This window comes from Roseomonas indoligenes (assembly GCF_017813365.1).
In the GTDB taxonomy this organism is placed as follows: Bacteria; Pseudomonadota; Alphaproteobacteria; order Acetobacterales; family Acetobacteraceae; genus Roseomonas; species Roseomonas indoligenes.
Genome location: NZ_JAGIZA010000002.1, coordinates 339919 through 394462, shown reverse-complemented (window position 1 = coordinate 394462; position 54544 = coordinate 339919). Strand labels below are relative to the sequence as shown.

The following is a 54544-nucleotide window of genomic DNA, read 5'->3' as shown; positions in this document are numbered from 1 at the left end:
GCACACCGAGCATCACCTCCGTCGCGACCACGGTCGGGCGGATATAGAGGGAGGTGCCGGGCGCGTGCGGCACCCACTCGTGATCGGCCGCCACGATCGCCTCGAAGGACCGGCGGATCAGATCCTCGTCCATCTCGGGGATGCAGAGGGCGCGGCAGGACTTGTTCAGCCGCGCCGCGTGGCGCCCAGCCCGGAAGATTTTGATGCTGCCATCGGCCTGGCGGAACGCCTTCAGCCCATCGAACACCGCCTGCCCGTAGTGCAGCACGGAGGTGGCGGGATCCATCTGCATCGGGGCGTAGGGCACCACGCGCGGGTCGTGCCAGCCCTGACCCTCGTCATACTCCATGACGAACATGTGGTCCGTCAGGACCTTCCCGAAGGAAAGGGAGGTGTCATCGGGGCGCGGGAGCGGCGCCCGAGTGCGGGTGAAGAGGATGTCCATGCTGCTCATGCGCCGATGCCCGCAATATTGTTGCTTGTGAAGGCACTCTAGCGCAACGCGAAGCGGGTCGGATACCTGATCGAAGCATTCCACCCATGCGTCAGCGTCAGTGACCTATGTCGTCGGGACAGCCTCGTTCCGCGGGTTCAGCAGGGCGGGCGGAAGGTCCCGCAGCACCTCCGCCAGCTCCTGCAGCAATGGCCCGAGGGCGGAGGTCTTGCGCCAGAACAGGCCGATACGGCGGCTGGGGTGCCCATTCTCGAAGCGGAGCAGGTGCAGGCGGTCGGAGTAGGTTGCCATGCCCTTCACGGCCAGGGCGGGCATCAGCGTCACGCCAAGCCCGGCCAGCACCATCTGGCGCAGAGTCTCCAGACTGGTGGCGCGGAACTCGGACCCCTCCTCGGCACCGGCAAGGTGGCAGACCTCCAGCGCCTGATCGCGCAGGCAGTGGCCATCCTCCAGCAGCATGAGGGTCTGCCGCGTCAGTTCCTCCACCCGCAGGCTCTCCCGCGCGGCAAGGGGATGGCTGGACGGCACCGCGAGAAGGAAGGGCTCCTCGAACAGCTCCTCGCAGTGCAGTCCGTTCTCGTGGACCGGGAGGGCGAGGATGGCGACGTCCAGCTTGCCCTCCCGCAGCCGGGCGATGAGCCCGTCGCTCTTCTCCTCGGTCAGCAGGAGCTGGAGGTGCGGGAAGCGGGCGCGGACCTTCGGCATCACCTCCGGCAGCAGATAGGGACCGAGGGTGGGGAAGACGCCGAGGCGGGCCAAGCCCTCCTCCGGCCGACTAAGGCGCCTCGCGGCCTCCTTCATCCCCTCCATCTCCGCGAGGATGCGGCGCGCGCGCGCCACCGCGTCCCCGCCGGCGGGGGTCAGCATCACCTTGCGCCGCGTGCGCTCGAACAGCGCCACGCCCAGCTCGTCCTCGAGCTTGCGGATCTGGGTCGAAAGGGTGGGCTGGGCAACGGAACAGGCCTCGGCGGCGCGCCGGAAGTTCCGGTGGTCCGCCAGGGCAACGAGGTACTGGAGTTCACGCAGATTCACGCACGCCTCCCCCCGCCTGCCCTCCCCGGTTGCTCCGGGGAGGGGGCCGAACCCGCCCTGATCAGGCGGCCTTGGCCTGCAGGAGCTGGGCGCCCTCCGCGGGGGCGGAGGTGCGGATGAGGTGATCGAAGGCGGAGAGGGCGGCCTTCGCACCCTCGCCGGCGGCGATGATAATCTGCTTGAACGGCGTGGTCGTGCAGTCACCCGCCGCGAAGACACCGGGCAGCGAGGTCTGGCCGTGCGCGTCCACGATGATCTCGCCGCGCGGGGAGAGGTCCAGCGTGCCGCGCAGCCACTCCGTGTTCGGGAGCAGGCCGATCTGCACGAAGATGCCCTCCAGCGGGATCTCGTGGAACTCGCCGGTCACACGGTTCTCGTAGGCGAGCCCCGTCACCTTCTGCCCGTCGCCCTTCACCTCGGTGGTGCGGGCGGAGACGAGCACCTCCACGTTCGGCAGGCTGCGCAGCTTGCGCTGCAGCACCTCATCCGCGCGCAGCTTCGTGTCGAACTCCAGCAGGGTCACGTGCTTCACGATGCCGGCGAGGTCGATCGCCGCCTCCACGCCGGAATTGCCGCCGCCGATCACCGCCACGCGCTTGCCCTTGAACAGCGGCCCGTCGCAGTGCGGGCAATAAGCCACGCCCTTGTTCTTGTACTGCTCCTCGCCCGGCACGCCCATCTGGCGCCAGCGCGCGCCGGTGGTGAGGATGACGGTCTTGGCGTGCAGCGTGGCGCCGTTGACGAGGCGGACGGAGGCCATCCCGTTCTCGACGTTCAGCTCCTCCGCGCGCTGCAGGTTCATGATGCGGACCTCGTTCTCGCGAACATGGGTCTCGAGCGCGAGGGCAAGCTTCGGGCCCTCCGTGTGCGGGACGGAGATGAAGTTCTCGATCCCCATGGTGTCCAGCACCTGGCCGCCGAAGCGCTCGGCCGCCACGCCCGTGCGGATGCCCTTGCGCGCGGCATAGACGGCCGCGGCCGCGCCGGCGGGGCCGCCGCCGACGATCAGCACCTCGAAGGGCTCCTCGGCGTTCAGCTTCTTCGCCTCGCGCGCGGCGGCGCCGGTGTCTAGCTTGGCGACGATCTCCTCGACGCCCATGCGGCCCTGCCCGAAGACCTGGCCGTTCAGGTAGACGGTCGGCACGGACATCACCTGCCGCTGCTCGACCTCGGCCTGGAACAGCGCGCCATCCACGGCGACGTGCTTGATGCCGGGATTCAGCACGGCCATCAGGTTCAGCGCCTGCACCACGTCCGGGCAGTTCTGGCAGGACTGGGAGAAGTAGGTCTCAAAGACGAACTCGCCGTCGAGATCCTTGATCTGGTCGATGATCGCCTGCTCCACCTTCGGCGGGTAGCCTCCCACCTGAAGCAGCGCCAGCACCAGCGAGGTGAATTCGTGGCCCATGGGAAGTCCGGCGAAGCGCAGGGAGATGTCCTGGCCCGGGGAGGTCAGCGAGAAGGAGGGCGCGCGATCGCCCTCGCGGGTCTCAGTGACGGTGATCTTGTCCGACGCCGCCTGGATGTCGGCGAGAAGCTCCATCATCTCGCGCGACTTGGGGCTGTCGTTAACGGAGGCCGTGATCTGGATCGGCCGGACAGCCCGCTCCAGATAGGCCTTGAGCTGCGTCTTGAGGTTGGCATCCAGCACGGTGCGGGGCTCCGGTCGATAGAGGGGGCGAGGGGCTGGTCGGGGGGGGTGCCGCCCGCCCCGGTCAGGGGCAGGCGGCGGTTGGCGGATCAGATCTTGCCGACGAGGTCGAGCGACGGGGCGAGAGTGGCCTCACCCTCCTGCCACTTGGCCGGGCAGACCTCGCCCGGGTGGGCGGCGACGTACTGGGCGGCCTTGATCTTGCGGACCAGGTCCTCGGCGTTGCGGCCGATGCCCTCGGCGGTGATCTCGACGGCCTGGATCAGGCCCTCCGGGTCCACGATGAAGGTGGCGCGGTCCGCCACGCCCTGGCCTTCGCGCAGGACGTCGAAGTTGTTGCTGATCGTGTGGTTGGCGTCGCCGAGCATCGTGTACTGGATCTTGGCGATCGTCTCGGAGGCGTCGTGCCACGCCTTGTGGACGAAGTGCGTGTCGGTGGAGACGGAGTAGACCTCCACGTCCATCTTGCGCAGCGCCTCGTAATGGTCGGCCACGTCGCCCAGCTCGGTCGGGCAGACGAAGGTGAAGTCGGCCGGGTAGAAGAAGAACACGGCCCAGCTGCCGAGCACGTCGTTCTCGCTCACCTCGATGAACTTGCCCTGCTTGTAAGCGGTCGTCTTGAAGGGCTTGATCTTGGTGTTGATGTTGGCAGCCATGCGCGATCTCCTATGCCTGTACGGCCCGGGCGAGCCGGTTCGCAGCGGGAAAATAGGGATGCGGGCGGGATATGCCAAATAGATAAGTTTACCGCTTTTGATAGTCGCCAGCTATCAACAGGCACGAAATGAAAGCGCCGCCGGGGTCCCCCCCCGGCGGCGCTTCCGTTCAGCACCAAAAGCCGTGGATCAGGCCGCGATGGCCTTCACCATGGTGGAGCCCAGCGAGGCCGGGCTGTCGGCCACATGGATACCGGCGCTCCGCATGGCGTCCATCTTCGCCTCGGCGGTGTCCTTGCCGCCGGAGATCACGGCGCCCGCATGGCCCATGCGGCGGCCCGGGGGGGCCGTGGCGCCGGCGATGAAGCCGACCACGGGCTTGTAGTTGGCGGAGCCGGGCTTGTTCTCGCGGCCCAGGAACTCGGCCGCGATGATCTCGGACTGGCCGCCGATCTCGCCGATCATGACGATCTGCTTCGTCTCAGGGTCGGCCAGGAACAGCTCCAGCACCTCCTGGAAGTCCGTGCCCTTCACTGGGTCGCCGCCGATGCCGACGCAGGTGGACTGGCCGAGGCCGGCCGCCGTGGTCTGCGCCACCGCCTCATAGGTCAGCGTGCCCGAGCGGGACACGATTCCGACCGAGCCGCGCTTGTGGATATGGCCGGGCATGATCCCGATCTTGCAGGCTTCCGGCGTGATCACGCCCGGGCAGTTCGGCCCGATCAGGCGGGACTTGCTGCCGGAGAGGGCGCGCTTGACCTTCACCATGTCCGCCACCGGGATACCCTCGGTGATGCAGATCACCAGCGGGATCTCGGCCGCGATCGCCTCCAGGATGGAGTCGGCCGCGAAGGGCGGCGGCACGTAGATGACGGAGGCGTCGGCCCCGGTCCGCTCCACGCACTCGGCGACCGTGTCGAAGACGGGCAGGCCGATATGGGTCTGGCCGCCCTTGCCCGGCGTCACGCCGCCCACGTAGTTCGTGCCGTAGGCGATGCCCTGCTCGGCATGGAAGGTGCCCTGGGACCCGGTGAAGCCCTGGGTCATGACCTTCGTGTGCTTGTCGACGAGAATGGCCATGTCAGGCAGCCTTCTTCACGGCGGCGACGACCTTCTGCGCGGCGTCGGCCAGGTTGTCGGCGGGGATGATCGCCAGCCCGCTCTCGGCCAGGATCTTCTTGCCCAGCTCGACGTTCGTGCCCTCGAGGCGCACCACCAGCGGCACGGAGAGCGAGAGGTTCTTGCTCGCCGCGACGATGCCCTCGGCGATCATGTCGCACTTGGCGATGCCGCCGAAGATGTTGACGAGGATCGCCTTGACGTTGCTGTCGGAAGTGATGATCCGGAACGCCTCCGTCACGCGGGCAGCCGTCGCGGTGCCGCCGACATCGAGGAAGTTCGCGGGGGAGGAGCCGTAGAGCTTGATGATGTCCATGGTGGCCATCGCCAGCCCGGCGCCGTTCACCATGCACCCGATCTCGCCGTCCAGCGCGACGTAGTTCAGGTCGTTCTTGACCGCGTCCAGCTCCTTCGGGTCCATCTCCGTGTCGTCACGGAGCGCCTCGAGGTCCTTGTGGCGGAACAGCGCGTTGTCGTCGAAGGACACCTTGGCGTCGAGCGCCACGATCTCGCCCGCGCCGGTCACGACCAGCGGGTTGATCTCGATCGCCTCCATATCGAGCGCCGTATAGGCCTCGTACATGGCGGTGACGAACTTCACGAAGGTGCCGACCTGCTTGCCCTCGAGGCCCAGGCCGAAGCCGAGCTTGCGGGCGGCCCAGGGGAAAAGGCCGGAGGCCGGGTCGATCGCGACCTTCAGGATCTTCTCGGGGTGGTTCTCGGCCACCTCCTCGATCTCCATCCCGCCCTCGACGGAGGCCATGATGGTGACGCGGCTCGTCTCGCGGTCCAGCAGGATGGAGAGGTACAGCTCGCGCTTGATGTCGCAGCCGGCCTCAACATAGACCTGATTGACGACCTTGCCCTCGGGGCCGGTCTGCTTCGTGACGAGCGTGTGGCCGATCATCGCGGCGGCGGCTTCCTTGGCCGCCTCGGGCTTGACGACGCGCACGCCGCCCTTGCCGTTCGGGTCGTCCTTGAAGCGCCCGGCGCCGCGGCCGCCAGCATGGATCTGCGACTTCACGACGACGACGGGGCCAGGCAGCTTCTTCGCCGCGGCCTCTGCCTCTTCAGGGGTCTTGGCGAGGTAGCCGTCGAGAACCGCCACGCCGTAGCGCTTCAGCAGTTCCTTGCCCTGATACTCATGGATGTTCATGCGGTCACCATTTCCTAAATAGGAAAAGGGCCGGGGAAGACCCCGGCCCGCTTGCCTCAGACGCCGAGGGCCTTGAAGTCCTCGACGAGCTTCTTCACCGCGTCGCAGGACTTGTCGAAGGCCGCCTTCTCCTCCGGCAGGAACTCGACCTCGACGATCTTCTCCACGCCGCCGGCACCGATCACCACGGGCACGCCGACGTAGAAGTCGTGCATCCCGTACTCGCCGTTCAGCATCACGGCGCAGGGCAGGACGCGCTTCTTGTCCTTCAGGTAGGCCTCGGCCATCGCCACCGCGGAAGCAGCCGGCGCGTAGAAGGCCGAGCCCTTCTCCAGCAGCTTCACGATCTCGCCGCCGCCATTGGCGGTGCGGTTGACGATCGCGTCGATCTTCTCCTGCGTCGTCCAGCCCATCTTGATCAGGTCGGGGATGGGGATGCCGGCGACGGTGGAGTAGCGGGTCAGCGGCACCATCGTGTCGCCGTGGCCGCCGAGCACGAAGGCCGTCACGTCCTCGACGGAGACGTTGAACTCCTGCGCCAGGAACAGGCGGAAGCGCGCGCTGTCCAGCACGCCGGCCATGCCGACGACCTTGTTCGCGGGCAGGCCGGACTTCTGCTGCAGCGCCCAGACCATCACGTCCAGCGGGTTGGTGATGCAGATGACGAAGGCGTTCGGGGCGTAGCGCTTGATGCCCTCGGCCACCTGGCCCATCACGCCGGCGTTCTTCGTCAGCAGGTCGTCGCGGCTCATGCCGGGCATGCGCGGGAAGCCCGCGGTGACGATGATGACGTCCGCGCCCTCGATCGCCGCGTAGTCGGAGCCGCCGGACATAGCGCTGTCGAAGGAATCGACGGGGCTGGACTGCATGATGTCCAGCGCCTTGCCGGCCGCGACGCCGCCGAAGACGTCAAAGAGCACGACATCGCCGAGCTCCTTCAGCCCGATCAGGTGGGCGAGCGTGCCGCCGATGTTGCCGGCGCCGATGAGCGCGATCTTGTTGCGGGCCATGGGGGGTCCTTGCGTGGGGGCCAGGGGGACCTGGGGACGTTCCGGCGATGCCGTTTGCGGCACCTGCGAACGGGACGCGGGGTGGATAGACCCGGATTGGCGGCCCGGCAAGGCGGAAGCCCGAAGGTGAGGCGGGCGGGGCCCGGCCGTCGCCCCGGCCCTCGCGCTTGCCCCTACTTCGCCATGCGGCCGATCAGGTCCCTGAGCAGCCGGTTTGTCTCGGCCTGGGCCTTCACCATCTCGGCCATGTGGTGGACCAGCTCGGCCATCATGGATTCGGCGGAGCGGGTGGGGCCCTCGGCCATGAACAATCCTCCTGAAGGGAGGAGGCAACATCCTAACTCGGCCGCGAACCCGCAATCATCGGATCGCGGGATCGGCGCGGGCCGCAACGGGCGGCCCGCGCCGGCGGGATCACATGGGCATGCAGCGGAAAGTGTCGGCGTGGCCGCGGGCCAGGACGGCCATGGTGCCGGCCGGGCAGTCCATCTGCTCGCCGTCGGCGGCGGGCAGGCCGGTGAACCACACGCCGGAGCGGCGCGGGGCCTCCTCGGCGCGGGCGCGGGAGGGCTTGCCGGACTTCCAGCCGTTGGACGGCAGGGTGGAGGCGGCAGCCGGGGCGGAGAAGAGGCTCACCATCCGCAGGCCCGAGCGGCCGTTCATCACCATCTGGCGGCGGCCGGCCAAGTTGAAGGCCTGGCGACGGTCGGAGGCGCGGAAAGCCTCGCGCCGGCCAGCGGCGCGGGCCTGGATGCGGCCGCCACGGCTGGCGGTCACCACCCGGGCGGAGCCGCGGGTCGCCGTGCGGATCACGGCCCGGCCCGAGGAGCGGGCCGGGGCGGCGGAAGCCGTGCGGGTCCGCGGCGCCACGACGACGGGGCGGCGGGAGGCCGTCACGGCCGGCCGCAGCGTGGCGCGGGAGGCGACCGGGCGGGACGGGGCGGCGGCACGGGCCGCCTTGCCGTGGGCACGGACCTCGGCGCGGCCGCCGGCGGCCTCGGCCGGCTGAGCGGCGGCGAGCGCCAGGATGGCGGCGGCCGCAAGGGCCCCGGGAACACGGAACATACGCAGCATGAAATCTCTCCCCCAAAGCCGGAACCGGATCCCCGCCCGGCGCCCTGCCCCCTCAGGCCAGCGCCGTGCAAATCCGGTGCCGGGCTACGTCACGTCAGATGCGGCAGGGCCAGGTATTCCTGGCTCTGCATTTCCATGAGGCGGGAGGCGGTGCGCTGGAAGATCGCCGCCCCCTCACCCCTTTCGTAGAGCTGGTCCGGCTCGGCCTCGGCCGAGGCGACCAGCTTGCACCGATGCTCGTAGAGCGTGTCGATGAGCGTCACAAAGCGGCGGGCCCGGTCGAAATTCTCCGGCCCCAGCCTTGGCACGCCGTCCAGCACCAGCGTGTGGAAATGGGTGGCGATGGCGAGGTAGTCCGCCGCGCCGAGGAACACGCCGCACAACGCCTCGAAATCGGCGCGTGCCACGCCCCGGTGGGCCTGCGGCACCTGCACCTGGCGCCCGAGCACCGCGATGGAGCAGGGCTCGCCATGGGCCACGCCGGACAGCTCGAGGAAGGCCGCGTCCAGCGCGCGGTTGGCGCGGCCATCCACCGGGGAATGCCAGGTGGGCAGGCCCCGGATGCGGTCCCGCCGGTAATCCTGGAGCGAGGCGAGGTGAAGCACCTCCAGCCGCTTCTGGATCATGGCGATGAAGGGCAGGAAGGCGTCGCGCCCCGGCTTGCCCTTGAACAGGTCGGCCGGCGCCGTGTTGGAGGTGGCGACCACCACCACGCCGCGGGCGAACAGCGCCTCGAACAGCCGGCCGAGGATCATGGCATCCGTGATGTCATGGACCTGGAACTCGTCGAAGCAGAGCAGCGCGGCATCGGCCACGATCGCGTCCGCCAGCGGCGGGATGGGATCGTCATGGGTGCCGTTCGCCTGCCGCCAGGCGTGGATGCGCCGGTGCGCGGACTGCATAAAGGCGTGAAAGTGCTCGCGGCGCTTGCGCCGAACATCCGCCGTCTCGAAGAACAGGTCCATCAGCATGGACTTGCCCCGCCCGACCTCGCCGACGAGGTAGAGGCCGAGAGGCGGGCCGTCCGGCTGCTCGTCCACGGGCTTGCGGCGGAAGAAGCGGGAGAGGAGGCCGCCCGGCTCCTCCTTCGGGGCCTCGGGCTTCGGGTCGTAGCCACGCAGGCGGCGCCACAGGTCCTGCAGCACCTCCGCCGCGCGCTCCTGGGCGGGGTCGGCGCGCAGCGCTCCCGCGGCCACGCGGGCGCGGTAGAGGGGGAGCGGGCCTTGCGAGACATCCGCCCTCACGGTCTGCACCGTGGCGGAGGCAAGGGCCGGCGTGGGCGTGGTGCCGTCCATCGGGGGCCGGTCTAGCCCGGTTGACCGGCCGCTCGCAACGCCGCGAGCCGTGTTGATTGGGTTTCAGTGTGGCAGGAAAGCCGTGAGGAAGGCGTGGCAGGAACGGCAGCTAAGCCCCTGCGCGCGTTCCACAATTCCAGGCCCTACAACCGCAAGGTCCCGCCGGGCGAACCCGGCGGGACCTTGTAACGCCACCGAACGAAGGACGCGTCAGGCGTCCTGGAACTGCTTCATCGCCTCCATGTGGTTCATCGAGGTCTTGGCCTTGTTGCCCTCGACGGAAGCAATGGCGGAGATCGGCAGATAGTGATGCTTGCCGTCCGAACTGTCGTTCTTCGTCAGCTTGATACGGTTGCCTTCCACGTGGTCCACCGTGCCGACATGGTTCCCGCAGGAACCGACGACTTCCATGTGCTCCTTGATCTGCATCGCATCGACCATGGTGCTGTCCTTTTCTTGCCGTGTCGGCGAGAAGAACGCGGCACGGCCGAAAGGGATGCGGGGCGCTTTTCAGTCCGCCGTGATGCCGGCCTTCTGCACCACCGGGGCCCAGCGGGCGCGCTCGGCGGCGATGAAGCGGCCAAATTCCTCTCCCTTCATGGGGTAGGGCACCGCCCCCTCCCGCGCGAGGCTGGAGACGAGGTCCGGTGTGCCGAGACTTGCCAGGATGGCCTCCTCCAGCCGGGCCCGGATGGCCTCCGGCGTGCCGTGGGGCACGAGGATCCCGTACCAGGCCGTGGCGCGATAGCCGGGCAGGGTCTCCGCCACGGCCGGCACCTCCGGCAGGGAGGGGACGCGGCGGTCCCCTGTCACCGCCAGCGCCCGCAGGTTGCCGCCCGCCACCAGCCCGGCAACGGAGGGCAGGGTGGAAATCATGGCGGGGATATGCCCGGCGGCCACGTCGGTCAGGCCGGGGGCAGCGCCGCGGAAGGGCACATGCGTCCCCTCCACCCCCGCTTCCTGCAGCAGCAGCGCCATGGCCAGGTGTCCCGCCGCGCCATTGCCGGGGGAGGCGTAGGTCATCGCCCCCTTCGCCGCCCGGTACTCTTCCACCAGCGCGGCGAGGGCCGGCGCCTTCGTGCCGGGCCCGACGACGAGAACCAACGGCGTCTCCGCCACCATCGCCACAGGGTCGAGCGCCGTGCCGGGATCGATCTTCAGGTTCCGCCCGAACAGGGTGGGGTTCACGGAGATGGGGCCCTGGTTGCCCATCAGCAGGGTGGTGCCATCCGGGCGGGCCCCGGCCACCAGCTCCGTCGCCAGGTTGCCGCCGGCGCCCGGGCGGTTCTCCACCACCACGGGCTGGCCCAGCGCCGCGTTCAGCCGGGCACCGAGGGCACGGGCCACCGCGTCCGTCCCGCCGCCGGGGGTATAGGGCAACACCAGCCGGAACGGACGGTCCGGCCAGCCTGCCGGAATCTGGGCGAGGGCCGGGTCCGCGATAGCCGTCGCCAGCAGGCTCAGCAGGAAGGCGCGGCGGGACGGGTGCATGGGCGTGATCACCAAGGTTCCTCTGCCGCCAGCATGAGGGCAGAGGAGGCAGGGATGGCAAGTGGCACCCCTGCCCTGCCCCACGGCGCTAGTCGCCCAGGGGCATGTAGAGCTTGCCCCCGTCGCGGTACTTCCGCGCCATGGCCTCCATCCCCTCCTTCTGCGCCTCCGCCCGCAGGTCGTGGGAGATCCGCATGGAGCAGAACTTCGGGCCGCACATGGAGCAGAAATGGGCGGTCTTGTGCGCCTCCTTCGGCAGGGTCTCGTCGTGGAAGGATCGTGCCGTGTCGGGATCCAGGGAAAGGTTGAACTGGTCCTCCCAACGGAACTCAAAGCGGGCGCGGGAGAGGGCGTCGTCGCGCAACTGCGCGCCGGGATGGCCCTTCGCTAGGTCCGCGGCATGGGCGGCGATCTTGTAGGTGATCACCCCCGTCTTCACGTCATCCCGGTCCGGCAGGCCCAGATGCTCCTTCGGCGTGACGTAGCAGAGCATCGCCGTGCCGAACCACCCGATCATGGCCGCGCCGATGCCTGACGTGATGTGGTCGTAGCCCGGCGCGATATCCGTCGTCAGCGGCCCGAGGGTGTAGAAGGGCGCCTCCCCGCAGACCTTCAGCTGCTTGTCCATGTTGGCCTTGATCTTGTGCATGGGCACGTGGCCCGGCCCCTCGATCATCACCTGGCAGTCCTTCGCCCAGGCGATCTTCGTCAGCTCGCCCAGCGTCTCCAGCTCCGCGAACTGCGCGGCGTCGTTGGCATCCGCGATGGAGCCGGGGCGCAGCCCGTCGCCGAGCGAGAAGGAGACGTCATAGGCGCGGCAGATGTCGCAGATCTCCTCGAAATGCTCATAGAGGAAGCTCTCGCGGTGATGGTGCAGGCACCAGCTCGCCATGATGGAGCCGCCGCGGGAGACGATGCCGGTGGTGCGCCCCACCGTCAGCGGCACATGCGCCAGCCGCACGCCGGCATGGATGGTGAAGTAGTCCACGCCCTGCTCGGCCTGCTCGATCAGCGTGTCCCGGAAGATCTCCCAGGTCAGGTCGGGCGCCACGCCGCCCACCTTCTCCAGCGCCTGGTACAGCGGCACGGTGCCGATGGGGATAGGCGCGTTGCGGATGATCCAGTCCCGGATGTTGTGGATGTTGCGGCCGGTGGAGAGGTCCATCACCGTGTCCGCGCCCCAGCGGATCGACCAGACCATCTTCTCCACCTCCTCCGCCATGGAGGAGGTGACGGCGGAATTGCCGATATTGGCGTTGATCTTCACCAGGAAGTTGCGGCCGATCACCATCGGCTCCAGCTCCGCGTGGTTGATGTTCGCGGGGATGATCGCGCGGCCGCGCGCGATCTCGTCCCGCACGAATTCCGGGGTGACGTGGTCGGGGATGGAGGCGCCGAAGTCCTCGCCGTCCCGCGCCTCCGCCGCCGCGCGCTCGCGGCCCATGTTCTCGCGGATGGCGGCATATTCCATCTCCGGCGTGATGATGCCGGCGCGGGCATAGGCGAGCTGGGTCACCGCCGCCCCGCCCTTCGCCCGGCGCGGCGCGTGGCGGACGGGGAAGGCGGGGGTCAGGCGCTCGCCGGTGGCGAAGCCATTGTCCTCAGGCCGCACGTCGCGGCCCGCCACCGCCTCCGTGTCGCCGCGCGCCTCCACCCAGGCGGCGCGGGCGCGGGGCAGGCCGCGCGCGATGTCGATCACCGCCGCCGTGTCGGTATAGGGGCCGGAGGAATCGTAGACGGCCACGGCCGGCTCGCCCGCGCTGGGGTGCACCGCGATCTCGCGCAGCGGCACGCGGATCTCCGGGTGGATGCGGCCGGGGATATGGACCTTGCGCGAGGCCGGCAAAGGGCCGGTGGTGACGCTCGGGGTGGGGGTGAGACTATCGGGCATGGCGTCCTCCGAAGGACCCAGCGCCGGATTCGGAAGAGGGTGGCATACCGGCCACGAGGGCCCGCAGACCGCACCGTCCCTACGCCAGCATGAACTGGATCAGGTTCATCGGGTCACGGCGCTGCTCTCGCTAGCCGTATCTCAGCCCCTTGTCGGGACACCCCTGGTGAGGCGCCGACACTCCGCCCGCCAAGTGGCGGCTGTCAACTCAACGACTGGCAATCTGCGGGATAGCCGCCTCAGAGGCTGGCCCCGCCATCGATTCCGATGGCCTGCCCCGTCACGTTGCGCGCGGCCGGGGAAAGCAGATAGGCCGCCATCGCCGCCACCTCCTCCGCCTCCGTGATCCGACGGGTGGGCGTGCCGGCAGCGGCGGCTTCGGCATCCATCCCCAGTTCCCGCCAGCGGGCGCGGGCCATGTCCGTCTCCACCCAGCCCGGGCAGAGGGCGTTCACCGTGATCCCGCGCGGGGCGAGGCGCAGGGCCAGCCCCTTCATCAGCCCGATCACCCCGTGCTTGGCGGCGGAATAGGCCACCTGGTCCGGCACCGCGCGCAGCCCGAGCACGGAGGCGAGGAGCACGATCCGCCCCTGCCCGTCCGGCAGCACGGCCGCAGCCGCCTCCGCACAGCGCCAGGCGCCGTCGAGGTTGGAGGCCATGATGCGGCGCCAGTGCTCCTCGTCCGGCTGCGGTGGATCGCCCCCGGCGACGCCGGCGGCCAGGACCGCGGCGCCGATCGGCCCGGCGGCACCGAACAGGGCGCGGACGGAGGCGGGATCGGCCACGTCGCAGGGGATGAACCGCACGCCATCCGGCAGCCTCTCCTCCGGCGCACGCCGGGCGGCAGCGATCACCGCCCTGCCCTGCCCCGCCAGCAGCCTCGCGCAGGCCAGCCCGATGCCGCGCGTGCCGCCGGTGACCAGCACCGCGCTCATGCGGCGGTGGTCCCGCCATCCACGGGCATAACGATGCCCGTGACGAAGCTGGCATGATCCGAGAGAAGGAAGGCTACCACCGCCGCGATCTCCCGCGGATGGGCGAAGCGGCGCTGCGGCACCGCCTCAGTATAGACGTCGTCGCTGGCAGCCCCGCCGCCTCCGCGCGCGGCCAGGTCGGCCAGCACGGCGCGCAGCATGGCCGTATCCGTGCTGCCCGGCGCTATGGCGTTGAAGCGCACGCCCCTGGCCGCGAAGTCCAGCGCCGCCGATCGCGTCATCTGCGCCAGCGCGGCCTTGGAGGCGCCGTAGGCGGCGCTGGCGGGCTTGCCGATCAGCGCCTGGTCGGAGGCGATGTTCACGACCGCCCCTCCGCATTTCAGCAGGTGTGGCAGCGCGGCCTGCATCACGGCGAAAGGCGCCAGCCAGTTGATCCGCATGATCCGCTCGGCCTCGGCCAGCGGCGTGTCCAGCAGCGTGCCGATGATCGTGTCCCCGGCATTGTTCACCAGCAGGTCCAGCCCGCCCATCCGGGCCGCGGCGGCCTCCACGGCGGCGGCGATCGAGGGGATGTCCAGCAAATCGTGCTCCGGCCGGTCCAGCCCTTCCACGATCGCCCCGCTGGTCTCCAGCACGGCCACCACGGCCGCGCCGATGCCGCCGCGATGGCCGGTGACGAGGGCGCGCTTGCCCTCCAGCCCCGTCTGCCGGATCCCCGTCATGCCGCCTCCCCCATTCCTGCCGCGATGGAGCGGTGCGGGCGGGGGAGGCGTCAAGGCCGGGTCAGTCGCCGCTCACCGCGATGGCGGGCTGCCGTTCCCGCAGCAGTGCGGGCGCGGCGACGAGGATGGCGGCGATCGGGAAGGCCAGCGCCACCAAGGGCAGCGCGCCGAGGCCGAGCCCATGGTCGATCGCCAGCCCCCCGGCATAGGCGCCGAGAGCGTTGCCGAGGTTGAAGGCCGCGATGTTGAGGCTGGAGGCCAGGCTCTGCCCCGCCCCGTCCGCCTTCCGCAGCACCCAGATCTGCAGCGGTGCTACGGTGGCGAAGCCCGCCGCACCGAGCAGGGCGGCAACCACGATCGTCGCGGCCTGGCTGTGCATGGCCGGCGCCATCGCCGCCAGCACCACGGCCAGCGCCGTGAGCGACCCGAGCAGGGCCAGCGGCAGGTTTCGGTCCGCCACCCGCCCGCCCACGATATTCCCCACCACCAGCCCGGCCCCGAGGACGAGGAGGATGGGCGAGACCGCCGCGTCGCTGAACCCCGCCAGCTGCGTCAGCATCGGCGCGATATAGGTGAAGACCGCGAAGACCCCGCCGAAGCCGAGCACGGTGGTCAGCAGCGCCAGCAGCACCGGCCCGCGCGCCATGGCCCGCATGTCCGCCCGCCAGTCGGAGGGCTCCGGTGCCCCGTCCTCCTTCGGGATGAAGCGGGCGATGACCGCGATGGCGGCGAGGCCGACGACCGTCACGGCCCAGAAGGTGGCACGCCAGCCCAGCTGCTGCCCCAGCCAGGTGCCGGCGGGCACGCCGAGAATATTGGCCACCGTCAGCCCCGTGAACATGGTGGCGATGGCCGATGCGCGCCGGTCCGGCGCCACCAGCCCGGTGGCGACCACCGATCCCACGCCGAAAAAGGTGCCGTGGGCGAAGGCCGTCAGGATCCGGGCGGCCATCAGCGTGGCGTAGTCCGGCGCCAGGGCGCAGGCGAGGTTGCCGACCGTGAAGATCACCATCAGCCCCAGCAGCGTGGCCTTCCTCGGCAGGCGTGCCGTGAGGGTGGTCAGGATCGGCGCCCCGACCACGACGCCGAGCGCGTAGCCGGAGATGAGGAGGCCTGCGGAGGCGAGGGAGACGTCGAGATCGGCCCCCACCTCCACCAACAGTCCCATGATGACGAATTCGGTGACACCGATGCCGAAGGCACCGACCGTCAGCGCGTAGAGGGCGAGAGGCATTGCAAGGATCCCTGCGTGGCCGGCACCGGGCCGGCCGTTCGCCGGGCCAGATGGACGCCCCCGCCCCCGTGCCATAGACTACCGACAGGCAAATCACCTGTGACGCGAATTCACATGCCCCGAGCAGAGGTGAACCGTGCCGCGGAGATGGAGGTCTTCGCGCGCGTGGTGGAGGAAAGCGGCTTCTCGGCCGCGGCGCGCGCGCTGGGGCTGACGCCTTCGGCCGTGAGCAAACTCGTGGCTCGGCTGGAGGGACGGCTGGGCGCCCGCCTCGTGCAGCGCTCCACCCGGCAATTCGCCCTGACGCCGGAAGGCCAGGCCTTCCACGAGCGCACGGTGCGGATCCTCGCGGAGATGGAGGAGGCGGAGCGCGCGGCAGCCGCGGGGGAGGTCCCGGCGGGGCTGATCCGGGTGAACACCAGCGCCACGGTCAACAACCACCTCCTGGCGCCGGTGCTACCGGAATTCCTGGCCACCCACCCCGCCATCCGCCTGGACCTCGTGCTGACGGACCGGGTGATCGATCTGGTGGAGGCGCGGGTGGACGTGGCCATCCGCGCCGGGCCCATGCCCGAATCCCGCCTGCGCGCCCGAAAGCTGGGCGAGACCCGGCTGGTGATCGTCGGCGCTCCCGCCTACCTCGCCGCCCGCGGGTTGCCCCGCCGCCCGGCGGATCTGGCCGGGCATGAGCTGTTGGGCTTCGGCTACGCCCGCGTCATCCAGGACTGGCCGCTGATGGAGGATGGCCGCCGGATCGCGGTGAAGGTGGCCGGGCGGCTGCGCGCCAGCGATGGCGAGGGCCTGCGCCGGCTCGCCCTGGCCGGGGCAGGACTGGTGCGGCTGGCTGCTTTCTGCGTCCGGGAGGACATCGCCGCCGGCCGCCTGCTGCCGGTGCTGGAGGAGGCGAATACCGGCGACCTGGAGGCCTTCCACGCCGTGCATGCCGGGGGTGCCGGGCCGATGCCGGCGCGGGTGCGGGCCCTGCTCGACTTCCTAGCGGCGCGCGTCCGCATCCGCGGCGATATCGGGGGCGGGGCGCCGGTCTGACCTCGCCGAGCGGCGCTGCGCACCTTATCTGCGGTGGCGCATGAGTATCCCCGACGCCATTCCCAGAACGGCCCTCGTCACGGGCGGCGCCAGGCGCATCGGCCGCGCCATCTCCCTCGCCCTGGCCGGGGCGGGCTTCGATATCGCGCTGCACTACCACGGGAGCGCGGAGGAGGCCGAAGCCACGGCTGGGGAGATCCGCGCCCTCGGTCGCCGCGCCGCGACGCTGCGCGCCGATCTGGGGCGGGAGGAGGAGGTGGAGAGCCTCATCCCCGACGCCACCGCGAAGCTCGGCCCGGTCGGCGTGCTGGTGAACAACGCCTCCCTCTTCGAGCGGGACGAGTGGGACACGGCCACGCGGGAGAGTTGGGACGCCCATATGGGCCCGAACCTCCGCGCCCCCTTCGTGCTGACCCAGGCCATGGCGCTGGCCCTGCCGGACGGGGCGGAAGGCGCGGTGGTGAACATGCTGGACCAGCGCGTGCTGTCCCTCACTCCGCATTTCGTCTCCTATACCGTCACCAAGGCCGGGCTCTGGGCGCTGACCCGGACTATGGCGCTGGCGCTGGCGCCCCGCATCCGGGTGAACGGCATCGGCCCCGGCCCTACCATCGCCAGCACCCGCCAGACTGAGGCCCAGTTCCGCGCCCAGTGCGAGAGCACGCCCCTGCGCCACGGGTCCAGCCCGGAGGAAGTGGCCCAGGCGGTGCTGGCCATCCTTTCCCTGCCGGCCATGACGGGGCAGATGGTCGCCCTCGACGGCGGCCAGCACCTCCAGTGGTCGCCCGGCCGTGCCCAGGGGGGGCCAGAAGAGTAGATGCCAGGAATGACGGCCTATGTTCCGGACGCCGAGCGCGGCCTGCGCCGCGTCTTCGTGCGCGACCTGACGGTGGAGGCGCGGCTAGGGGTGCTGCCGAAGGAGGTGGTGCCCCAGCGCGTGGTGATCGGGATTGAACTGCTGGTGCGGGACGAGTCCGCCCCCGCCGGGGTGGGCCCGGACCGGCTGGAGCGGGTGGTGGACTACGGGGCCGCGGCGGAGAAGGCGCGGCTGGTGGCGACCACAGGCCATACCCGCCTGGCGGAGACCCTGGCGGAGCGGATCGCCGTGGCCTGCCTGGAGGATTCCAGGGTGGTGTCCGCCCGGGTGACGGTGGAGAAGCCGGACATCCTGCCCCATGTGGGCGCGGTGGGGGTCAGCGTCGAAAGGCGCCGGAACTGACTCGGAACCGTCACAACTCCGACTTTGTCAATGGTATCGCGCCGAAGTGAGGGCAGACCATCCCCCGGCCGAAAAGATCGGTCAAAGGGGCTGGCGAAACGTCTCCGCGAGGTCAATGTGAACGAAGCATGAAACCCGGAAACTATCCTAGCTCTATAAGAATCAATGGTTTACATCACTGCTTCAAAATTGGGCAGGCGCGTGGGGAGCCCTTATCCGCCTTGGCCTTTGCAACCCCCACGCCCTCTCCTCCACAGGGTTATCCACAGGAGTCGGGGACAACCTCGAGCGCGGCCCGAGAAACCCAACGGAAACAAGCCTGATGGCCTTCTCCAACGAGCAGACCACCCCCCTGGCCCCCATGGAGGGGCGTGAGGTGATCGAGCGGGCGCTCCTCACCCTGCCCTTCTCCCCCGGCGTCTACCGCATGCTCGATGCCAAGGGGGACGCGCTCTATGTCGGCAAGGCGCGCAGCCTGAAGAAGCGCGTCTATGCCTATACCCAGGTCCACAAGCTGCCGGACCGGCTGAAGCGCATGGTCTTCGAGACACGGCACCTGGAGGTGATCACCACCGCCTCCGAGGCCGAGGCGCTGCTGCTGGAGGCCAACCTCATCAAGCGGCTGCGGCCGCGCTACAACATCGTGCTGCGGGATGATAAGTCCTACCCGTGGCTGGTGATCACGGAAGATCATCCTTACCCCCAGATTTCCAAGCACCGGGGGGAACGGCGCAAGGGCGCGTCCTACTGGGGCCCCTTCGCCTCGGCCTGGGCGGTCAACCAGACCCTCACCGCCCTGCAGCGCGTCTTCCTCCTGCGCTCCTGCCGGGACACGGTCTTCGACAACCGCTCCCGCCCCTGCCTGCTCCACCAGATCCGCCGCTGCTCCGCCCCCTGCGTCGAGCGCGTCTCGAAGGAGGAGTACGGGGAGCTTGTGAAGGAGGCCACGCAGTTCCTCTCCGGCGAGACCCCCTCCATTCAGAAGCGGCTGGCGAAGGAGATGGAGGAGGCGGCGGAACGGCTGGAGTTCGAGCGCGCGGCGGCCATCCGGGACCGCATCCGCGGCCTGACCCATGTGCAGGGCCGCGACCGCATCAACATGGAGAATGTGGGCGACGCCGACGTGGTGGCGCTGCACATGGCCGCCGGCCAGGCCTGCGTGCAGGTCTTCTTCTTCCGCGGCGGCCGCAACAACGGCAACCGGCCCTTCTTCCTGAGCGGGATGCGGGCGGATGCCGAGCCAGCGGAGGTGGTCACCGCATTCCTCGGCCAGCTCTACGACGACCTGCCGCCACCGCCCCTGGTCCTCGTCTCCCATGAATTGCCCGAAGCGGCGCTGGTGGCCGAGGCGCTCTCCCTCCGCGGTGACCGCAGGGTGGAGGTCCACCACCCCAAGCGCGGCGACAAGCGATCCGCCGTGGAGCACGCCCAGACCAATGCGCGGGAGGCGCTGGAGCGCAAGCTGGCGGAGGGCGCGGCCCAGGGCGAGCTGCTGGAAGGCGTGGCGAAGATCTTCGACCTGTCCTCCACGCCGGAGCGGATCGAGATCTACGACAACTCCCATATCCAGGGCACCAACGCCTATGGGGTGATGGTGGTGGCCGGGCCCTCGGGCTTCCTGAAGAACGCCTACCGCAAGTTCTCCATCCGGGGCGAAGGGGTGGTACCCGCGAAGGGCCGCGAGCCCGCCGACGCGACGGGAACCGAGCCCCTGGCGGGCGAGGACGTGGCCGCCCTGGCCCACGACGCCGCCGGCCGCACCGCTCTGAAGTCCACGGGCGGCCCAAGGGGCGGCGACGACTTCGCGATGATGCGCGAGGTCTTCGAGCGCCGCTTCGGCCGCGCCCTGAAGGAGGACCCGGAGCGGGAGAGCGACACCTGGCCCGACCTGGTGCTGATCGACGGCGGCCTGGGCCAGCTGAACGCGGCGCGGGAGATCCTGACGGAGATGGGGATTCACGACATCCCCCTAGTAGCCGTGGCCAAGGGCCCGGACCGCGATGCCGGGCGCGAGTGGTTCCACCGCACGGGGCATGACCCCATCCAGCTGCCGCCGCGCGACCCCGTCCTCTACTACCTGCAGCGCCTGCGGGACGAGGCGCACCGATTCGCCATCACCACCCACCGCGCCGGGCGCTCCAAATCCCTGGTGAAGAGCGAGCTGGACGACATCCCCGGCGTCGGCACCGCCATCAAGCGGGCGCTGCTGAACCACTTCGGCTCGGCCCGCGGCGTGCGGAACGCGGCGCTGGAGGACCTGCAGAACACCCCGGGGATCGGCCCCTCCGTCGCGAAGCGCATCTACGAGCACTTCCACCCCGGCACCACCGGCCCACTTGAGCCCTTGCGGCCGCGCGGCGGCAGGCGGAAGGCGGCCGCCTTGGACGCGATCGCGGAGGCGCCCGATGCGGTACCGGGTGCGGTGCCGGATGCGGTGGCGGAGGAGCCCCCTTCCCCGCCTCTCGCCGCCGACGCGGCGGGGCACGAGGTGGAGGGATGATCCCGCCCCGCGTTTCCCCCGGCGTTAATTTGGGGTAGGGCTTCGGCCAAGGAGACGCGGATGCCCACCGACCTGCCGAACCTGCTGACGCTCTCCCGCATCGCGGCGATTCCGCTGCTGGTGGTGCTGATGTTCCTCCGCACGCCGGTGGGCGACATCCTGGCCTGCGCGGTCTTCTCCGCCGCCGCCATCACCGATTATTTCGACGGCAAGATCGCGCGGGAGCGGGGCGCGCACACCGCCTTCGGGCGAATGCTGGACCCGATCGCGGACAAGCTGCTGGTCGGCGCCGCCCTGATGCTGCTGGCGGGGATGGACCGGCTCTCCCCCCTCGGCCTATTGCCGGCGATCGTCGTGCTGCTGCGTGAAATCCTCGTCTCCGGCCTGCGGGAATACCTGGCGGGGCTGCGGATCGGCCTGCCCGTGACGAAGCTGGCCAAGTGGAAGACCGGCTTCCAGATGGGCGCCATCGGCACCATCGTGGCGGGGGATAGCGGGGCATCCGCCATCGGACTGGGCTTCCTGCCGATCTCCTGGCTGGGCGAGGCGGGCCTCTGGGTGGCGGCGGCGCTGACCCTGCTGACGGGGTGGGACTACATGACCGCGGGGATGCGCCATGCGGCCGCCGAGGATCTCTCCCGCGGTCCGGCGCGGCAGGAAGGCGGGCGGGCCGGGTAGAAACCGGCGCGGCGGAGGGGCATCCTGGCCCCAACGACTCAACGGAACACGCGGACGGCCCCCGAAGCGGCGGGCCGGCCGGAAAGGGTATCAACCATGAACCGCCTTCGCACCGGCCGCATGATGGCCGGCCTGCCGCTGGCGCTGCTCCTCGGCGGCTGCTTCGGCCTCGGCGACATCGACATGGCCCCGTTCGGCCGCACGGACCCGATCGGCGCCCCGGACAGCCTGACCGTGCGCCGCGTGATGGGCACGGCGATCGAGGTGCCGCCCCTTCTCCCGGAACCGGGGAATGTCTGGCCGGCGGAGGAGGCGCCGCGCGCCACCCTGCAGAACCCGGATGCCGCCACCGTGCCCCCGCGGGAGCGCGAGCCCTCCGAGGCGCTGGAGCGGGCGCGGCAGCAGCGCGGCCCCGCACCGATCGGCCGGGCGCCGAACGCCACGGAGCCCGGCCCGGCCGTGGCGCCGGAGGTCGCGCCCAATCCCCGCGCGCCCGTGCCCGGCACCGTGACGCCGCGCCGGCGGGGCAGCAGCGATCCGGCCCTGCCGCCGCTCGATCCGCCGCCCGTGCCGCGCGCCGGCGTGCCGGGTGGCGCCTATCCCGCCCCGCCGCCGCCGCGGGTGCAGGGCTCCACCCTCGGCGTGCCGGGCGGGCCGCCCGCCACCATCGGCAACAGCACCGGGAATATCGGTTCCTATACCCAGCCGGGCGTGGGCACGGGCACGGCCATCCGCCAGGGCAATACCACGACCCTCTTCGCGCCGGACGGCTCGGTTCAGGTGGTGCCGACGCCTTGATCCGCGTCCTCTACTTCGCCTGGCTGCGCCAGCGCACCGGCACGGGGGAGGAGGAGGTCTCCCCCCCGGCGGAGGTACACGACCTCGGCGGGCTGATGCGCTGGCTTTCCGGCCGTTCGCCCGGCCATGCCTCGGCCTTCGCGGCCCCGGCCCAGGTGCGGATGGCCGTGAACCAGGAGTTCTGCGGCCCGGACCACCCGGTGAAGCCCGGGGACGAGGTGGCCTTCTTCCCCCCGGTGACGGGTGGCTGAGATGGACCCGACCATTCGCGTGCAGGAGGCACCCTTCGACCTCTCCGCCGAGACCGCCGCCCTTTCCGCCGGGCGGGTGGATGTCGGCGGGATCGCCAGCTTCCTCGGCCTTTGCCGCGCCGATGACGGGCTGGAGGCCCTGGTGCTGGAGCACTACCCCGGCATGACGGAGCGGGCCATCGCCGGCATCGTGGCCAAGGCTGGGGAGCGCTGGCCGCTGACGGGCTGCACCGTGATCCACCGCGTCGGCCGCATCCTGCCGGGCGAGGGCATCGTGCTGGTCCTGGCGGCCAGCCGCCACCGCGTGGCGGCGCTGGAGGCCTGCGCCTTCCTGATCGACTGGCTGAAGACCCACGCCCCCTTCTGGAAGCGGGAGGAATTCGCGGGCGGCACGGAGCGCTGGGTGGCCGCGCGCGAGGAGGACGCGGCCCGCACCCGGGAGTGGGGCTGAGGGGATCGGGGCTGAAAGCCGCCCTCTCCATCCTGGCCGGCGGGCTGATGCTGTGCTGGCCCGCCTTCCTCAACGGCTATCCGCTGCTCTTCAGCGATTCCGCCGCCTTCCTGCACCAGACGCTCGGGCCCTGGATGATCTGGGACAAGCCGTGGATCTACGGCCCGCTGATCTTCCCCCTGCACTGGCACCGCCTGCTCTGGCCCGTGGTGATCGCGCAGGGGCTGATGCTCTCGCACCTGCTCTGGCTGGCGCTGCGGGCCTTCGGCGGCGGAGCCTCGCCGGGGCGGCACCTGCTGCTCCTCCTCGTCGTCGCGGCGCTGACGGCGGTGCCCTTCTCCGTCTCCATCGTCATGCCGGACGTGTTCACCCCGGCCGTGCTGCTCGGCGCCCTGCTGCTCGGCTTCGGCCGCGCGGCGCTGTCCCGCGGGGAGGCCGCCTGGGTGGCGCTGCTCGTGGCTCTCGGCACGGCGGCGCATCTTTCCCACCTGCCGATGCTCGGGGCGCTGGCGGTGGCGTCGCTCCTCGCCGGCTGGCGCGCGGCGGGGCGGGTGGCGGTTCCGCTGGCCCTGGCCGCTGCGCTGCTGCTCGTCACCAATGCTGTGGGGCATGGGCGCGTCTCCCTCTCCCCCCACGGCGCTACCTTCCTGATGGCGCGGCTGGTGGCGAACGGGCCGGCGATCCGCACCATCGAGGCGCGCTGCCCGGAGGCGGGCTGGGCCCTCTGCGCCTTCAAGGGGCGGCTGGAACCCTACGGCCCGGAGGCCTGCCGTCTCCAGACCTGCCCGCGCGACCTCCTGCCGAGCGACATCCTGCTCTGGGAGCCCAGCAGCCCCATCAACACGGACGAGAACGGCAGGCCCCGCGCCTTCGGTGGCCGCAGCCTGGCCCCGGAAGCGGGCGCGATCATCCGGGAGACGGTCCGGCGCGAGCCCCTGGCCGTGGCCTGGGATGCCGTGAAGGACACGCTGGCGCAGCTCGTCTCGAACCGGGTCGGCGACACGCTGGAGCGCCGGCACCCCGGGGTCGGTATGGCGGAGCTGGTCGGGAAGTTCGGCCCGGCGGAGGCGGCCCGCTTCGAGGCCGGGGCGCAGTGGCGCGGGGTACTGCCTGGCATGGTCGCGCCCCTGCTCTGGGTGCAGGGGCCGCTGCTCGTGCTCTCGGCTCTGGCGCTGGCCGTGCTGGGCTGGCGCGGGCGACGGGACCGGGCCGTGCTCGGCCTGGCGCTGGGGATCGGCGTCGGCCTCCTCGCCAATGCCTTCGCCACGGGGGCGCTGAGCGGGCCGCATGACCGCTACGGGGCGCGCCTGGCCTGGCTGCTGGTGGCCGGGGCGATCCTGCTGGCGATGCGGGCCGGCGCGAAAGCATCGCGGCACGAGGCCGGCTGACCCCGCCGGCGCCGTTCACAGGCCGCTCGGGCAATAGGCCCGGGACGGCTACAGCCCGAGCTCGCTCAGGCCGGGATGGTTGTCGGGGCGGCGGCCGAGAGGCCAGCGGAACATCCGGTTGGCCTCCTCGATCGGCAGGTCGTTGATGGAGGCGATCCGCCGGCGCATCAGCCCGGCCTCGTCAAACTCCCAGTTCTCGTTCCCGTAGGAGCGGAACCACCCGCCGCTGTCGTCGTGCCATTCATAGGCGAAGCGCACGGCGATGCGGTTCCCCTGATGCGCCCAGACCTCCTTGATCAGCCGGTAGTCCAGTTCCCGGACCCATTTGCGACGCAGGAAGGCGACGATCTCCGCATGGCCAAGGACGAATTCCGCGCGGTTCCGCCAACGGCTGTCGGGCGTATAGGCCAGCGCCACGCGCTCGGGGTCGCGGCTGTTCCAGGCGTCCTCCGCCATGCGAGCTTTCTCGGCGGCGGTCTCGTCCGTGAAGGGCGGCAGGGGCGGGCGGGACATGGGGGGGACCTTTCCGAACCGGTCAGCCAGCATTTTGCCCACCGGTGCGGGCGAAGGCTACCGCCGCAGGCAGGCCATGCGCGGCCTGGGGTTCCGCACCCGGGGCAGCGGCACCGGGCGGCTCACGCCCGGCCGCATGAAACGGCGGGCCTCCGCCGGGCCTCCGATCAGCAGGGCCGGCCGCAGGCCGGGGGCGCAGAGCCCGGCCAGGCCGGCCATGGGCGGCAGAGCCACGGCCCCGCCCCGGCCCCAGGCCACGCCGAGCTGGGCCAGCGCGACCCGGCGATTATAGGCGGCGCCCCGCTCCGCCTCCCCGGAATGGTAGCGGCCGATGGCGTCCCCCCATTCCCCCGTGCTGCCGCGCAGGCTGTTCAGGAAGCGGGCGGCATAGCGGGCGTTGGTGACGGGGTCGAAGGCGGCGTCCAGGTTCGCGAAGGCGCCGGGGTGGTACATCAGGTTCACCTGCATGCAGCCCACGTCGATGGAGCGGACACCGCGCGCCTGCAGCGCGGCCACGGCGGCGACCGCGGCGGCCTTGCTGGGGGCGGAATACCCCTCCCCCTCCGCGTTCCAGGTCCAGGGCCAGGGTTCTGGCCGCCCGGAGGGGGCGGCGCGCCCACTTTCCACCAGGGCGATGGCGCCCAGCAGGCCGGGCGGGATGCCGGCGCCGGGCTCCACGGCCGCGATGGCGCGACGGCAGGCCGACCAGTCATCCGCCGGGGGCAATGGCTGGGCCATGGCGCCCAGGGGGGCAAGAAGGGCGGCGCCCAGCAGGGCGAGAAGGGGCGCGCGGCGCATGGGGGCGGAGGTCGGCCCCGCGGGCGCGCCGGTCAAGCTGGAATCGGGTCAAGCTGGAATCGGGTCAAGCTGGAACCGGGTTTAGCCGGGATCAGCTGGTGGCGGCGTCGGCGGCTGCGACCGCGCGGCGGTTGGCCTTGTCCTCCGCGTTGTCCGCCGCCTCGCTCGCCCGGGCGCGCTGCTCGCAGGTGGCGCGGATCCGGTCGAGCTCCTCCTCCGTCAGGTGCTCGATGCCGATAAAGGCGTTGCCGGCCGCGCTGGTGCGGATCAGCTCGTCCAGCTTCGCCTGAATGGCCGCGCCGTCCCGGTTCTGGGTGTTCTGGATCAGGAAGACCATCAAGAAGGTCACGATGGTCGTGCCGGTGTTGATGATGAGCTGCCAGGTGTCGGAGAAGCCGAACAAGGGCCCGGAGAATGCCCAGAGCACGACGATGCCGACGCAGATCATGAAGGTCGCTGGCCGGCCGGTGGCCTGGGCCACGCGGCTGGACACGTCGTTGAACACCTTGGAGAAGGTCATGGGAACGGTCTGCCGGCCTGGTTGACCGGGCCGGAAATCCAGCCCTGTCCGCATCAATGCCGCGCAAGGCATGACGGCTGCCAAGTGACCGTTATTTTAACCATTTGTTAACTCTGAGGCTCACCCCCCCTCAATGATGGCTTTGATGCGCGTGGCCAGCACCTTCATCGGGAAGGGCTTGGTCAGCACGTGCATGCCGGGGGCGAGGTGGCCGTTGCCGATGGCCGCGTTCTCCGCGTAACCGGTGATGAACAGCACGCGCAGCCCCGGCCGCAACTCCCGCGCCGCATCGGCCACCTGGCGGCCGTTCATCCCCCCGGGCAGGCCGACATCGGTGATCAGCAGGTCCAGCCGTGAATCGGAGCGCAGGACCTTCAGCGCGGAGGTGCCATCCGAGGCCTCCAGCGCGGCGTAGCCCAGCTCCTCCAGAACCTCCATCACCAGCATCCGCACGGTGGGCTCGTCGTCCACCACCAGCACCGTCTCGCCGCGTCCGGCGCGGGGCGGGACGCCGTGCGAGGCGGCCTCCTGTTCCTCAACCTCGCCCCAGTGGCGCGGTAGGTACAGACGCATCGTCGTGCCCTGGCCGAGCTCCGAGTAGATCCGCACCTGACCGCCGGACTGGCGGGCGAAGCCATAGATCATGGACAGGCCAAGCCCCGTGCCCTGGCCCACGGGCTTGGTGGTGAAGAAGGGGTCGAAGGCGCGGGCCACCACCTCGGGCGGCATGCCCGTGCCGGTATCGGTCACGCAGAGCGTCACGTACTGGCCCGGCGTCATGTCGCGCTCCCGCGCCGCGCGGTCGTCGATCCAGGAATTCGCCGTCTCGATCGTCAGCCGCCCTCCGCCGGGCATCGCGTCCCGCGCGTTGATCGCCAGGTTGAGGATGGCGTTCTCCAGCTGGTGGGGATCGCAGAGGGTGGGCCAGAGGCCGACGGCGAGCACCGTCTCCACCTCGATGGCCGGGCCCATGGTGCGACGGATCAGCTCCTCCATCCCCTGGATCAGCCGGTTGGCCCCGGTGGGCTTGGGGTCCAGCGTCTGCCGGCGGGAGAAGGCCAGCAGCCGGTGCGTCAGCGCCGCCGCCCGGTCCGCGGCCCCCTGGGCGGCGACCACGTAGCGCTCCACCTGCCCGAAGCGGCCCTGGGCGATGCGGGTGCGCAGCAGCTCCAACGATCCCACGATGCCGGTGAGGAGATTGTTGAAGTCGTGCGCGATGCCGCCGGTCAGCTGGCCCACCGCCTCCATCTTCTGACTCTGCCGCAGCGCCTCCTCGGCCTGCCGCAGCGCCTCCACCCGCTCCCGCTCCTCCGTCACGTCACGGCCGACGGCGCTGATCAGCCCCTCGCCATAAGCGGCGGACCAGTCGATCCAGCGCCAGCGCCCGTCCTTGTGGCGGTAGCGGTCCTCAACCCGCATCACCGGGCCGTCCCCGGAGAGCCGGCCCAGCCGCTCCCGCCCGCCCGCCGCGTCGTCGGGGTGGATCAGTTCGAGCACGCTGCGGCCGACCAGCTCCTCCTCCCGCCAGCCCAGCGTGGCGTGCCAGGCCGGGTTGACCGCCACGATCGTTCCCTCCGGCCGCGCGACAAGCATGATGTCGGCCGAGAGACGCCAGAGGCGGTTGCGGTCCGCGGTGCGGGCCGCGACCTCGGCCTCCAGCCCCTCGTTCAGGGCGCGGAGCTGCGCCTCCGTCCGCTTGGTGCCGGTGATGTCATAGATCACGCCGCTGAAGCGCAGGCCCGCCGTCTCGGCGTCCCGCAGGTACTCGCCCCGCCGCTTGAGCCAGCGCGTCTCCCCCGTATCGGCCCGCGCGATGCGGAACTCCACCTCCTCCGCCGTGCCGGGCACCGGCAGGGCGGCCTCGTCGATCACCGCCGGGTCGCCGGGATGCACCACGGCGTTCACCGTCCTCACCGGCAGGTCCGCCGCCGGGCGCAGGCCCAGCAACTGGCAGAACTGGTCCGACACGGCGGCGGTGGCGAAGCCCGGCATGTACTCGAAGGTGCCGATCCCGCCCGCGGTCTGCGCGATGCGGAGGCGTTCCTCCACCCGCTTCTGGTCGGTGACGTCCACCAGCGTGCCGAGGAAGTGGCCCGGGCCGCCCGCCTCGTCAGGATAGCGCCGGCCGCGAGCATGGACCCAGCGCAGCCCCAGGCCGGGCACGATGACGCGGCATTCCCGGGACAGCAGCTCCGCCCCGCGCAGGATCGCGCCCACGGCCAAGCGGATGCGGGTGCGGTCCTCCGGATGGATGGCGTTGAAGAAGGCGGAGGGCGGAACGCCGCGGGCCGCCTGCTCCGCCGATACCCCGACCAGGGTGGCAAAGCGGGCATCCCCGGTGATCCGCCGCTCCGCCACGTCCCAGTCCCAGGAGGCGAGGATCCCGGCGGCGGCCAGGGCATCCCGCAGCCCGCGGCCCTCGGCGCCTTTGTCCTCGGCGGGGCTCAAGTCCACGGCCGGCCCATGGGGGCGTGGTTCACGTTCGATTCGTCCTCGCGCAACCCCGGTACGCCGGGTGACGGCGACAGATGACCGGCTTCCCGAAGGTGTTCAAGGGCCGACCTTCCGCCCCTCCGCCGGAGCCTTGCCCGGCCCGCCGCGAAACCCCGCCATGGGCCCGGGCGATAGGCCTTTGAACTCGGAGGGACCCATGCACGCCAAGATCACCGTCCACGTCAGCCCGGACCGGCTTTTCGCCTGGCTGTCGGACCCGAAGAACGTGCGCCACTGGTTCGCGCATCTGCGGCACGAGGCAGACGTTCTGCCCGATGCCGGGATGACCGCCGACAAGGGCAGCCGCACCATCCGCTGGACCACGGACCCTGCCGGCCGGATCGAGGTTTCCGGCGAAGGCCAGGTGGCCGACATCTCTCTCACCTTTGAGGAGGGCGGGCGCCCGCACGAGGCGCCGGCCGAGGAGGAAAGCCCGGACGACGCGCCCACCAACGCCGGCAACGCCCTGCGGAGCATCAAGAGCCACACCGAGGCGGTCGATGGCGGCGACCCGGACATGCACACGCCCGGCGTCGTCTCCAAGGAGGCGGTGGAGGAAGCGGATCGGGAGATTGCGGCCGATCCGGAACACAGCGGCACGCCGCGGCGGTGAGGGGACGCGGGTGGCCCCAGGGGGCCCAGCCCCCTGGACCCCCGCCAAGGGACTGAGGCCCTTGGATCCCCTTCTGGATGGCGCCGCGCCGGCCTGAGAGGGTGTCTCTGCTTCCCGGCCTTTGTCGTCCGCTCGGGTCTCGGCCCCGAGGCGCCGTCACCGGGATGTCTCCAGCTCGCAGAAAAAGATGATGGTGAGGTCCGGGGAGCGGAAGAATTCTTTCTTCCTCTCCCCGGGACAGACCACCACCGAAAGAATCAGGCCGGATCGCCCTCCGGCTTCGGTCCGGGACGCGCTGCCAGCACCTTCCAGATCCCGTCCGCGGCCGCCACCAGCCGATCGCCGACCGTGAGTTGCCCGCGCAGGAAGATCACGGACTTGGCCAGGCGCACCACCTCGCCCCGAGCTTCCAGGAACTCGCCGGGATGGGCGGCGGCGACGAAGTGGGTGTTGAGCTGCATGGTGACGGAGGGCTTCTGGCCGGTCGCGTTCCAGGCGGTAAGGCCCATCGTGTTGTCCAGCATCGTCATCAGCAACCCGCCATGGGTGATGCCGTGCCCGTTCAGGTGGTGCTTCTCCACGAGAAGGCCGTAGGCCCAGCCATCCCCGTCCGGACGGGACCAATAGGGCCCGGTGTGGCCGGAGAAGCCCACCGGCGGGCGGCGGGACCAGCCCGCCGCTTCCGGGTCGAAGCTCACGCCGCGGCCTTCTCGTCCAGCGCGGTGAAGCTGCTGCCCTCATGTGCCAGGCGGAGCAGCAGGGCGGCGGGCTCCAGGTTCGTGTCGCCGGAGGCGGCAGCGAACTCGCGCAGGCGGGCGACGATCTTCGGCAGGCCCACGCTGTCCGCGTAGAACATCGGGCCGCCGGTCCAGGACGGCCAGCCGTAGCCGTTGAGCCAGACGGTGTCGATGTCGCCCGCGCGCGCGGCGATCCCTTCGCCGAGGATCCGCGCGCCCTCGTTGATCATGGGGAAGAGGAGGCGCTGCAGGATCTCCTCCTGCGGGATGGGGCGGCGCGTGATGCCGCGCTCGGCGGAGATGCGCTCGATCAGCGCCGCCACCTCCGGGTCCGGCGCGCCGGTGCGGCCATCGGCGGAGTAGTCGTAGAAGCCGCGCTTGGTCTTCTGGCCGAAGCGGCCCGCCTCGGCCAGGGCATCGGCCACGGGCGCGGTCTTCAGGTTCATGGCCTTGCGGATGCGCCAGGACACGTCGATCCCCGCCAGGTCCGACATAGCAAACGGCCCCATGCGGAAGCCGAAATCCGTCAGGGCCTTGTCCACGTCCTGCGGCAGCGCGCCTTCCAGCAGCAGGCGCTCGGCCTGGGCGGTGCGGCGGGCCAGCATGCGGTTGCCGATGAAGCCGTAGCAGACGCCCGAGACGACCGGCACCTTCGCCAGCTTGCGGCCGATCTCCATGGCGGTGGCCAGCGCGTCCGGCGCCGTCTCCTTCGCGCGCACCACCTCCAGCAGCTTCATCACGTTGGCCGGGGAGAAGAAGTGCATGCCCAGAACGTCGGCGGGGCGGGAGGTCGAGGCGGCGATCTCGTCCACGTCGAGGTAGGAGGTGTTGGTGGCGAGGATGGCGCCGGGCTTGGCGATCTCCTGGAGCTTGCCGAAGATCTCCTTCTTCAGCCCCATCTCCTCGAAGACGGCCTCCACCACGAGGTCGGCATCCGCGGCGGCCTCAAGGCCGACCTTGCCCTCGATCAGGCCCATGCGCTTCGCCTTGGCGTCCTCCGCCAAGCTGCCGCGCTTCACGGAGGTGGCGTAGTTGCCCTCCACCCGCTCCAGCCCGCGCTGCAGGTTCTCCTCGGTCGTCTCGATCAGCGTCACGGGGATGCCGGCATTGGCGAAGCACATGGCGATGCCGCCGCCCATGGTGCCCGCGCCGATCACGGCGGCCTTCGCCACTGGGCGGGCGCCGGTGCCCTTGGGCAGGCCGGGAATGCGGGCAGCCGCGCGCTCGGCGAAGAAGACGTGGCGCAGGGCCGCGCTGCGGGGGTCGTCGCGCAGGCGGGTGAAGTGCGCGCGCTCCACCGCCAGCCCCTCCTCGAAGGGCTTGTCGAAGCAGGCGCGGACGGCGTCCGCGCAGGCCTCCACGCTCGGGTTGTTCGGGTTGCGCTTGAGGATGGCGGCGGCCGCCTCCTCAAAGGCCTCCCGCGCGCCAAGGTTCGTGCGATCCTTCGGCACGGCCGGCAGGGTTCCGCCGGCCAGCTTCAGCGCCAGGGCTCTGGCGGCGGCCACCACGTCCTCCGCCACCTCGTCCACCAGCCCGTTCGCCTGGGCCTCCTTCGCGGAGATGGGCTTGCCCTCCGCCATGATCTTCAGGGCGGGCGCGGCGCCGATCAGGCGGGGCAGGCGCTGCGTGCCACCGGCGCCGGGCAGGATGCCGAGGGTCACCTCCGGCAGGCCCAGCTTCGCGGAAGGGGCGGCCACGCGGGCATGGCAGCCCAGCGCCACCTCTAGCCCGCCGCCCAGCGCCGCGCCGTTGATGGCGGCGACTACGGGCTTGGAGAGGGATTCGAAGATGGCGATCGTCTCCGGCAGGCTCGGCGGCACCGGGGGCTTGCCGAATTCGGAGATGTCGGCGCCGGCGATGAAGGTCTTGCCCTCGGCCGCCAGCACGATCGCGCGCACCGCCGGATCGGCCGCGGCGGCCTCGGCGGCCCGCTTCAGCCCGCCGCGCACGGCGGCGCTCAGCGCGTTCACCGGCGGATTGGCGATGCGGATGACGGCGATCCCGTCCTCGACGCGGCTGGTGACCGGCTCCTGCTGAGTCATGGACGGCTCTCCTTTTCCCTTCAAACCGCTGTTTTCACGAAAAAACTTCCGGTCCGATGCCGGCGAGGAAAGAGCCGCCGCGCCGGGGCGTCAAGCGCCCCCGCCCGATCCACCCCCGATGGGCGTTGCCGATCCGGAACAACACGCCTGCGTGAGAGGCCTGAGCAGCCCGCTCGCGGAGTGCCAGTTGCCATGGGTCGGATTCCTCCAGGGGCCGGCAAGGCCCCGGCGGGATCGCCGCGACGATGGCGCCGCGGAAGGCCGGAGGACTGTCCAAAATGCCCCGAACCACATCGCAGAGCATCATGCCGGGGGCGGCATCCGCCACCCTGGCGGAACCCGCCATCCGCCGGATCGGCCTGTCCGACCTGGGGGATGCACTGGCCCGGGGCTGGCGGGACTTCCTGGAGGTGCCGACCCAGCTCTTCTTCCTCTGCCTCATCTATCCGGTGATGGGGCTCACCCTCGGCTTCGCCGCCTCCGGCAACAACCTGCTGCCGATCCTCTGGCCGCTGGCGGCGGGCTTCGCCCTGGTGGGGCCCGTCGCGGCGGTCGGCCTGTACGAGATGAGCCGCAGGCGCGAGCAGGGCCTGCCGGTGAGCTGGCGGAACGGGATAGATGTCTTCGGCTCGGCCGCGATCGGCTCGATCCTGGGGGTTGGGGTGGTCCTCTTCGCCCTGTTCGTGGCCTGGATCGCCTGCGCCCTCTGGATCTGGCGCAGCACCGTCGGCCCGACCGAGATCGGCTCCTTCAGCGAGCTATGGGCCGCGCTGCAGACAGCGGAAGGGCACCGCCTGATCCTGATCGGCAACCTCGCCGGGCTCGGCTTCGCGGTCGCGGCCCTGGCCATCAGCGTCGTCTCCGTCCCGCTGCTGCTGGAGCGGGACATTGGGGCGGGCGGGGCGATCCGCACCTCGCTGCGAGCGGTGGTGGCCAATCCGGTGCCGATGGCGGCCTGGGGCACGATCGTCGCCGGGCTGCTCTTCCTCGGCTCCCTGCCGCTCTTCGTCGGGCTGGCGGTGGTGATGCCGGTGCTCGGCCACGCCACCTGGCACCTGTACCGGAAGGTGGTGGCCTGACGGAGGGGTGAAGGGGGCGGCGGCCGTCCCGGTCGGGCTGGGCGTTCCAGCGCGGCCCGGACAGGTCTAGAACGGCGGGGATGCGCCCCCCGCTGTCCCCCGCACCCGCGCCGATCCTGCACCGTTTCGCCAATCCCGGCCGCTTCCTGCGGGCGACGAACCGGCTGATGCCCTGGCTCTGGGGCCTCTCGCTGGCAGTGCTGCTGCCGGCGGCGGGGTGGGCGCTGTTCCTCTCCCCGGTCGATTGGCAGCAGGGGGAGACGGTGCGGATCATGTACGTCCACGTGCCGATGGCCTGGCTGGCGATGTCCGGCTATGCCGGCCTCGCCGTCGCCTCCGTGCTGGCGCTGGTGTGGAAGCACCCGCTGGCGGACCTCGCGGCGCGGGAGCTTTCGCCCGTGGGCGCGGTGGCCACGGCGCTGTGCCTGGCCACCGGCAGCCTCTGGGGGCGGCCGATGTGGGGCACCTGGTGGGCCTGGGATGCGCGGATGACCTCCGTGCTGGTGCTGTTCTTCCTCTGGGTCGGCCACGCCGCGATCACCCGCGCCTTCGAGGACGAGGAGCGCGGGGCGCGGATGGGGGCGATCCTGGCGCTGGTGGGGGTGGTGAACCTGCCGATCGTGAAATTCTCCGTGGACTGGTGGAACACGCTGCACCAGCCGGCGAGCGTGGCGCGGATGGGCGGGCCCTCGCTGCACGTCTCCATGCTCGGCCCGCTGCTGGCCTGCGCGATCGGCTTCACCCTTCTCTTCGCGACCCTGGTGCTGGCGCGGGTGCGGGCGGCGGTGATGGAGCGGCGGGTGGCGGCGCTGGAGATGGCGCGGGCGCGGGCGGCGGACCGGCCGGGGACGACGGGCGAGGTGGTGGTGGCATGAGCGCGCACCTGTGGAACGTGGCGGTGGCCTGGGCGCTGGCGGCCGCCGGCTTCGGCGGGCTGGCGCTGGGCGCGGTGCTGCGCCACCGCTCGGCGGCGCGGCGCCTGGCTGAGCTGGAACGCGCCCCGAGGGGAACAGCATGAGCGGCGCGGCGGCGGTCAGGGGCGCGAAGCCCGGCGGGCTCGGGCGGGCAGCTGCGCGGCGCCGGCGGCGGCTCTGGGTGCTGCTGCTCTGCGGGCTGGGGCTGGGGATGGCGGCCGCGCTGGCGCTGACGGCCTTCCAGGACAACCTCGTCTTCTTCCGCTCCCCCTCCGACATCGCCGCGGGGATGGGGCATGACGGGCGGGCCTTCCGCCTGGGTGGGCTGGTGGAGGCCGGGAGCGTGGTGCGGGACGGCACGGAGGCGCGCTTCCGCGTGACGGACGGCCCCCACGCCATCGCCGTGACCTATCGCGGCGTGCTGCCGGACCTGTTCCGCGAGGGGCAGGGCGTGGTGACGCTGGGGAAGATGCTCCCGGACGGCTCCTTCGCCGCCTCCGAGGTGCTGGCGCGGCACGACGAGACCTACATGCCACCCGAAGTTAAAGACGCGCTGGAGCGCAGCGGGCACTGGAACCCCAGCCAGGGCGCGGCGCCGCCGCCCTCCGGCTGGAACACGATGCAGCCGGCCCCGGCCGGCGCCAGGACGGGTGGATGATTCCAGAACTCGGGCATTTCGCGCTGGCGCTGGCCCTCGCGCTCGCGCTCGCGCAGTCCGTGCTGCCGCTGGTGGGCGCGCAGCGGGGCGAGGCGCGGCTGATGGCAGCGGGCGCCGGGCTGGCGACGGGCGTGCTGATCGCGGTGGCGGCCGCCTTCGCCGCGCTGCTGTGGTCCTTCGCGGAGAACGACACCACCGTCTCGGCCGTGGTGCAGAACAGCCACTCCGCCAAACCCATGCTCTACAAGCTCGCCGGCGCCTGGGGGAACCATGAGGGTTCCATGGTGCTCTGGGTGCTGATCCTCGCGCTCTGCGGCGGCGCGGTCGCGCTCTTCGGGCGGGGGCTGCCGGGGGCGCTGCGGGCGCGGGTGCTGGCGATCCTGGGGATGATCGCGGTGGGGTTCCTGGCCTTCATCCTCGCCACCTCCAACCCCTTCACCCGGGTCTGGCCGCCGGCGGTGGATGGGCAGGGGCTGAACCCCGTGCTGCAGGACCCCGGCCTCGCCTTCCACCCTCCCCTTCTCTACCTCGGCTATGTCGGCACGGCCGTGACCTTCGCCTTCGCCATCGCGGCGCTGATCGAGGGGCGGGTGGACGCGGCCTGGGGGCGCTGGGTGCGGCCCTGGGCGCTGGCCTCCTGGTCCTTCCTCACCCTCGGCATCGCCCTCGGCTCCTGGTGGGCCTATTACGAGCTGGGCTGGGGCGGCTACTGGTTCTGGGACCCGGTGGAGAACGCCTCGCTCCTGCCCTGGCTCGCCGGCTGCGCGCTGCTGCACTCCGCCATCGTCGTGGAGAAGCGGGAGGCGCTGAAGACCTGGTCGATCTTCCTGGCGATCCTCGCCTTCTCCATGTCGCTGCTCGGCACCTTCCTCGTGCGCTCCGGCGTGCTGAACTCCGTGCACGCCTTCGCCAATGATCCGGAGCGCGGCGTGTTCATCCTCGCGCTGCTGTTCATCACCGTGGGCGGGGCTTTCGCGCTGTTCGCGTGGCGCGCCCCGGCGCTGATGCCCACCGGGATCTTCGCGCCACTGTCGCGCGAGGGCGCGCTGGTGCTGAACAACCTGCTTCTCTGCACGGTCGCGGCGGTGGTGCTGGCCGGCACGCTGTACCCGATGTTCGCGGACCTGATGCTGAAGGCGAAGATCTCCGTCGGCCCGCCCTTCTACCAGGCCACCGTTTTCCCGCTGGCGCTGCCGCTGATCCTGGCGATGGCGGCGGGGCCGCTGATGGCGTGGAAGCGCGCGCGGGCCTGGCCGGTGCTGCAAAGGCTTTGGTGGGTGGCGCTGGTCGCACTGGGCGTCATCGCGCTGGTCTGGCTGGTGCAGGGCCGGCCCGTGCTGCCGGCGCTGGGCTTCGGCGCGGCGTGCTGGCTCATCCTCGCGGCCTTCGTCGATGTTGCGGAGCGGATCGCCCTCTTCTCCCGCCCGCGCGCCGCTTTCGCCCGCGCCCGCGGGCTGCCGCGCGCGGCCTGGGGCGGGGCGGTGGCGCATGCGGGGTTCGGAATCAGCCTGCTCGGCATGGCCGGGATGGGGCTGGCGACGCAGGCGCTGGTCAATGTTCGGCCGGGGCAGAGCGTTCCGCTCGCGGGCTACGAGTTCCGGCTGGACGGCGTGGGGGACGTGGTGGGGCCCAACTTCACCGCCCGGCGCGCGACGGTGACGGTGCTGCGCGACGGCGCCGTGGTGACGGTGCTGACGCCGGAGAGGCGCAACTTCCCCCTGGCGCGCCAGACGACGACCGAGGCGGCAATCCACACCACCTGGGCCTCAGACCTCTATGCCGTGATGGGCGAGGAGGAGAACGGCGTGGCCACGCTGCGCCTGCACCACAACCCGCTGGCGCCCTGGATCTGGCTCGGCGGCGCGGTGATGGCGCTGGGCGGGGGCATCTCCCTTTCCGATCGCAGGGCGCGCGTCGGCGCACCCGCGCGGCGGCGCGCGGCGGCGGAGGCAGAGGCGTGAGCGGGGCGGAGGGTTCCCCGACCGCTCGCCCCCTGGCCCGCCGCGCCCTGCTCTGGGCGCCGCTGGGGCTGGCGGCCGCGGGCGGCATCGGCTTCTGGGCGATGCTGCGGGGGATGAAGGACGGGTCCTACGACCCGCGCGGCGTGCCCTCAGCCCTTCTCGGCAAGCCGGCGCCGCGCCTCGCGCTGCCGCCGCTGGAAGGGGTGGAGACGCCGGGCTTCCAGCCGGAGGCGCTGGCAACCGGCGGTCCGGTGCTGGTGAACTTCTGGGCCTCCTGGTGCGTGCCCTGCGTGATCGAGCACCCGCAGCTCATGGCCCTGCAGGCGCGGGGCGTGCGTCTGCTGGGCGTGAACTACAAGGACAAGGCGCCGGAGGCCGGGCGCTTCCTGCGACAGCACGGCAACCCCTTCTCCGCCCTGGTGGTGGATGCAGAAGGGCGCGCGGGGATCGACTACGGGCTCTACGGCGTGCCGGAGACCTATCTCGTGGACGGCGGCGGCATCGTGCGCTGGCGCTGGGCCGGGCCGATGACGCCGGACACGGTTTCGGCCGAGCTGGAGCCGCTGCTGCGGCGGCACGCGTGAGGGCGCTTCTTCTCGCCCTGATGCTCGTGCCGTCCCTGGCGCTCGCCGTGGGCCGCCCTTCCGAGATGCTGCCGGACCCGGCGCAGGAGGCGCGCGCGGAGGCGATCGGGCGCGAGCTGCGCTGCATGGTCTGCCAGAACCAGTCCATCGAGGACAGCGAGGCCGACCTGGCGCGCGACCTGCGGCGGCTGGTGCGGGAGCGGGTCTCCTCCGGCGAGTCCGACGAGGCGGTGGTGAACCACATCCACGACCGCTACGGCGACTTCGTCCTGCTGCGCCCCCCCTTCAACTGGGTAACAGCGCCGCTCTGGGCGCTGCCGGTGCTGGCGCTGCTCGGGGGCGGGCTGGGGATCGTGCTGACGCGCCGGCGATCTGCCCTGCGCGCGGGCCCGGCACCACTTTCCCCGGAGGAGCGCGCGCGGCTGGCGTCGCTGGAGCGAGAGCCGTGACCTGGATCCTTTCGGGGCTTCTCGCGGCGGCGGCGTTGCTGCCGCTGGCCTGGATCATCCTGCGCCCGGCCCAGGCGGTGGATCGGGCGGCGGCGGACCGCGCGCTGTACCGCGCGCAGATGGCGGAGCTGGAACGGGACCGTGCTTCCGGCCGCCTGGACGAGGCGGCGCACGCGGCGGCGCTTCTGGAAGTGCAGCGGCGGCTGCTGGCCGTGCCGGAGGCCGCGCCGGCGCGGGTGGGCGGGCGCGGGCCGCTGCTGGCGGGGCTGGTGGCCGTGCCGGTGCTGGCCTTCGCCGTCTATTTCCTCAACGGCTTCCCCGCCATGCCATCCGCCACCTTCGCGGAGCGGCGGGACGCGGAGGCGCGGGACGAGGCGTTGCTGGCGGAACTGCGGACGCGCCTGCAATCCATGCCGCCCCGCGCCCCGCAGACGCGCCAGGGCTGGCTGCTGCTGGCGGAGGCCGAGCGGAACCGCGGGCGACCGGCCGAGGCGGCGGCGGCCTATGGCGAGGTGCTGAAGATCGGCTTCGACCCCGATCTCGCCGCCCAGCGCGCGCAGGTGCTGCTGGAGGCCGGGCAGCTTGAGGAGGCGTCCGCCTTCCTGGCCGATGCCCTGCCCCGCGCGCCCGGCCATGTCGGGTTGCGCTTCCTCGCCGGGCAGGTGGAGGCCCAGGCCGGGCGCCCGGCGGCGGCGCGGGCGGCGTGGCAGGCGCTGCTGGCAACGGCGCCGGATGGCGCGCCCTGGAAGGGCATGGTGGAGAGACGGATGCAGTCGCTGCCATGAGTGGGGCCATGAGCGGTGCCGGGCTGGAAGCGCTGGAGGCGCGGCTGCGGCAGGACCTGGAATGGCTGGAGCTGCCGGCCAAGCCCTGGGTGCCGGAAATGGTGGTGGACGGGCGGCCGGTGACCGATGTGGCGGTGATCGGCGCGGGCATGGCGGGGCTGGCGGCCTCGGCCGCGCTGCGGCTGGAGGGGATCGACCGCCAGCGCGTGCTGGATCGCGCGGGCCCTGGGCAGGAAGGCCCCTGGGTGACCTATGCCCGGATGGAGACGCTCCGCTCGCCGAAAGGCCTGGCCGGGCCGGCGCTGGGCTTCGGCGCCCTCACCTTCCGCGCCTGGTTCGAGGCGCAGTTCGGCGCGGCGGCCTGGGAAGCGCTGGGCAAGATCCCCCGCGCCCAGTGGATGGAGTACCTGAACTGGTACCGCCGCGTGATGGCGGTGCCGGTGGAGAACGCCGCGCATGTCTCCCTGATCCGCCCGCGCGCGGACGGGCTGGTGGCGCTGGAGAGGCGGGACGCCCCGGGGATCCTGTGCCGCCGCCTGATCCTCGCCACGGGGCGGGACGGGCTGGGCGCCGAATACGTGCCGCCGATGGCGCAGCGGGTGGACCGCCGCTTCTGGGCCCATTCGCGCGAGGAGATCGACTTCGCCGCCCTGCGCGGCAAGCGCGTGGGCGTGGTGGGCGCGGGCGCTTCCGCCATGGACAATGCGGCGACGGCGCTGGAGACGGGCGCGGCCTCGCTGGACCTGTTCGTTCGGCGGAAGGCGCTGCCGCGGGTGAACAAGTTCACGGGCATCGGCAGCCAGGGCGTGGTGCACGGCTTCGCTGGCCTGCCGGACGAGTGGAAGTGGCGCTTCCTGCACTATGTCGGCGCGGCGCAGACGCCGCCGCCGCGCGACAGCACCATGCGCGTCTCCCGCCATCCGCACGCACGGCTGCACCTGGCCTGCCCGGTGACGGGGCTGCGTGAGATGGATGGCGCGCTGGTGGTGGAGACGCCGCAGGGCGAGTTCACCGTGGACTTCCTGATCCTCGCCACGGGGTTCCACGCGGCGATGGAGACGCGGCCGGAGCTGGCGCTGATCGCGCCGCATGTGCGGCTGTGGCGGGACCGCTTTCCGGCACCGGAGGGGATGGAGAGCGAGGAGCTGTCCTCCTCCCCCGATCTCGCGCCGGACTTCTCCTTCCAGGAGAAGGTGGAGGGCGCCTGCCCGGCGCTGCGGCACATCCACGCCTTCAACTACCCGGCCACGCTGAGCCACGGGAAGCTGACGGGCGACATCCCCGCCATCTCCGCCGGCGCGCGCCGCCTAGCGCAGGGGATTGCCCGGTCCCTTTTCGTGGAGGACCGGGAGACGCATTTCGAGCGGCTGGTGGCCTATGAGACACCCGAGCTGCTGGGCGACGAGTGGCCCGAACGATGACGGTTGAGGTGACGCCATGGACGATCTGATCGAGGGCATCCTGGGCATCGCGCCCGGATCGCCGCTGGCCGAGTTGCGGCGGCGCCGTCCGGAGGCGCTGAAGCACGCGCAGGGCGCGTACCGGGAACTGCTGATGCCGGAAGACCCCGGCAACGTCTCCCATGCCGATCGCGCGGCCCTGGCGCTGCGGGTGGCGCTGCGCGAGGGGGATGCGGCGCTGGCAAAGCACTTCCGCGGCCTGCTGGAGGAGGCGGGCGCGCAGGAGGCGATCATGCTGGCCGAGGACCTCTCCGCCGCGCCGATGGAGGGGCGGCTCGCCGCGCTGCTGCGCTACGCCGACGTGGTAGGATCGCATCCCGCCGACGTCTCCCAGGCCACGATCGACACGCTCTCGGCCATGGGGCTGACGCCGCGCGATATCGTGGCCGTCACGCAGCTCGTCTCCTTCGTGCCTTACCAGGTTCGGGTGATCGCGGGGCTGCGCGCCATGCTTCAGGAGAAGGCGGCATGAAGCACTTCACGATGGAAGAGGTGGGCTGGACGCCGCGCCTCCCGCCTGTCGAGGCCGAGACGGCGACACCCGCGCAGCTGGCCGCGCTGGAGGCCTGCCCGCCGGCGCAGCGGCTCTCCACGTACTTCCTCACCCTTGCCAACGATCCGGGATCGCTGGGCGAGCGCGGGGCGCTGTTCAACACGGTAATGTACGCGCCGCGCGGGCTGCCGCGCGCGGACCGGGAATTCTCCACGGCCGTCGTCTCCATGGCGAATGGCTGCGTGTACTGCACCTCCGTCCACGCGCGCCGCTTCGCGGAGCTCTCCAAGCAGCGGGAGGCGATGCAGCGCGTGCTGGACGAAGGACACGCGGTGGAGACCGACCCCCGCCGCCGCGCCATCGCGGATTTCAGCGAGAAGCTGACGCTGACGCCGGGCGCCGTGTCGGCGGCAGACCTGGCGCCGCTGCGCGCCGCGGGGATGGACGATCTGGAGGTGCTGGACCTCATCCACTCCATCGCCATGTTCGCCAACGCGAACCGGCTGATGCAGTCCCTCGGCGAGACGGACGCGCCGGAATAGGTCCTGGGCGCCGCCCGGGCCTGCCTCATTGCGGCCGGGTCGGCGCCCCGGCCGCCCGGGTCCTCTCAAGGCAGGCCTGGGTCACCTGGGAGCGGACGCTGGCGCTGTCGATGTCCAGCTGGCCGAGCGGGCCGTAAACCCGGTCCTCCGCCATCGCGCCGCGCATCTGGCAGGCATAGACCGGGTCCGCGGCGGCCTGCCCCGCCCCGCCATCCGGCGCGCACGCCGCCAGGAGGAGGCAGGCCGCTCCGGCGGCGTGCAGGGTCTTTCCCATGGAACATGCTCCCCGGACGGTCTGACCACCGTAACGGCGAACGGATAGCCGGGCTGCCGGTGCGCCCTGCCCTACTCGTTGCGGGCGCCGGACTGGCGGACCAGCGCGGCGTGGCGCCCGATCTCCTCGTGCAGAAAGTTCGCCAGCCGCGCGGGGTCACCGCCCAGCGGGGTCATGCCTTGCTCCTCGAAGCGCGTGCGGGCGGCGGGATCGGCCAGGATTTCGTTGGCCACGGCATTGATCCGGCGCAGCAGGGCGGGGTCCACGCCCTTCGGCAGGAACAGGCCGAACCAGGTGCCGAAGACGAGGCCGGGCATGCCCAGTTCCGCCGTGGTGGGCACGTCCGGCAGCTGGGGGGAGCGGCGGTCGTCCAGGATGGCGATCGGCGTCACCGCGCCCGCGCGCACTTGCGGCGCGACGCCGGTGATGAGGTTGAACATGGCCTGGATGCGCCCGGCCAGAAGGTCCGTCACCCCCGCCGCTGGCGCGGCATAGGGCACGTGCACCATCTGCGCGCCGGTGAGTGACTTATAGAGCTCCCCCGCCAGGTGCATCGAGGAGCCGTTGCCCGTGGAGCCGAAGTTGATGCCGTTCGGGTGGGCGCGGGCGTAGTCGCCGAACTCCTGCAGGCTGTGGATCGGCAGGTCCTTGTTCACCACCAGCACGTTCGGAACGTTGCCGATAAGGGCGACAGGCTCGAAGTCCTTCTCCGGGTCGAAGGGCAGGTCCTTGTAGAGGGCGGGGCCGGTGGCGAGCGTGCCGGCCCAGGACCAGAGGATCGTGTAGCCGTCCGGCGTGGCGCGTGCGCCGGCCAGCGCGCCGATATTGCCGTTGGCGCCGCCGCGGTTGTCGACCAGCACGCGCTGGCCGACGCGCTTCTCCATCTCCTGCGAGAAGACGCGGGCCAGCGTGTCCGCCGTGCCGCCGCCACCGGGCGCGGGGACGATGATGCGGACGGGGCGGTTGGGCCAGGCTCCGCTCGACGGCGCCTCGGCGGGGGTGGGCGGCGCGGTCTGGGCACGGGCGGCGCTGGCAAGGCCCAGGGTGAGGCCGGATGCCGCGGAGAGAAGGGCGCGGCGGCGCGTGGGGATCATCGTGGGGGACTCCCGGTGGATGCGGGAAGCTTAGGGGTGAATGGGGCCGATCGGGAAACAGGGGCTGGAAGGGTGCCGCCCTTGCCGCGCGGCGCAGAGGGCCGATGATCCGGCCGGGATCAGGGGGGCGGCACCATGCGGCTTTGCGTGCTGGGGGCGGGTTCGGTGGGGCCGGCGGCGGCGGTGTTGGCGGCATCCCGCGGGCATGACGTGTCGCTCTGGTCGCCCTCCGGCGCGGGCACGGCAGGGCTGGTGGATTCGATCGAGGCGGAGGGCGCGCTGGAAGGGCGCTTCCCGCTGCGCGTGGCGCAGGGGCTGGGGGATGCGTTCAGCGATGCTGACGTGGCGCTGCTGGCCGTGCCGGCCTACGCCTTCCCCGCGCTGCTGCCGCGGATCGCCGCGGCGCTGCCGGCGCGCCTGCCGCTGCTGATCGCGCCGGCCGCCGCGCTGTCGCCGCTGGCGCTGGACGCGATGCTGGCGGCGCGCGGGGCCCCGGCGGGGCGCGCGGCCATCGGCGCCATGGGCACCACGCCCGTCACGGCGCGCCGGCCCTCACCGGGGCGGGTGCGGGTGGCGGCGATCCGCGCGGCGGTGGACATGGCGGCGGTGCCCGCGGCCTCCGCGGGGGAGATGGGCGCGCTGGCCACCGCGCTGTTCGGCCATGCCAGCCCGCCTGTGCCGCACGCGCTGCAGGCCGGGCTGGCGAATGCCAATCCCATCATCCACGCCGTGCTGGCGCTGACGAACGTGACGCGGATCGAGCGCGGGGAGGCCTGGCCGCAATACGCGCTGATGACGCCCGCCGCCTGCCGGATGATGGAGGCACTGGCGGTGGAACGCGAGACCCTGGCCGCCGCCTTCGGCGTGGCGGCGCTGGGGCTTGAGGAGTCCCTGCACCGCGCGAACGGCGTGCCCCTGGGGCCGCTGGCGGAGATGGCGGCGGCGATTGCCGCCTCGCGCGGCTCCGTGCTGGGGCCCGCCTCCATGGAGACGCGCTACGTGACGGAGGACGTGCCCTATGGCCTGGCTTTCTACCTGTGGCTGGCACGCGGCCAAGCCATCACCATGCCCGCGACGGAGGCGGTGGTGACGGCGCTGGAGGTGCTGTGGGGATCCGGGCTGCGGGACAATCCCCTGCTGGAGGGGCTGGATCCCGCGACGCTGCAGGGCGCGCTCATCCGGGGATACGGGCGGGAGGGATAGGCAACGCCGATCCCGGCCATCGGCACGACCCGGCTGTTTGCGGCGCGGCACCGGACGCATGGTCCGGCCCGGCCCCGCCATGGCGGCGCGGGCCGGAGCCGGAGGACAGCATGGATGTCGAGAGAGCGATGGCCGCACGGGGTGGCCGAGTGCGCGCGGTGCGACGACCAGCCTGAGCGGCGCGACGCGATGCAGGACGACATGGCGCGCCAGCTCATCGCGGAGGCCGTGCGCGCGGCGCTGGAGGAAGGGCTTCGCCACGCGCCGGATCCCGTCCTCTATCTGCGCCGGGCCGCGAACGAGGTGCTGATGGTGCTGACCGCCTTCGACACGGCCAGCCCGCGCGAGGGCGCGGAGCTGCGCGCCATCGTCGCGGAGGAGGTGGTGACGGTGTCCCGGGAGATGCTGCGGCGGCAGCGGAACTGATGGCCCGCGCGCCCGGTCAGTCCAGCTGGATGTGCAGCGGGGCGGCGACGCGGGTCCAGCGCTCCAGGTCATCCTGCAGCATCGCGCCGAAGGCGGTGCCGTCCGCGCCGTTGGGCGTCACGCCCAGCCCGCCGAGCCGAGCACGGAGAAGGTCGCTCGCCATGGCCTCGCGAAAGGCATCGGCTAGGCGCGCCACGACCGGGGCGGGCGTGCCCTTCGGGGCGGAGAGGCCGGTCCAGATGCTCGCCTCGAAATCCTTCACGCCGGATTCGCTGAGGGTCGGCACCTCTGGCGTGGCGGGAAAGCGTTCCCGCGAGGTGACGGCCACGACCTTGAACTGCGTCCCATCCGTGGCGAGCACGGAGGGGACGGAGACGAACATCAGCGCGATGCGGCCGGCGGCCAGGTCGTTGAAGGCGGCCGCGGCGCCGCGATAGGGCACGTGCTCCACGTTCAGGTGCTCGCGTGCCTTCAGGTCCTCCATGATGAGGTGCGTGTTGGTGCCGATGCCCGTGGAGGCATAGGGCAGCGGCTGCGTCGCCTGCCGCGCGCGCTGCAGCAGGTCCGCGGCGTCCCTCACGTTCAGCTGGGGTGCCGCCAGCAGCGCCACGGGGCTGTCCACGAGGTAGAGGACGGGCGTGAAGTCCGTGATCGGATCGTAGCTCAGGCGGCGGCCGATGGCCTTGGCGATGGTGAGCTGGCCGGCGGTGGCGAGGAGGATCGTCAGCCCGTCCGGGGCGGCGCGGGCCACGGCCTCCGCGCCGAGCACGCCGCCGGCGCCGGCACGGTTCTCCACGACGACATTCTGGCCGAGGATCGGCGCGGCGGCCTGGGCCAGCAGGCGGCCCAGCACGTCCTGCGAGCCGCCCGGGGCGAAGGGCACGATCAGGCGGACGGGGCCGTGCGGGGCCCATGCCGAGGCACCGCTGCCCTGGGCGCGCACGGCGAGTGGCGCGAACGGGGGGGCGAGGGCGGCAAGGGTGAGAAAACTGCGTCGCTGCATCCGGTGCGGTCCTGCGGTTGCGCCTGGGCTGCTACGCCCGGAGATGGCGCGCGGTTGCGCGCGGGTGTCTCACCCGTCCGCCTTCGGGCTCTTCGGAGCGGCGGGATCCCCCATGGAATCGAGCAGGGAGAAGCCGCCGGGAGGTGCGGCGGGCGGGAGGCCGAGGAGGGACATGGTGCTGCCCTCCGGTGCGGCGGGCTGCTGGAGCAGGGCGAAGGTGGCGAGGGGGCCGGGATCCGCCGCCGGGACGGGTTCAGGGTCAGGCGCCCAGGCGACGCGCTGCAGGTAGGTGGAGAGGAAGCGGCGCAGGCGCGGCTCCTCCGCGTCGCGGAACACCGCCTTGGCGGGGCCGTCCACCAGCACGCGGCCATGGTCCAGGAACGCGGCGCGCGAGGCGACCGAGGCCACGAAGCCCATCTCGTGCGAGACGACGAGCATCGTCATCCCCGTCTCCGCCAGGCCGCGGATCACGTCCAGCACCTCCGTCGTCAGCTCCGGGTCCAGGCTGGCGGTGGGCTCGTCGAAAAGGATGAGGCGGGGCTCCATGGCCAGCGTGCGCGCGATGGCCACACGCTGCTGCTGGCCGCCCGAGAGCTGGGCGGGGCGGCGATCCGCGAGTTTCAGCAGGCCCACCCGGTCCAGCATGGCGCGGGCGCGCTCGGTCGCCTCCGCGCGCGGCATCTTGCGAACGAGGCGGAGCGCGAGGGCCACGTTCTCCCCGGCCGTGAGGTGCGGCCAGAGATTGAACTGCTGGAACACCATCCCGATCGTGCCGTCGCCCGGCGTGGGCGTGCGCCCCTCCACCAGAACGCGGCCACCGGTGAGGGGATCGAGGCCGGCGATGGCGCGGAGCAGCGAGGACTTGCCGGAGCCGCTGGGACCAATGAGGCCGACCACCTCGCCCTTGTTCACGGAGAGGTCGATGCCGGCGAGGATCTGCGTGTCGCCGACGCGGCGCTCCAGCTTCTCCGCTTGCAGGAAGGGCGTGGTCATCAGGCTGTCCCGAGGGTGGCGCGGGCGATGCCGCGTTCCAGGCGTCGCGCCGCCCAGGCGGTGAGCTCCACCAGCAGCCAGTAGCTGAGGGCGAGCGCCGCCATGGTCTGCGCGAAGGCGAAGGTGGCGCTGCCGACGCCGGAGACGGTGAAGGTCAGCTCCGGCACGGTGATGATCGAGAGGATAGCCGTTTCCTTGATGAGGATGACCGCGAGGTTGGCCAGCGCGGGCAGGACGGAGAGCGCCATCTCCGGCAGCAGGATGCGGGTGATGGTCTGGTTCGTCTTCAGGCCGAGCAGCCGCGCCGCCTCCGTGTGGCCTGCGGGGATGGCGCGGAAGCCGGCGCGGAAAACCTCGCTGAAATAGGCGGCGGCGTAGACGGAGAGGGCGAGCCAGCCGGCGACGACCGGCGTCAGGTCCAGCCCGATGAAGGGGCCGCCGTAGTAGAGCAGGAAGGCCTGCACCACGAAGGGCACGCCGCGCACCACCTCCACCAGCGTGGCGAGGGCGGCGTTGACGACCCAGCCGCCGAAGTGGCGCGCGCAGGCGACGAGCACGCCTACGAGCAGCCCCGTGGCGACGGAGGCGAGCCAGATTCCGACCGTGAGCGGCAGCCCGCGCGCCACGGCCCAGAGGGTTTCGGAGACGACGCTCATTGGCGCCCCTTCCTGGCGACGCTCATGTGCGCCTCTTCGCGGCGACGCTCATGCGCGCTTCCGGTCCCAGCCGACCGCCATCAGCACGAAGTTGATGACGAGATAGATGCCGCCGCAGAGCGCGTAGGACTGCAGCGGCATGAAGGTGGAGGATGCCAGCGCCTGGGAGGTGCGCGTCAGCTCCATGATCCCGACGAGGGAGATGAGGGAGGAGGCCTTCATGATCATGATCGCCTCCCCCACGATCGCCGGGCGCATGGTGCGGGCGGCGATCGGCAGGCGGATGCGGAGGAAGGTCTGCGCGCGCGTCAGGCCGAGGAGCCGCGCCGCCTCCACCGCGCCGGGCGGCACCGTGGCGAGCCCGCCGCGCAGGATCTCCGCCATATAGGCCGCGCAGCAGAGGCCGAGCGTGCCCACGGCCGCGACGATGGCCGGGATATCGATGCCGAGGAAGGGCAGCGCGTAGTAGGCGAGCAGGAGCTGCACCAGCAACGGCACCCCGCGGAAGAAGGAGATGTAGAGCGCCGCGGCGCCGCGCAGCCCTCGGCTGGCCGCGGTGGAGGCGGCCGCGATGGCCGCCCCCGCCGCGAAGCCGAGGGCGATGCCGGCGAGGGACACCGCCACCGTGGCCACCGCCCCGCGAAGGAGCGGGGGCAGGGCTTCTTCTACGAAAGCCCAGTCCAAGGGCTAGAGCGCCGGCTCGATAGGCTTGTCCGGCGTGTCGAAGGACTGGCCGAACCACTTGGTCTGCATGGCCGTCAGGCGGCCGTCGTTCCGCATCTTCACGATGGCGGCGTCCAGCGCGTCCAGCAGCGGGGCGGAATCCGCGTCCTTGCGGCCGATATAGCCGAAGTAGGACTTGGTGCCGAAGGGCGGCTGCACGACGCTGAACACGTTCGGGCGCTGCTTCGCGACATAGGCGATGTTGGGCAGGGAATTCGCCACTGCCACGATGCGTCCGGCCGCGAGGTCGGCATAGGCCTCGGAGAAGGACTGGTACTCGCGGATCGGCGGGGTGGTGCCGGGCAGGGTTGCGACGAAGGCCTGGAACTGGGCGAGCTGCGCGGTGGCGGTGGCGCCGCCGAGCTGCTTGCCCGCGATGTCCTGCGGCTTGGTGATGCTGCTGTCGTTCGTGCGCTTCAGCAGGGCCACGGTGGCCTCGGCGACCGGCACGGAGAAGCGGTAGCGCTCCGCGCGCGCCTTGGTGATGGTGGCAGGGCCGCCGACGAGGTCGTAGCGGCTGGCCTCCAGCCCCGGCAGCACGGCGGGCCAGGGCAGGTCCTGGAAGGTGATCTTGACCCCGATCTCCTTGCCGAACTCCGTGAAGAGCTCAAGGTTCAGCCCGGTCTGCTTGCCCGCCTCGGTGAAGTCGAAGGGCGCGAAGTGCATCTCGGTGGCGACCACCAGCTCACCGGCCTTCTTCGCCTTCTCCAGGTTGTTGGCGGCGGCGCGGTGCACGAAGGCGGCCGCCAGGCCGGTTCCGAGGGCGGCGGCACCGAGGCCGCGGCGGGTGAGGGTCATCCTGGTTCTCCTGCGATCGCCCGGGACTCCGGGCCGCGTTGACGGGGATTGTTGACCGGGCCGGGCGGCTTCCGCCAGCGGAGCCTAACTTGACATGACAGGTTATGAACGTAACCATCCCGGGGTCGGCGGATCAAGGGGCCTGCCCTTTCCGGCATGGAGGCCAAGCGCATGGCGGACACGACCTCTCTCCCCGTGATCGATGTTTCCGGTCTGAACGAAGGTTCAGCAAACGCCGTGCCGCAGGTGGCGGAAGCGATCCGCGCGGCCTGCACGGGCCCGGGCTTCTTCTACGTCTCCGGCCACGGCGTGCCCGATACGGTGATCGCGGGGGCCGTCCTGGCGACGCGGGACTTCTTCCACCTGCCGCCGGAGGTGAAGGCGGGGGTGAAGGCCAATGCGCGGCACCGGGGCTGGCACGCCATGGGCGGCGCGCTGATGGAGGGCGCCAAGCACTCCGACCGGAAGGAGTTCTTCTCCATCGGGCTGGAGCTGCCGGAGGACGATTCCGCGGTGCGGGCGGGCGAGGCGCTGCGCGGGCCGAACCAGTGGCCGGATTTCGCCCCGGCGCTGCGGCCGGCTATGTCCGCCTACTACGACGCGATGTTCGGGCTGGGCGGGCGCCTCCTGCGTGCGGTGGCGGTGAGCCTGGGGCTGGAGGAAGGGTTTTTTGCCCCGCGCTACCGCAAGCCGCTGCAGCGCACCCAGGCCATCTTCTACCCGCCGCAGAACGTGGGGGCGGAGGACGAGATCTACGGCGTGGCGCCGCACACGGATTTCGGGTGCATCACCCTGCTGTGGCAGGACGACAACGGCGGACTGCAGGTGCGGGAAAGGCAGAGCGGGGCGTGGATCGACGCCCCTCCCCTGCCCGGCACGCTTGTGGTGAACGTGGGCGACCTTCTCGGGCGCTGGAGCAATGACCGATTCGCCTCCACCCCGCACCGCGTGGTGAACCGCAGCGGGCGGGAGCGCATATCGATCGCCACCTTCCACGACCCGGATTTCGGCGCGGTGATCGACCCGCGGGAACTGGGCACGCCGGAGGACGAGGCGCGCTACGAGCCGATCACGGCGGGGCGGCACATCCTGAACCGCTTCGACCAGGCCTTCGGGTATCGCAAGACGTTGGCAGCAGCGGGCTGAGCGCCGTGCCCGATGGCGGCGCGCCGAAGCCTCGCTACGAGGCGGTGAAGGATTTCGTGCGGGACCGCATCGCCTCCGGCGACTGGGCAGTGCATGCGCGCATTCCCAGCGAGAACGAGCTGGGGCCGATGCTCGGCGTCTCCCGCATCACGGTGAACCGCGCCTTCGCGGAGCTGGCGCGGGAGGGACGGCTGCGGAAGGTTCCGGGGGTCGGGACCTTCGTCGCGGAAGGCAAGCCGCGCACGGGGCTGAGCAGCATCGAGAGCATCGCGGAGGAGATCCGCGGGCGCGGGATGGAGTGGTCCTGCGCCGTGCTGGCGCTCGGCACGGCGTCGATGACGGAGGAGGCGGCGGATGCGCTGGGCCTGCCGCGCGGTGGGCGGGTGCCGGGCTCCATGATCCTGCACAAGGGCGACGGGCTGCCGATCCAGCTGGAGGAGCGCTTCATCCGCCCGGGCTATGCGCCGGGCTATGAGGAGCAGGACTTCTCCGCCCGCACGACCTACGCCTTCCTGCGCGAGGTGGGCGAGGTGGAGGAGATGGAGCAGGCTGTGACGGCGGTCCTGCCCCCCTCCTCCATCGCCCGGCTGCTGGAGGTGGGATCGCGCGATCCCTGCCTCGTCATCCGCCGCCGCACCTTCCGCCGCGGTGAGGCCACGACCTTCTCCCGCCTGACCCAACCCGCCAGCCGCTTCGAGCTCTCCGGCCGCTACCGGATGCAGGACGGGCCGGGCGGGCATTTTCCGTTCTGAGGATTTCGATGACCGACAACCCTCGCCTCCGCAACGCGCCAGCCATCCGGGCGCCGCGCGGCCTGACGCTTTCCGCGAAGCACTGGGTGACGGAAGCCCCGTTGCGGATGCTGATGAACAACCTGGACGACGAGGTGGCGGAGAACCCCGGCTCCCTCGTCGTCTATGGCGGCATCGGGCGGGCGGCGCGGGACTGGCGCAGCTACGAGATGATCTGCGACGTGCTGCGGCGGCTGGAGGACACGCAGACGCTGCTGGTGCAGTCCGGCAAGCCGGTGGGCGTGTTCGAGACGCATGCCGATGCACCGCGCGTGCTGATCGCCAATTCCAACATCGTGCCGGCCTGGGCGAACTGGGAGAAGTTTAGCGAGCTCGATCGGGCCGGGCTGATGATGTACGGCCAGATGACGGCAGGGTCCTGGATCTACATCGGATCCCAGGGGATCGTGCAGGGCACCTACGAGACCTTCGCCGAGGCCGGGCGGCAGCATTTCGGCGGCGACCTGTCCGGGCGCTGGATCCTGACGGGCGGGCTGGGCGGCATGGGCGGGGCGCAGCCCCTGGCTGGCGTCTTCGCCGGCGCCAGCGTGCTGGCGGTGGAGTGCCAGCCCAGCAGCATCGAGAAGCGTCTGCAGACCCGGTACCTGGATCACGCCACGGCCGACCTCGACAAGGCGCTGGCGATGGTCTTCGGCGCCTGCATCGAGAAGAAGCCGATCAGCGTCGGGCTGCTCGGGAATGCGGCGGAGGTCTTCCCGGAACTGGTGCGGCGCGGCGTGGTGCCGGACATCGTGACGGACCAGACCAGCGCGCACGACCCATCGAACGGCTACCTGCCCGCGGGCTGGACGCTGGCGGAGTGGATGGCGAAGCGGGAGAACGACCCGGCCGCCGTGGCCGCCGCGGCGAAGCGCAGCATGGTGGCGCATGTGCAGGCGATGCTGGACCTGAAGAAGATGGGGTCCGTCGTCATGGATTACGGCAACAACATCCGGCAGATGGCGAAGGACGAGGGGCTGGCGGAGGCCTTCGACTTCCCGGGCTTCGTGCCCGCCTATATCCGGCCTCTGTTCTGCAAGGGGATCGGGCCCTTCCGCTGGGCGGCGCTGTCCGGCGATCCGGAGGATATCCGCAAGACGGACGCGAAGGTGCGGGAGCTGATCGACGATCCGCACCTGCACCGCTGGCTGGACATGGCGCAGAAGCGCATCGCCTTCCAGGGCCTGCCGGCGCGCATCTGCTGGGTGGGGCTTGGCGACCGGCACCGGCTGGGCCTGGCCTTCAACGAGATGGTGGCGCGGGGCGAGATCGGGCCGGTGGTGATCGGGCGGGATCACCTCGACAGCGGGTCCGTCGCCTCGCCGAACCGGGAGACGGAGGCAATGCGGGATGGGTCGGATGCCGTGTCCGACTGGCCGCTGCTGAACGCGCTGCTGAACACGGCCTCCGGCGCCACCTGGGTCTCGCTGCACCACGGCGGCGGCGTTGGCATGGGGTATTCCCAGCACGCGGGGATGGTGATCGTGGCCGATGGCACGCCTGATGCGGCACGTCGTCTGAAGCGGGTGCTGTGGAACGATCCGGCGACGGGCGTGATGCGCCACGCCGATGCGGGCTACGACCTGGCGAAGGACTGGGCGCGGGAGAAGGGGCTGGACCTGCCGATGGTGCAGTTCTGATGGCCGCGCTCGCTGAACTCCGCGCAGTGATGGCGGGCGGGGCTCTGGCCCTGCCCGAGGGCTGGCGGGATGCGGTGCGGACCAGCCATTCGGCGCTGGCGGCACGACTCGGGGCCGGTGAGGTGATGTACGGCGTGAACACCGGCTTCGGGAAGCTGGCGGGCACGCGCATCCCGCCGGACGCGCTGGTGCAGTTGCAGCTGAACCTGATCCGCAGCCATGCCGCTGGGGTGGGGGAACCCCTGCCGCGGCCGGTGGTGCGGCTGGTGCTGGCGCTGAAGGCGCTCTCCCTTTCCCGCGGGGCATCCGCGGTGCGAGGGGAGACGGTGGAAGCGCTGACGCGGCTGCTGGAGGCCGATGTGCTGCCGGTGATCCCGGCGCGCGGCTCCGTGGGGGCTTCGGGCGATCTGGCGCCGCTCGCGCATATGTCGCTGGTGTTGATCGGCGAGGGCGAGGCCTTCGTTGAAGGCCGGCGCGTGAGCGGGGCGGAGGCGCTGGCGCATGTGGGGCTGCGCCCGCTGCCGCTGGGGCCGAAGGAAGGGCTGGCGCTGCTGAATGGCACGCAGGTTTCCACGGCCGTCGCGCTGGTGGCGCTGTTCCGGGCGCGGGACCTCTTCGCCACCGCCCTGGTAGCGGGGGCGATGAGCACGGAAGGCGTGCGCGGCTCCGACACGCCCTTCGATCCGCGCATCCACGAGTTGCGCGGTCAGCCCGGGCAGATCCGGGCGGCGGCGGCGCTGCGCGGGCTGATGGCGGGCAGCGCGATCCGGGAGAGCCACCGCGTGGACGATCCGCGCGTGCAGGACCCCTACTCCATCCGCTGCCAGCCGCAAGTGATGGGGGCGTGCCTGGACGCGCTGGACCATGCCGCTTCCGTGCTGGAGCGGGAGGCGAATGCGGTGACGGACAATCCGCTGGTGACGGCGGAGGGCGAGGTTCTCTCCGGCGGGAACTTCCACGCGGAGCCGGTGGCCTTCGCGGCGGACCACATCGCGCTGGCGCTGGCGGAGATCGGGGCCCTTTCGGAGCGCCGGATCGCGCTGCTGACCGATCCGGCTCTATCGGGGCTGCCGGCCTTCCTGGTGCGGGAGGGCGGGCTGAATTCCGGCTTCATGATCGCGCAGGTGACGGCGGCGGCGCTGGCAAGCGAGCAGAAGGCGCTGGCGCATCCGCGCAGTGTGGACAGCCTGCCGACCTCCGCCAACCAGGAGGACCATGTGAGCATGGCCACGGGCGCGGCGCTGCGGCTGGTGCCGATGGCGGACAACCTGCGGGACATCCTGGCGATCGAGCTGCTGGCGGCGGCGCAGGCGGTGGAGTTCCACCGCCCCCTCCGCTCCTCGGAGCCGCTGGAAGACGCGCACGCGGCGGTGCGCGGGGTGGCGGCGGCCTGGGACCGGGACCGCTTCATGGCGCCGGACATCGCGGCGGTGGCGGGGCTGATCGATGCCGGTCGGTTCACCGGCCGTGGGTGACTTCGACCGCGTCTGGGTGAACGCCAATCTCTGCACCATGGCCGATGGGCTGGGCGTGGTGCGGGACGGGGCAGTTGCCTCGAAGGGCGGGCGCATCGCTTGGGTGGGGCCGAGGGAGGCGCTGCCCGACACCGATGCAGCGATGACGGACTGCGATGGCGCCTGGCTTTTTCCGGGGCTGGTGGACTGTCACACGCACCTCGTCTTCGGCGGGAACCGCGCCGGGGAGTTCCAGCGGCGGCTGGCGGGCGCAACCTATGAGGAGATCGCGCGGGAGGGGGGCGGCATCCTCTCCACCGTGCGCGCCACGCGGGCGGCGGATGAGGAGACGCTGGTGGCGGCCGCCCTGCCCCGCCTCGACGGGCTGCTGGCCGAGGGTGTGACCACGGTGGAGGTGAAGTCCGGCTACGGGCTGGAGTTCGAGGCGGAGCGGCGGATGCTGCGCGCGGCGCGGGCGCTAGGCCGGGCGCGAAAGGTGTCGGTCACGACCTCCTTCCTCGGCGCGCACGCGGTGCCGCCGGAATACAAGGGGCGGCAGGGCGAGTACGCGGCGCTGGTGGCCGGCATGATCGCGCCCCTGGCCGCCGAAGGGCTGGTGGACGCGGTGGATGCCTTCTGCGAGCGCATCGCCTTCACCCCGGAGGAGACGGAGGCGGTATTCGCGGCGGCGCGGGCACAGGGGCTGCCGGTGAAGCTGCATGCGGACCAGTTGAGCGACCTGGGCGGGGCGGCGCTGGCGGCGCGGTTCGGCGCGCTTTCCGCGGATCATCTGGAGCACGCCTCGGCGGAGGGGTTGGCGGCCATGGCGGCGGCGGGGACGGTGGCGGTGCTGCTGCCGGGCGCCACCTATTTCATCCGGGAAGAGCGGCACCCGGATATCGCGGCCATGCGGGCGGCGGGGACGCGGATGGCGATCGCGACGGACATGAACCCCGGTTCCTCGCCGGCGCGATCCCTGCTGCTGATGCTGAACATGGCCTGCACCCTCTACCGGATGACGGTCGAGGAGGCTCTGCTGGGCGTGACGCGCCACTCGGCGGCGGCGCTGGGCATGGCGGATCGGGGCGCGCTGGCGCCGGGGCTGCGCTGCGACCTGGCGCTGTTCCGCGTGGGGGCGCCGGAGGAGCTGTGCTACTGGATCGGCGGCAATCCCTGCGCCGGGCGCGTTGTGGCGGGGGAGGATGCCTGACGGCAGCCGCCCGCCGCCCCATATGGCGGGCGGAGAGGAGAACCGGATGCCCCTGCCCCCGACCAGCTGGCAGCCCGTCAGCAGATCGGTTGAGAGCCTGATCATCGGCGCGGACGGCGCCGCCCGGCCCGGCCTGCGCGCAGTGCCGGAGGAGGTGCCGGTCAGCCTCGTCTACTCCTCCGTGCCCTTCGCGGTGATGATGCTGACCCCCTCGGACCTGGAGGACTTCGCCTACGGCTTCAGCCTGACGGAAGGGATCGTCACCGGGGCGGAGGGCATCCGCGAGGTGGAGGTGGGGCAGGAGGCGCGCGGGCTGCGGCTGGATATCCGGCTGGCGCCCTCCGCCCTGACCCAGCATCTGGCGCGGCGGCGGTCCATCGCCGGGCGGACGGGGTGTGGGCTCTGCGGGATCGAGGAACTGGACCAGATGCCCCAGGCCG

At 71.6% G+C, this 54544-nt stretch carries 57 protein-coding genes, 1 pseudogene and 1 riboswitch (2 of these 59 running past the window's edge); of the genes and pseudogenes, 29 read left to right on the top strand and 29 right to left on the bottom strand.

The genetic code is table 11. The features are described from left to right. From J5Y10_RS04205 to J5Y10_RS04135, 16 genes are all read right to left on the bottom strand, one after another. Positions 1-454, bottom strand: the start of a protein-coding gene (locus tag J5Y10_RS04205) for a branched-chain amino acid aminotransferase (RefSeq protein WP_209371007.1). It extends 635 nt beyond the left edge of the window; the window shows 454 of its 1089 coding nt (coding positions 1-454); its start codon is at positions 452-454; its stop codon lies off the left edge, out of view. 105 nt (positions 455-559) lie between these two features. Then, complete coding sequence (locus J5Y10_RS04200; protein ID WP_209371005.1) at positions 560-1486, bottom strand: LysR substrate-binding domain-containing protein; 927 nt, start codon at positions 1484-1486, stop codon at positions 560-562. A 61-nt stretch (positions 1487-1547) separates the two neighbouring features. Then, positions 1548-3137 carry an alkyl hydroperoxide reductase subunit F gene (gene ahpF / locus J5Y10_RS04195; RefSeq protein WP_209371004.1) on the bottom strand — a complete coding sequence of 530 codons (1590 nt, stop codon included), beginning with the start codon at positions 3135-3137 and terminating at the stop codon, positions 1548-1550. Between the two features lie 89 nt (positions 3138-3226). Beyond that, a complete protein-coding gene (gene ahpC / locus J5Y10_RS04190; protein WP_209371003.1) occupies positions 3227-3793 on the bottom strand; it encodes an alkyl hydroperoxide reductase subunit C in 567 nt (188 codons plus the stop codon). A gap of 189 nt (positions 3794-3982) precedes the next feature. Then, positions 3983-4873 (bottom strand): succinate--CoA ligase subunit alpha, encoded by an 891-nt coding sequence (sucD, locus tag J5Y10_RS04185; RefSeq protein WP_209371001.1) that lies wholly within the window; start codon positions 4871-4873, stop codon positions 3983-3985. A 1-nt stretch (position 4874) separates the two neighbouring features. Further along, a complete protein-coding gene (gene sucC / locus J5Y10_RS04180; RefSeq protein WP_209370999.1) occupies positions 4875-6068 on the bottom strand; it encodes an ADP-forming succinate--CoA ligase subunit beta in 1194 nt (397 codons plus the stop codon). Between the two features lie 56 nt (positions 6069-6124). Further along, positions 6125-7078 carry a malate dehydrogenase gene (mdh, locus tag J5Y10_RS04175; RefSeq protein WP_209370997.1) on the bottom strand — a complete coding sequence of 318 codons (954 nt, stop codon included), beginning with the start codon at positions 7076-7078 and terminating at the stop codon, positions 6125-6127. A gap of 173 nt (positions 7079-7251) precedes the next feature. Next, positions 7252-7383, bottom strand: coding sequence for a hypothetical protein (locus tag J5Y10_RS28340; protein ID WP_280854766.1), 132 nt, complete (start codon positions 7381-7383; stop codon positions 7252-7254). Positions 7384-7492: 109 nt separating this feature from the next. Then, on the bottom strand, positions 7493-8152 hold the full coding sequence (locus J5Y10_RS04170; RefSeq protein WP_209370995.1) for a hypothetical protein: 660 nt from the start codon (positions 8150-8152) through the stop codon (positions 7493-7495). Between the two features lie 89 nt (positions 8153-8241). Further along, positions 8242-9447 (bottom strand): cell division protein ZapE, encoded by a 1206-nt coding sequence (zapE, locus tag J5Y10_RS04165; protein WP_209370993.1) that lies wholly within the window; start codon positions 9445-9447, stop codon positions 8242-8244. 210 nt (positions 9448-9657) lie between these two features. Continuing rightward, entirely contained in the window at positions 9658-9888 is a 231-nt protein-coding gene (locus J5Y10_RS04160) for a DUF2171 domain-containing protein (RefSeq protein ID WP_209370991.1), read from the bottom strand. A gap of 69 nt (positions 9889-9957) precedes the next feature. Further along, positions 9958-10950, bottom strand: a complete 993-nt coding sequence (locus tag J5Y10_RS04155; RefSeq protein WP_342452835.1) for a Bug family tripartite tricarboxylate transporter substrate binding protein — start codon at positions 10948-10950, stop codon at positions 9958-9960. Between the two features lie 76 nt (positions 10951-11026). Then, on the bottom strand, positions 11027-12829 hold the full coding sequence (gene thiC, locus J5Y10_RS04150; protein WP_209370989.1) for a phosphomethylpyrimidine synthase ThiC: 1803 nt from the start codon (positions 12827-12829) through the stop codon (positions 11027-11029). Between the two features lie 58 nt (positions 12830-12887). Beyond that, a riboswitch (TPP riboswitch) is annotated at positions 12888-13004 on the bottom strand. Positions 13005-13068: 64 nt separating this feature from the next. Next, positions 13069-13764 (bottom strand): SDR family NAD(P)-dependent oxidoreductase, encoded by a 696-nt coding sequence (locus tag J5Y10_RS04145; RefSeq protein WP_209370988.1) that lies wholly within the window; start codon positions 13762-13764, stop codon positions 13069-13071. Further along, positions 13761-14486, bottom strand: coding sequence for an SDR family NAD(P)-dependent oxidoreductase (locus tag J5Y10_RS04140; RefSeq protein WP_209370986.1), 726 nt, complete (start codon positions 14484-14486; stop codon positions 13761-13763). Before J5Y10_RS04140 ends, J5Y10_RS04145 begins: the two co-directional genes overlap by 4 nt. 61 nt (positions 14487-14547) lie before the next feature. Beyond that, a complete protein-coding gene (locus J5Y10_RS04135; RefSeq protein WP_209370984.1) occupies positions 14548-15720 on the bottom strand; it encodes an MFS transporter in 1173 nt (390 codons plus the stop codon). A 114-nt stretch (positions 15721-15834) separates the two neighbouring features. Here J5Y10_RS04135 and J5Y10_RS04130 point away from each other — a divergent pair, with 114 nt between their 5' ends. From J5Y10_RS04130 to J5Y10_RS04090, 9 genes and pseudogenes are all read left to right on the top strand, one after another. Beyond that, positions 15835-16767 (top strand): LysR family transcriptional regulator, encoded by a 933-nt coding sequence (locus J5Y10_RS04130; RefSeq protein ID WP_209370982.1) that lies wholly within the window; start codon positions 15835-15837, stop codon positions 16765-16767. A gap of 40 nt (positions 16768-16807) precedes the next feature. Continuing rightward, entirely contained in the window at positions 16808-17584 is a 777-nt protein-coding gene (locus J5Y10_RS04125) for an SDR family oxidoreductase (RefSeq protein WP_209370980.1), read from the top strand. Then, the gene (locus J5Y10_RS04120; RefSeq protein ID WP_342452834.1) at positions 17585-17986 is read left to right on the top strand and encodes a dihydroneopterin aldolase; all 402 of its coding nucleotides are present in this window, start codon (positions 17585-17587) and stop codon (positions 17984-17986) included. 322 nt (positions 17987-18308) lie between these two features. Further along, a pseudogene (uvrC, locus tag J5Y10_RS04115) lies at positions 18309-20315 on the top strand (excinuclease ABC subunit UvrC); the annotation flags it as partial. 231 nt (positions 20316-20546) lie between these two features. Continuing rightward, positions 20547-21164: a CDP-diacylglycerol--glycerol-3-phosphate 3-phosphatidyltransferase gene (gene pgsA, locus J5Y10_RS04110; protein ID WP_209370975.1), complete on the top strand. Its 618-nt coding sequence runs from the start codon at positions 20547-20549 to the stop codon at positions 21162-21164. 96 nt (positions 21165-21260) lie between these two features. Beyond that, positions 21261-21962, top strand: a complete 702-nt coding sequence (locus J5Y10_RS04105) for a hypothetical protein (RefSeq protein WP_209370973.1) — start codon at positions 21261-21263, stop codon at positions 21960-21962. Next, complete coding sequence (gene moaD / locus J5Y10_RS04100; protein ID WP_245214285.1) at positions 21959-22213, top strand: molybdopterin converting factor subunit 1; 255 nt, start codon at positions 21959-21961, stop codon at positions 22211-22213. Before J5Y10_RS04105 ends, moaD begins: the two co-directional genes overlap by 4 nt. Before the next feature lies 1 nt (position 22214). Then, positions 22215-22664, top strand: a complete 450-nt coding sequence (locus J5Y10_RS04095; protein WP_209370971.1) for a molybdenum cofactor biosynthesis protein MoaE — start codon at positions 22215-22217, stop codon at positions 22662-22664. Then, positions 22655-24052 carry a hypothetical protein gene (locus J5Y10_RS04090; protein WP_342452833.1) on the top strand — a complete coding sequence of 466 codons (1398 nt, stop codon included), beginning with the start codon at positions 22655-22657 and terminating at the stop codon, positions 24050-24052. Before J5Y10_RS04095 ends, J5Y10_RS04090 begins: the two co-directional genes overlap by 10 nt. A 48-nt stretch (positions 24053-24100) precedes the next feature. Here the strand turns inward: J5Y10_RS04090 and J5Y10_RS04085 are convergent, their stop codons facing one another. From J5Y10_RS04085 to J5Y10_RS04070, 4 genes are all read right to left on the bottom strand, one after another. After that, positions 24101-24565, bottom strand: a complete 465-nt coding sequence (locus J5Y10_RS04085; protein ID WP_209370968.1) for a nuclear transport factor 2 family protein — start codon at positions 24563-24565, stop codon at positions 24101-24103. 57 nt (positions 24566-24622) lie between these two features. Further along, a complete protein-coding gene (locus J5Y10_RS04080) occupies positions 24623-25399 on the bottom strand; it encodes a transglycosylase SLT domain-containing protein (RefSeq protein ID WP_245214284.1) in 777 nt (258 codons plus the stop codon). Positions 25400-25454: 55 nt separating this feature from the next. Continuing rightward, positions 25455-25883 (bottom strand): low affinity iron permease family protein, encoded by a 429-nt coding sequence (locus tag J5Y10_RS04075; protein ID WP_209370966.1) that lies wholly within the window; start codon positions 25881-25883, stop codon positions 25455-25457. A gap of 120 nt (positions 25884-26003) precedes the next feature. Then, positions 26004-28337: a hybrid sensor histidine kinase/response regulator gene (locus J5Y10_RS04070; protein ID WP_209370964.1), complete on the bottom strand. Its 2334-nt coding sequence runs from the start codon at positions 28335-28337 to the stop codon at positions 26004-26006. A 196-nt stretch (positions 28338-28533) separates the two neighbouring features. On the opposite strand from J5Y10_RS04070, the gene J5Y10_RS04065 reads away from it, so the two are divergent. Then, positions 28534-28989 (top strand): SRPBCC family protein, encoded by a 456-nt coding sequence (locus tag J5Y10_RS04065; RefSeq protein WP_209370962.1) that lies wholly within the window; start codon positions 28534-28536, stop codon positions 28987-28989. A 257-nt stretch (positions 28990-29246) separates the two neighbouring features. Here the strand turns inward: J5Y10_RS04065 and J5Y10_RS27725 are convergent, their stop codons facing one another. Next, entirely contained in the window at positions 29247-29687 is a 441-nt protein-coding gene (locus tag J5Y10_RS27725) for a PaaI family thioesterase (protein WP_209370959.1), read from the bottom strand. After that, a complete protein-coding gene (locus tag J5Y10_RS04055) occupies positions 29684-31768 on the bottom strand; it encodes a 3-hydroxyacyl-CoA dehydrogenase NAD-binding domain-containing protein (protein ID WP_209370958.1) in 2085 nt (694 codons plus the stop codon). Before J5Y10_RS04055 ends, J5Y10_RS27725 begins: the two co-directional genes overlap by 4 nt. A gap of 278 nt (positions 31769-32046) precedes the next feature. Here J5Y10_RS04055 and J5Y10_RS04050 point away from each other — a divergent pair, with 278 nt between their 5' ends. The 11 genes from J5Y10_RS04050 to J5Y10_RS04000 all read left to right on the top strand — a co-directional run bounded on the left by J5Y10_RS04050 (position 32047) and on the right by J5Y10_RS04000 (position 40693). Next, positions 32047-32847 (top strand): DUF2189 domain-containing protein, encoded by an 801-nt coding sequence (locus J5Y10_RS04050; protein WP_245214283.1) that lies wholly within the window; start codon positions 32047-32049, stop codon positions 32845-32847. A gap of 80 nt (positions 32848-32927) precedes the next feature. Beyond that, complete coding sequence (locus J5Y10_RS04045; RefSeq protein ID WP_209370957.1) at positions 32928-33722, top strand: heme ABC transporter permease; 795 nt, start codon at positions 32928-32930, stop codon at positions 33720-33722. After that, entirely contained in the window at positions 33719-33865 is a 147-nt protein-coding gene (locus J5Y10_RS04040) for a hypothetical protein (RefSeq protein ID WP_209370955.1), read from the top strand. Before J5Y10_RS04045 ends, J5Y10_RS04040 begins: the two co-directional genes overlap by 4 nt. Continuing rightward, complete coding sequence (gene ccmE, locus J5Y10_RS04035) at positions 33862-34419, top strand: cytochrome c maturation protein CcmE (RefSeq protein ID WP_209370953.1); 558 nt, start codon at positions 33862-33864, stop codon at positions 34417-34419. Before J5Y10_RS04040 ends, ccmE begins: the two co-directional genes overlap by 4 nt. Beyond that, positions 34416-36380, top strand: coding sequence for a heme lyase CcmF/NrfE family subunit (locus J5Y10_RS04030; protein WP_209370951.1), 1965 nt, complete (start codon positions 34416-34418; stop codon positions 36378-36380). The genes ccmE and J5Y10_RS04030 overlap by 4 nt, the downstream gene beginning before the upstream one ends. Further along, on the top strand, positions 36377-36964 hold the full coding sequence (locus J5Y10_RS04025; protein WP_342452832.1) for a DsbE family thiol:disulfide interchange protein: 588 nt from the start codon (positions 36377-36379) through the stop codon (positions 36962-36964). The genes J5Y10_RS04030 and J5Y10_RS04025 overlap by 4 nt, the downstream gene beginning before the upstream one ends. Further along, entirely contained in the window at positions 36961-37413 is a 453-nt protein-coding gene (locus J5Y10_RS04020) for a cytochrome c-type biogenesis protein (RefSeq protein ID WP_342452831.1), read from the top strand. The genes J5Y10_RS04025 and J5Y10_RS04020 overlap by 4 nt, the downstream gene beginning before the upstream one ends. After that, the gene (ccmI, locus tag J5Y10_RS28700; protein WP_209370949.1) at positions 37410-38198 is read left to right on the top strand and encodes a c-type cytochrome biogenesis protein CcmI; all 789 of its coding nucleotides are present in this window, start codon (positions 37410-37412) and stop codon (positions 38196-38198) included. Before J5Y10_RS04020 ends, ccmI begins: the two co-directional genes overlap by 4 nt. An 8-nt stretch (positions 38199-38206) precedes the next feature. Further along, complete coding sequence (locus J5Y10_RS04010) at positions 38207-39619, top strand: NAD(P)-binding domain-containing protein (protein ID WP_209370939.1); 1413 nt, start codon at positions 38207-38209, stop codon at positions 39617-39619. A gap of 16 nt (positions 39620-39635) precedes the next feature. Next, positions 39636-40130, top strand: a complete 495-nt coding sequence (locus tag J5Y10_RS04005; RefSeq protein WP_209370936.1) for a CMD domain protein — start codon at positions 39636-39638, stop codon at positions 40128-40130. After that, positions 40127-40693, top strand: a complete 567-nt coding sequence (locus tag J5Y10_RS04000; RefSeq protein ID WP_209370934.1) for a peroxidase-related enzyme — start codon at positions 40127-40129, stop codon at positions 40691-40693. Before J5Y10_RS04005 ends, J5Y10_RS04000 begins: the two co-directional genes overlap by 4 nt. Positions 40694-40718: 25 nt before the next feature. Here the strand turns inward: J5Y10_RS04000 and J5Y10_RS03995 are convergent, their stop codons facing one another. Both J5Y10_RS03995 and J5Y10_RS03990 read right to left on the bottom strand, forming a co-directional pair. Beyond that, positions 40719-40967, bottom strand: coding sequence for a hypothetical protein (locus J5Y10_RS03995; protein ID WP_209370932.1), 249 nt, complete (start codon positions 40965-40967; stop codon positions 40719-40721). Positions 40968-41038: 71 nt separating this feature from the next. Next, a complete protein-coding gene (locus tag J5Y10_RS03990; RefSeq protein WP_209370929.1) occupies positions 41039-42061 on the bottom strand; it encodes a Bug family tripartite tricarboxylate transporter substrate binding protein in 1023 nt (340 codons plus the stop codon). Positions 42062-42196: 135 nt separating this feature from the next. On the opposite strand from J5Y10_RS03990, the gene J5Y10_RS03985 reads away from it, so the two are divergent. After that, a complete protein-coding gene (locus tag J5Y10_RS03985) occupies positions 42197-43264 on the top strand; it encodes an NAD/NADP-dependent octopine/nopaline dehydrogenase family protein (protein WP_209370927.1) in 1068 nt (355 codons plus the stop codon). Between the two features lie 114 nt (positions 43265-43378). Further along, on the top strand, positions 43379-43690 hold the full coding sequence (locus J5Y10_RS03980) for a hypothetical protein (protein WP_209370925.1): 312 nt from the start codon (positions 43379-43381) through the stop codon (positions 43688-43690). Positions 43691-43706: 16 nt separating this feature from the next. Here the strand turns inward: J5Y10_RS03980 and J5Y10_RS03975 are convergent, their stop codons facing one another. The 5 genes from J5Y10_RS03975 to J5Y10_RS03955 form a co-directional block, all read right to left on the bottom strand. Further along, complete coding sequence (locus J5Y10_RS03975; protein ID WP_209370923.1) at positions 43707-44693, bottom strand: Bug family tripartite tricarboxylate transporter substrate binding protein; 987 nt, start codon at positions 44691-44693, stop codon at positions 43707-43709. A 69-nt stretch (positions 44694-44762) separates the two neighbouring features. Continuing rightward, positions 44763-45686: an amino acid ABC transporter ATP-binding protein gene (locus J5Y10_RS03970; protein WP_209370916.1), complete on the bottom strand. Its 924-nt coding sequence runs from the start codon at positions 45684-45686 to the stop codon at positions 44763-44765. Continuing rightward, on the bottom strand, positions 45686-46342 hold the full coding sequence (locus J5Y10_RS03965; RefSeq protein ID WP_209370914.1) for an amino acid ABC transporter permease: 657 nt from the start codon (positions 46340-46342) through the stop codon (positions 45686-45688). The genes J5Y10_RS03970 and J5Y10_RS03965 overlap by 1 nt, the downstream gene beginning before the upstream one ends. Positions 46343-46390: 48 nt before the next feature. Continuing rightward, positions 46391-47026 carry an amino acid ABC transporter permease gene (locus tag J5Y10_RS03960; protein ID WP_209370912.1) on the bottom strand — a complete coding sequence of 212 codons (636 nt, stop codon included), beginning with the start codon at positions 47024-47026 and terminating at the stop codon, positions 46391-46393. 3 nt (positions 47027-47029) lie between these two features. Continuing rightward, the gene (locus J5Y10_RS03955) at positions 47030-47863 is read right to left on the bottom strand and encodes a transporter substrate-binding domain-containing protein (protein ID WP_209370910.1); all 834 of its coding nucleotides are present in this window, start codon (positions 47861-47863) and stop codon (positions 47030-47032) included. 171 nt (positions 47864-48034) lie between these two features. Between J5Y10_RS03955 and J5Y10_RS03950 the strand changes: the two genes are divergently transcribed. The 6 genes in view from J5Y10_RS03950 to fdhD are tightly spaced (at most 46 nt apart) and all read left to right on the top strand, a layout consistent with a single transcriptional unit that may run on beyond the window. Continuing rightward, on the top strand, positions 48035-49009 hold the full coding sequence (locus J5Y10_RS03950) for an isopenicillin N synthase family dioxygenase (protein WP_245214282.1): 975 nt from the start codon (positions 48035-48037) through the stop codon (positions 49007-49009). Positions 49010-49014: 5 nt separating this feature from the next. Then, a complete protein-coding gene (gene hutC / locus J5Y10_RS03945) occupies positions 49015-49761 on the top strand; it encodes a histidine utilization transcriptional repressor HutC (protein WP_209370905.1) in 747 nt (248 codons plus the stop codon). Between the two features lie 8 nt (positions 49762-49769). Continuing rightward, positions 49770-51440, top strand: a complete 1671-nt coding sequence (hutU, locus tag J5Y10_RS03940) for a urocanate hydratase (RefSeq protein WP_209370904.1) — start codon at positions 49770-49772, stop codon at positions 51438-51440. Further along, positions 51440-52915, top strand: a complete 1476-nt coding sequence (hutH, locus tag J5Y10_RS03935; RefSeq protein WP_209370902.1) for a histidine ammonia-lyase — start codon at positions 51440-51442, stop codon at positions 52913-52915. Before hutU ends, hutH begins: the two co-directional genes overlap by 1 nt. Next, positions 52887-54104 (top strand): imidazolonepropionase, encoded by a 1218-nt coding sequence (gene hutI, locus J5Y10_RS03930; protein WP_209370900.1) that lies wholly within the window; start codon positions 52887-52889, stop codon positions 54102-54104. The genes hutH and hutI overlap by 29 nt, the downstream gene beginning before the upstream one ends. Positions 54105-54150: 46 nt before the next feature. Beyond that, a protein-coding gene (gene fdhD, locus J5Y10_RS03925; protein ID WP_209370898.1) for a formate dehydrogenase accessory sulfurtransferase FdhD crosses the window boundary here: on the top strand, positions 54151-54544 show its 5' portion. Its footprint extends 440 nt past the window's final position; the window shows 394 of its 834 coding nt (coding positions 1-394); its start codon is at positions 54151-54153; its stop codon lies off the right edge, out of view.

Coding starts and splice junctions, on each gene's coding strand:
- ahpC (WP_209371003.1), bottom strand. CDS start 3,793: ATGGCTGCCAACATCAACACCAAGATCAAGCCCTTCAAGACGACCGCT.
- sucD (WP_209371001.1), bottom strand. CDS start 4,873: ATGGCCATTCTCGTCGACAAGCACACGAAGGTCATGACCCAGGGCTTC.
- sucC (WP_209370999.1), bottom strand. CDS start 6,068: ATGAACATCCATGAGTATCAGGGCAAGGAACTGCTGAAGCGCTACGGC.
- mdh (WP_209370997.1), bottom strand. CDS start 7,078: ATGGCCCGCAACAAGATCGCGCTCATCGGCGCCGGCAACATCGGCGGC.
- J5Y10_RS28340 (WP_280854766.1), bottom strand. CDS start 7,383: ATGGCCGAGGGCCCCACCCGCTCCGCCGAATCCATGATGGCCGAGCTG.
- J5Y10_RS04170 (WP_209370995.1), bottom strand. CDS start 8,152: ATGCTGCGTATGTTCCGTGTTCCCGGGGCCCTTGCGGCCGCCGCCATC.
- zapE (WP_209370993.1), bottom strand. CDS start 9,447: ATGGACGGCACCACGCCCACGCCGGCCCTTGCCTCCGCCACGGTGCAG.
- J5Y10_RS04160 (WP_209370991.1), bottom strand. CDS start 9,888: ATGGTCGATGCGATGCAGATCAAGGAGCACATGGAAGTCGTCGGTTCC.
- thiC (WP_209370989.1), bottom strand. CDS start 12,829: ATGCCCGATAGTCTCACCCCCACCCCGAGCGTCACCACCGGCCCTTTG.
- J5Y10_RS04145 (WP_209370988.1), bottom strand. CDS start 13,764: ATGAGCGCGGTGCTGGTCACCGGCGGCACGCGCGGCATCGGGCTGGCC.
- J5Y10_RS04140 (WP_209370986.1), bottom strand. CDS start 14,486: ATGACGGGGATCCGGCAGACGGGGCTGGAGGGCAAGCGCGCCCTCGTC.
- J5Y10_RS04135 (WP_209370984.1), bottom strand. CDS start 15,720: ATGCCTCTCGCCCTCTACGCGCTGACGGTCGGTGCCTTCGGCATCGGT.
- J5Y10_RS04130 (WP_209370982.1), top strand. CDS start 15,835: ATGCCCCGAGCAGAGGTGAACCGTGCCGCGGAGATGGAGGTCTTCGCG.
- J5Y10_RS04125 (WP_209370980.1), top strand. CDS start 16,808: ATGAGTATCCCCGACGCCATTCCCAGAACGGCCCTCGTCACGGGCGGC.
- J5Y10_RS04120 (WP_342452834.1), top strand. CDS start 17,585: ATGCCAGGAATGACGGCCTATGTTCCGGACGCCGAGCGCGGCCTGCGC.
- pgsA (WP_209370975.1), top strand. CDS start 20,547: ATGCCCACCGACCTGCCGAACCTGCTGACGCTCTCCCGCATCGCGGCG.
- J5Y10_RS04105 (WP_209370973.1), top strand. CDS start 21,261: ATGAACCGCCTTCGCACCGGCCGCATGATGGCCGGCCTGCCGCTGGCG.
- J5Y10_RS04095 (WP_209370971.1), top strand. CDS start 22,215: ATGGACCCGACCATTCGCGTGCAGGAGGCACCCTTCGACCTCTCCGCC.
- J5Y10_RS04085 (WP_209370968.1), bottom strand. CDS start 24,565: ATGTCCCGCCCGCCCCTGCCGCCCTTCACGGACGAGACCGCCGCCGAG.
- J5Y10_RS04075 (WP_209370966.1), bottom strand. CDS start 25,883: ATGACCTTCTCCAAGGTGTTCAACGACGTGTCCAGCCGCGTGGCCCAG.
- J5Y10_RS04065 (WP_209370962.1), top strand. CDS start 28,534: ATGCACGCCAAGATCACCGTCCACGTCAGCCCGGACCGGCTTTTCGCC.
- J5Y10_RS04055 (WP_209370958.1), bottom strand. CDS start 31,768: ATGACTCAGCAGGAGCCGGTCACCAGCCGCGTCGAGGACGGGATCGCC.
- J5Y10_RS04050 (WP_245214283.1), top strand. CDS start 32,047: ATGCCCCGAACCACATCGCAGAGCATCATGCCGGGGGCGGCATCCGCC.
- J5Y10_RS04045 (WP_209370957.1), top strand. CDS start 32,928: ATGCGCCCCCCGCTGTCCCCCGCACCCGCGCCGATCCTGCACCGTTTC.
- J5Y10_RS04040 (WP_209370955.1), top strand. CDS start 33,719: ATGAGCGCGCACCTGTGGAACGTGGCGGTGGCCTGGGCGCTGGCGGCC.
- ccmE (WP_209370953.1), top strand. CDS start 33,862: ATGAGCGGCGCGGCGGCGGTCAGGGGCGCGAAGCCCGGCGGGCTCGGG.
- J5Y10_RS04030 (WP_209370951.1), top strand. CDS start 34,416: ATGATTCCAGAACTCGGGCATTTCGCGCTGGCGCTGGCCCTCGCGCTC.
- J5Y10_RS04010 (WP_209370939.1), top strand. CDS start 38,207: ATGAGCGGTGCCGGGCTGGAAGCGCTGGAGGCGCGGCTGCGGCAGGAC.
- J5Y10_RS04005 (WP_209370936.1), top strand. CDS start 39,636: ATGGACGATCTGATCGAGGGCATCCTGGGCATCGCGCCCGGATCGCCG.
- J5Y10_RS04000 (WP_209370934.1), top strand. CDS start 40,127: ATGAAGCACTTCACGATGGAAGAGGTGGGCTGGACGCCGCGCCTCCCG.
- J5Y10_RS03995 (WP_209370932.1), bottom strand. CDS start 40,967: ATGGGAAAGACCCTGCACGCCGCCGGAGCGGCCTGCCTCCTCCTGGCG.
- J5Y10_RS03990 (WP_209370929.1), bottom strand. CDS start 42,061: ATGATCCCCACGCGCCGCCGCGCCCTTCTCTCCGCGGCATCCGGCCTC.
- J5Y10_RS03985 (WP_209370927.1), top strand. CDS start 42,197: ATGCGGCTTTGCGTGCTGGGGGCGGGTTCGGTGGGGCCGGCGGCGGCG.
- J5Y10_RS03980 (WP_209370925.1), top strand. CDS start 43,379: ATGTCGAGAGAGCGATGGCCGCACGGGGTGGCCGAGTGCGCGCGGTGC.
- J5Y10_RS03975 (WP_209370923.1), bottom strand. CDS start 44,693: ATGCAGCGACGCAGTTTTCTCACCCTTGCCGCCCTCGCCCCCCCGTTC.
- J5Y10_RS03970 (WP_209370916.1), bottom strand. CDS start 45,686: ATGACCACGCCCTTCCTGCAAGCGGAGAAGCTGGAGCGCCGCGTCGGC.
- J5Y10_RS03965 (WP_209370914.1), bottom strand. CDS start 46,342: ATGAGCGTCGTCTCCGAAACCCTCTGGGCCGTGGCGCGCGGGCTGCCG.
- J5Y10_RS03955 (WP_209370910.1), bottom strand. CDS start 47,863: ATGACCCTCACCCGCCGCGGCCTCGGTGCCGCCGCCCTCGGAACCGGC.
- J5Y10_RS03950 (WP_245214282.1), top strand. CDS start 48,035: ATGGCGGACACGACCTCTCTCCCCGTGATCGATGTTTCCGGTCTGAAC.
- hutU (WP_209370904.1), top strand. CDS start 49,770: ATGACCGACAACCCTCGCCTCCGCAACGCGCCAGCCATCCGGGCGCCG.
- hutH (WP_209370902.1), top strand. CDS start 51,440: ATGGCCGCGCTCGCTGAACTCCGCGCAGTGATGGCGGGCGGGGCTCTG.
- hutI (WP_209370900.1), top strand. CDS start 52,887: ATGCCGGTCGGTTCACCGGCCGTGGGTGACTTCGACCGCGTCTGGGTG.